The 57,671-nt window shown below is 72.3% G+C and carries 43 protein-coding genes, 1 tRNA gene, 1 pseudogene and 1 riboswitch (1 of these 46 running past the window's edge); of the genes and pseudogenes, 18 read left to right on the forward strand and 27 right to left on the reverse strand.

Features of this window, described 5'->3' with window-relative positions:
- Positions 1–253: 253 nt before the first annotated feature.
- The 3 genes from ACFYM2_RS32490 to hutU all read right to left on the reverse strand — a co-directional run bounded on the left by ACFYM2_RS32490 (position 254) and on the right by hutU (position 4,979).
- A complete protein-coding gene (locus tag ACFYM2_RS32490) occupies positions 254–1,591 on the reverse strand; it encodes a formimidoylglutamate deiminase (protein ID WP_388460850.1) in 1,338 nt (445 codons plus the stop codon).
- Positions 1,582–2,832 carry an allantoate amidohydrolase gene (locus tag ACFYM2_RS32495; RefSeq protein ID WP_388460848.1) on the reverse strand — a complete coding sequence of 417 codons (1,251 nt, stop codon included), beginning with the start codon at positions 2,830–2,832 and terminating at the stop codon, positions 1,582–1,584. Before ACFYM2_RS32495 ends, ACFYM2_RS32490 begins: the two co-directional genes overlap by 10 nt.
- 470 nt (positions 2,833–3,302) lie before the next feature.
- The gene (hutU, locus tag ACFYM2_RS32500) at positions 3,303–4,979 is read right to left on the reverse strand and encodes a urocanate hydratase (protein ID WP_359004813.1); all 1,677 of its coding nucleotides are present in this window, start codon (positions 4,977–4,979) and stop codon (positions 3,303–3,305) included.
- Positions 4,980–5,094: 115 nt separating this feature from the next.
- Between hutU and ACFYM2_RS32505 the strand changes: the two genes are divergently transcribed.
- A complete protein-coding gene (locus ACFYM2_RS32505) occupies positions 5,095–6,453 on the forward strand; it encodes a diaminopimelate decarboxylase (protein WP_359004816.1) in 1,359 nt (452 codons plus the stop codon).
- Positions 6,454–6,835: 382 nt separating this feature from the next.
- Here ACFYM2_RS32505 and ACFYM2_RS32510 read toward each other — a convergent pair.
- The 3 genes and pseudogenes from ACFYM2_RS32510 to ACFYM2_RS32520 all read right to left on the reverse strand — a co-directional run bounded on the left by ACFYM2_RS32510 (position 6,836) and on the right by ACFYM2_RS32520 (position 9,230).
- Positions 6,836–7,653, reverse strand: a pseudogene (locus tag ACFYM2_RS32510) (IS5 family transposase).
- A gap of 471 nt (positions 7,654–8,124) precedes the next feature.
- Positions 8,125–8,964: a MurR/RpiR family transcriptional regulator gene (locus tag ACFYM2_RS32515; protein WP_359008999.1), complete on the reverse strand. Its 840-nt coding sequence runs from the start codon at positions 8,962–8,964 to the stop codon at positions 8,125–8,127.
- Between the two features lie 11 nt (positions 8,965–8,975).
- Positions 8,976–9,230 (reverse strand): hypothetical protein, encoded by a 255-nt coding sequence (locus ACFYM2_RS32520; RefSeq protein ID WP_388460843.1) that lies wholly within the window; start codon positions 9,228–9,230, stop codon positions 8,976–8,978.
- A 283-nt stretch (positions 9,231–9,513) separates the two neighbouring features.
- Here ACFYM2_RS32520 and ACFYM2_RS32525 point away from each other — a divergent pair, with 283 nt between their 5' ends.
- Positions 9,514–10,935 carry a purine-cytosine permease family protein gene (locus tag ACFYM2_RS32525; protein ID WP_388841151.1) on the forward strand — a complete coding sequence of 474 codons (1,422 nt, stop codon included), beginning with the start codon at positions 9,514–9,516 and terminating at the stop codon, positions 10,933–10,935.
- On the forward strand, positions 10,922–11,374 hold the full coding sequence (locus ACFYM2_RS32530) for a hypothetical protein (RefSeq protein ID WP_350230773.1): 453 nt from the start codon (positions 10,922–10,924) through the stop codon (positions 11,372–11,374). The genes ACFYM2_RS32525 and ACFYM2_RS32530 overlap by 14 nt, the downstream gene beginning before the upstream one ends.
- A 752-nt stretch (positions 11,375–12,126) precedes the next feature.
- On the opposite strand, the gene ACFYM2_RS32535 is transcribed toward ACFYM2_RS32530, so the two are convergent.
- Positions 12,127–13,515, reverse strand: a complete 1,389-nt coding sequence (locus ACFYM2_RS32535; protein ID WP_359009007.1) for a cystathionine beta-synthase — start codon at positions 13,513–13,515, stop codon at positions 12,127–12,129.
- A 165-nt stretch (positions 13,516–13,680) separates the two neighbouring features.
- Here ACFYM2_RS32535 and ACFYM2_RS32540 point away from each other — a divergent pair, with 165 nt between their 5' ends.
- The 3 genes from ACFYM2_RS32540 to ACFYM2_RS32550 all read left to right on the forward strand — a co-directional run bounded on the left by ACFYM2_RS32540 (position 13,681) and on the right by ACFYM2_RS32550 (position 17,341).
- The gene (locus tag ACFYM2_RS32540; RefSeq protein WP_359009008.1) at positions 13,681–14,697 is read left to right on the forward strand and encodes an SGNH/GDSL hydrolase family protein; all 1,017 of its coding nucleotides are present in this window, start codon (positions 13,681–13,683) and stop codon (positions 14,695–14,697) included.
- A gap of 239 nt (positions 14,698–14,936) precedes the next feature.
- Positions 14,937–16,157, forward strand: a complete 1,221-nt coding sequence (locus ACFYM2_RS32545) for an acetyl-CoA C-acetyltransferase (RefSeq protein WP_388841154.1) — start codon at positions 14,937–14,939, stop codon at positions 16,155–16,157.
- 365 nt (positions 16,158–16,522) lie between these two features.
- Positions 16,523–17,341, forward strand: a complete 819-nt coding sequence (locus tag ACFYM2_RS32550; protein ID WP_388841215.1) for a hypothetical protein — start codon at positions 16,523–16,525, stop codon at positions 17,339–17,341.
- 575 nt (positions 17,342–17,916) lie between these two features.
- Here the strand turns inward: ACFYM2_RS32550 and ACFYM2_RS32555 are convergent.
- Positions 17,917–18,243 (reverse strand): hypothetical protein, encoded by a 327-nt coding sequence (locus ACFYM2_RS32555; protein ID WP_359007279.1) that lies wholly within the window; start codon positions 18,241–18,243, stop codon positions 17,917–17,919.
- 100 nt (positions 18,244–18,343) lie between these two features.
- On the opposite strand from ACFYM2_RS32555, the gene ACFYM2_RS32560 reads away from it, so the two are divergent.
- The 3 genes from ACFYM2_RS32560 (at position 18,344) to ACFYM2_RS32570 (ending at position 21,637) form a co-directional block, all read left to right on the forward strand.
- Entirely contained in the window at positions 18,344–18,574 is a 231-nt protein-coding gene (locus tag ACFYM2_RS32560) for a DUF4287 domain-containing protein (RefSeq protein WP_359007282.1), read from the forward strand.
- Positions 18,575–19,025: 451 nt separating this feature from the next.
- On the forward strand, positions 19,026–20,423 hold the full coding sequence (locus ACFYM2_RS32565; RefSeq protein ID WP_359007285.1) for a glycoside hydrolase family 16 protein: 1,398 nt from the start codon (positions 19,026–19,028) through the stop codon (positions 20,421–20,423).
- Between the two features lie 14 nt (positions 20,424–20,437).
- The gene (locus ACFYM2_RS32570; RefSeq protein WP_388841157.1) at positions 20,438–21,637 is read left to right on the forward strand and encodes a glycoside hydrolase family 64 protein; all 1,200 of its coding nucleotides are present in this window, start codon (positions 20,438–20,440) and stop codon (positions 21,635–21,637) included.
- A 72-nt stretch (positions 21,638–21,709) separates the two neighbouring features.
- On the opposite strand, the gene ACFYM2_RS32575 is transcribed toward ACFYM2_RS32570, so the two are convergent.
- Together ACFYM2_RS32575 and ACFYM2_RS32580 are read right to left on the reverse strand one after the other, a co-directional pair.
- Complete coding sequence (locus ACFYM2_RS32575) at positions 21,710–22,579, reverse strand: Bax inhibitor-1/YccA family protein (RefSeq protein ID WP_388841160.1); 870 nt, start codon at positions 22,577–22,579, stop codon at positions 21,710–21,712.
- 153 nt (positions 22,580–22,732) lie between these two features.
- Positions 22,733–22,814: transfer RNA gene (locus tag ACFYM2_RS32580), tRNA-Leu, on the reverse strand.
- A 447-nt stretch (positions 22,815–23,261) separates the two neighbouring features.
- Between ACFYM2_RS32580 and ACFYM2_RS32585 the strand changes: the two genes are divergently transcribed.
- Both ACFYM2_RS32585 and ACFYM2_RS32590 read left to right on the forward strand, forming a co-directional pair.
- Complete coding sequence (locus tag ACFYM2_RS32585; RefSeq protein ID WP_359007293.1) at positions 23,262–24,032, forward strand: ABC transporter ATP-binding protein; 771 nt, start codon at positions 23,262–23,264, stop codon at positions 24,030–24,032.
- A gap of 438 nt (positions 24,033–24,470) precedes the next feature.
- On the forward strand, positions 24,471–27,002 hold the full coding sequence (locus ACFYM2_RS32590) for an ABC transporter permease (RefSeq protein WP_388841163.1): 2,532 nt from the start codon (positions 24,471–24,473) through the stop codon (positions 27,000–27,002).
- Positions 27,003–27,115: 113 nt separating this feature from the next.
- Here ACFYM2_RS32590 and ACFYM2_RS32595 read toward each other — a convergent pair whose 3' ends face one another.
- Together ACFYM2_RS32595 and ACFYM2_RS32600 are read right to left on the reverse strand one after the other, a co-directional pair.
- Positions 27,116–28,408, reverse strand: a complete 1,293-nt coding sequence (locus ACFYM2_RS32595) for a class I SAM-dependent methyltransferase (protein ID WP_388841166.1) — start codon at positions 28,406–28,408, stop codon at positions 27,116–27,118.
- Between the two features lie 248 nt (positions 28,409–28,656).
- Entirely contained in the window at positions 28,657–30,066 is a 1,410-nt protein-coding gene (locus ACFYM2_RS32600) for an NAD(P)/FAD-dependent oxidoreductase (protein WP_359007301.1), read from the reverse strand.
- A gap of 489 nt (positions 30,067–30,555) precedes the next feature.
- On the opposite strand from ACFYM2_RS32600, the gene ACFYM2_RS32605 reads away from it, so the two are divergent.
- Positions 30,556–30,828: a type II toxin-antitoxin system Phd/YefM family antitoxin gene (locus ACFYM2_RS32605; protein WP_359007304.1), complete on the forward strand. Its 273-nt coding sequence runs from the start codon at positions 30,556–30,558 to the stop codon at positions 30,826–30,828.
- Entirely contained in the window at positions 30,825–31,094 is a 270-nt protein-coding gene (locus ACFYM2_RS32610) for a type II toxin-antitoxin system RelE/ParE family toxin (protein WP_328312428.1), read from the forward strand. The genes ACFYM2_RS32605 and ACFYM2_RS32610 overlap by 4 nt, the downstream gene beginning before the upstream one ends.
- A gap of 66 nt (positions 31,095–31,160) precedes the next feature.
- Here ACFYM2_RS32610 and ACFYM2_RS32615 read toward each other — a convergent pair whose 3' ends face one another.
- From ACFYM2_RS32615 to ACFYM2_RS32655, 9 genes are all read right to left on the reverse strand, one after another.
- On the reverse strand, positions 31,161–32,105 hold the full coding sequence (locus tag ACFYM2_RS32615) for an exopolyphosphatase (RefSeq protein WP_388841171.1): 945 nt from the start codon (positions 32,103–32,105) through the stop codon (positions 31,161–31,163).
- Positions 32,102–32,635, reverse strand: a complete 534-nt coding sequence (locus ACFYM2_RS32620) for a DUF501 domain-containing protein (RefSeq protein WP_359007310.1) — start codon at positions 32,633–32,635, stop codon at positions 32,102–32,104. Before ACFYM2_RS32620 ends, ACFYM2_RS32615 begins: the two co-directional genes overlap by 4 nt.
- Positions 32,636–32,665: 30 nt before the next feature.
- Complete coding sequence (locus tag ACFYM2_RS32625) at positions 32,666–33,154, reverse strand: septum formation initiator family protein (RefSeq protein WP_359007313.1); 489 nt, start codon at positions 33,152–33,154, stop codon at positions 32,666–32,668.
- Between the two features lie 126 nt (positions 33,155–33,280).
- Positions 33,281–34,567, reverse strand: a complete 1,287-nt coding sequence (eno, locus tag ACFYM2_RS32630; RefSeq protein ID WP_350230791.1) for a phosphopyruvate hydratase — start codon at positions 34,565–34,567, stop codon at positions 33,281–33,283.
- Positions 34,568–34,857: 290 nt separating this feature from the next.
- Positions 34,858–35,592 (reverse strand): transglycosylase family protein, encoded by a 735-nt coding sequence (locus tag ACFYM2_RS32635; protein ID WP_388841174.1) that lies wholly within the window; start codon positions 35,590–35,592, stop codon positions 34,858–34,860.
- A gap of 1 nt (position 35,593) precedes the next feature.
- Positions 35,594–35,761, reverse strand: a riboswitch (cyclic di-AMP (ydaO/yuaA leader).
- A gap of 256 nt (positions 35,762–36,017) precedes the next feature.
- On the reverse strand, positions 36,018–37,019 hold the full coding sequence (locus tag ACFYM2_RS32640; protein WP_388841177.1) for a transglycosylase family protein: 1,002 nt from the start codon (positions 37,017–37,019) through the stop codon (positions 36,018–36,020).
- Between the two features lie 221 nt (positions 37,020–37,240).
- A complete protein-coding gene (locus ACFYM2_RS32645; protein WP_359007323.1) occupies positions 37,241–38,491 on the reverse strand; it encodes a cytochrome P450 in 1,251 nt (416 codons plus the stop codon).
- Positions 38,492–39,196: 705 nt separating this feature from the next.
- A complete protein-coding gene (locus ACFYM2_RS32650; protein ID WP_359007326.1) occupies positions 39,197–40,153 on the reverse strand; it encodes a nucleoside triphosphate pyrophosphohydrolase in 957 nt (318 codons plus the stop codon).
- 21 nt (positions 40,154–40,174) lie between these two features.
- Positions 40,175–40,873, reverse strand: a complete 699-nt coding sequence (locus ACFYM2_RS32655) for a SurA N-terminal domain-containing protein (RefSeq protein WP_359007328.1) — start codon at positions 40,871–40,873, stop codon at positions 40,175–40,177.
- A 247-nt stretch (positions 40,874–41,120) separates the two neighbouring features.
- Here ACFYM2_RS32655 and ACFYM2_RS32660 point away from each other — a divergent pair, with 247 nt between their 5' ends.
- Positions 41,121–43,625, forward strand: a complete 2,505-nt coding sequence (locus ACFYM2_RS32660) for a YfhO family protein (protein WP_388841180.1) — start codon at positions 41,121–41,123, stop codon at positions 43,623–43,625.
- Positions 43,626–43,919: 294 nt separating this feature from the next.
- On the opposite strand, the gene ACFYM2_RS32665 is transcribed toward ACFYM2_RS32660, so the two are convergent.
- From ACFYM2_RS32665 to ACFYM2_RS32675, 3 genes are all read right to left on the reverse strand, one after another.
- The gene (locus ACFYM2_RS32665) at positions 43,920–45,461 is read right to left on the reverse strand and encodes a serine/threonine-protein kinase (RefSeq protein WP_388841218.1); all 1,542 of its coding nucleotides are present in this window, start codon (positions 45,459–45,461) and stop codon (positions 43,920–43,922) included.
- A 2-nt stretch (positions 45,462–45,463) separates the two neighbouring features.
- On the reverse strand, positions 45,464–46,066 hold the full coding sequence (locus ACFYM2_RS32670) for a hypothetical protein (protein WP_359007334.1): 603 nt from the start codon (positions 46,064–46,066) through the stop codon (positions 45,464–45,466).
- 148 nt (positions 46,067–46,214) lie between these two features.
- Positions 46,215–48,470 (reverse strand): N-6 DNA methylase, encoded by a 2,256-nt coding sequence (locus ACFYM2_RS32675; RefSeq protein ID WP_388841183.1) that lies wholly within the window; start codon positions 48,468–48,470, stop codon positions 46,215–46,217.
- A 209-nt stretch (positions 48,471–48,679) separates the two neighbouring features.
- Here ACFYM2_RS32675 and ACFYM2_RS32680 point away from each other — a divergent pair, with 209 nt between their 5' ends.
- The gene (locus ACFYM2_RS32680) at positions 48,680–49,417 is read left to right on the forward strand and encodes a hypothetical protein (protein WP_388841186.1); all 738 of its coding nucleotides are present in this window, start codon (positions 48,680–48,682) and stop codon (positions 49,415–49,417) included.
- Between the two features lie 33 nt (positions 49,418–49,450).
- Here the strand turns inward: ACFYM2_RS32680 and ACFYM2_RS32685 are convergent, their stop codons facing one another.
- Together ACFYM2_RS32685 and mfd are read right to left on the reverse strand one after the other, a co-directional pair.
- Positions 49,451–50,131 (reverse strand): HNH endonuclease family protein, encoded by a 681-nt coding sequence (locus ACFYM2_RS32685; protein WP_388841189.1) that lies wholly within the window; start codon positions 50,129–50,131, stop codon positions 49,451–49,453.
- Positions 50,132–50,384: 253 nt separating this feature from the next.
- Positions 50,385–53,918 carry a transcription-repair coupling factor gene (gene mfd / locus ACFYM2_RS32690; RefSeq protein ID WP_388460807.1) on the reverse strand — a complete coding sequence of 1,178 codons (3,534 nt, stop codon included), beginning with the start codon at positions 53,916–53,918 and terminating at the stop codon, positions 50,385–50,387.
- Positions 53,919–54,592: 674 nt separating this feature from the next.
- Here mfd and ACFYM2_RS32695 point away from each other — a divergent pair.
- The 3 genes from ACFYM2_RS32695 to ACFYM2_RS32705 are packed head-to-tail and all read left to right on the forward strand — an operon-like array spanning position 54,593 to position 57,050.
- Entirely contained in the window at positions 54,593–55,084 is a 492-nt protein-coding gene (locus tag ACFYM2_RS32695; protein ID WP_388841192.1) for a SigE family RNA polymerase sigma factor, read from the forward strand.
- The gene (locus ACFYM2_RS32700) at positions 55,077–55,574 is read left to right on the forward strand and encodes a hypothetical protein (RefSeq protein ID WP_388841195.1); all 498 of its coding nucleotides are present in this window, start codon (positions 55,077–55,079) and stop codon (positions 55,572–55,574) included. Before ACFYM2_RS32695 ends, ACFYM2_RS32700 begins: the two co-directional genes overlap by 8 nt.
- A gap of 15 nt (positions 55,575–55,589) precedes the next feature.
- Positions 55,590–57,050, forward strand: coding sequence for a DUF2079 domain-containing protein (locus ACFYM2_RS32705; protein WP_388841198.1), 1,461 nt, complete (start codon positions 55,590–55,592; stop codon positions 57,048–57,050).
- A 73-nt stretch (positions 57,051–57,123) separates the two neighbouring features.
- Here the strand turns inward: ACFYM2_RS32705 and ACFYM2_RS32710 are convergent, their stop codons facing one another.
- A protein-coding gene (locus tag ACFYM2_RS32710; protein ID WP_388841202.1) for an ABC transporter permease crosses the window boundary here: on the reverse strand, positions 57,124–57,671 show its end. The gene runs 2,032 nt beyond the window's last position; 548 of the gene's 2,580 nt are visible here — the last part of the coding sequence; its start codon lies off the right edge, out of view; it ends in the stop codon at positions 57,124–57,126.

Genomic DNA, 57,671 nt, shown 5'->3' on the forward strand with positions numbered 1-57,671 from the left:
CACCCCCCAGGTCATCCGTTCGACAGAGGGAACACAGTCATACCGGGCCCGGAGGCCAGCGGCCCCATTGCAGGACCGCGAAAAACATAACGGGGTTGGTGCTGGCCCGCATCGGCATCTTCAGCCTGTCCGGCGATTGAGGACGAGCGCCTTCAGCGCGAACGGGGTCTGGGGCGGAGCCCCAGGGTCTTTCACCCCCGGCGGGTTTAGGGAAGGGGCGGGGTGGGGGCTCCCGGGGGCTGGCCCCAGGGGGTCAGGATCGTAGGGTGGTCAGGGCCTTGGTGAGGGCGGACGGGACGTCGGGGAGCAGGGTGTGGGCGCCGTCCCGCACGACCTGACGCCCGCCCACCACGACGTGCCGCACATCGGCGGCCCCCGCCGCGAAAACGGCCGTCTCCGCGGCGAGCCGAGGCACCGCCCCCACCGTCCGGACGGAATCCAGCGCGATCGTGGCCAGATCGGCCAGGGCGCCCCGCTCGATGCGCCCCGCCTCACCCCACCCGAGCGCGGCGTGCCCGTCCACCGTCGCCGCCCGCAGCAGCGCCGCCGCCGTCCAGTGCCCCCGCGTCCGCGACCGAAGCCGCTCGTTCAGCTCCATCGCGCGCGCCTCTTCGAGCAGGTCGATCACGGCGTGGCTGTCGCTGCCGAGCGAGAGCGGCGACCCGGCGCGCTGGAGGGCGAGCGCGGGCCCGATGCCGTCGGCGAGGTCGCGTTCGGTGGTGGGGCACATGCAGGTGCCGGTGGTGGTGGAGCCGAGCAGCGCGATGTCCTCGTCGGTGAGGTGGGTGTTGTGGACGCCGGTGGTCCGCGCGCCGAGCACCCCGTGCTCGAAGAGCAGCCGCGTGGGCGTCATCCCGTACGCGTCCAGGCAGGCGTCGTTCTCGGCGGTCTGCTCGGAGAGGTGGACGTGGAGCGGCGCCCGGCGCGCCTGGGCCCACTGGGCGACCGTGCCCAACTCCCGCGCGGGGACGGCCCGTACGGAGTGGATGGCCGCGCCGATACGCGCGTGGTCGCTCTCCTTCAGCGCCGAGCAGCGCTCCGCCCACGCCTCGGCGGTACGGTCGGAGAAACGCAGCTGGTGGCGGTCGGGGGCGGCGCCGAAGCCGGAGGAGAGGTAGGCGGTGTCGAGCAGGGTGATCCTGATCCCCGCGTCGGCGGCCGCGGCGATCAGCGCCTCGCCCATCGCGTTGGGGTCGGCGTAGGGGGTGCCGCCGGGCGCGTGGTGCAGGTAGTGGAACTCCCCGACGGCGGTGATCCCGGCCAGCGCCATCTCCGCGTACACGGCGCGGGCGAGCGCGTGGTAGGAGTCCGGGGTGAGCCGGGCCGCGACCTCGTACATGGTCTGGCGCCAGGTCCAGAACGTGCCCGAGCCGACCTGCACGGTGGAGCGCAGGGCGCGGTGGAAGGCGTGCGAGTGGGTGTTGGCGAGGCCGGGGACCGTGAACCCGCGCAGCACCACCGCGCCGGGCGGCGGCGCCTCGATCCCGGTGCGGACGGCGGCGATCCGGCCGTCGCCCGCGGCCTCCACGACCACGCCCGGCTCGACCTCGGGGTCCAGCCAGGCGTGTTCCAGCCAGTACGTCACCTGCACGCCAGGCCCTCCAGTACATCGGCGAGTGCGAGCACCCCGGCGACGCAGTCGTCCTCGCCGGCGAACTCGGCCGGGGAGTGCGAGACGCCCGTGGGGTTGCGTACGAACAGCATGGCGGTCGGGACCGAACCGGAGAGGATTCCGGCGTCGTGTCCCGCGCCGGTCCCCAGGACCGGGGTGCGCCCGCCCAGGATCTTGGCGATCTCGTCGCGCAGGGCGTGCTCGAACTCCACGACGGGCGTGAAGGACTCCCGTACGACGGTGAGGTCCACGCCGTCGCGCTCGGCGCGCTCCTTGGCGGCCCGTTCGATCGCGGCGACGACCGTGTCCAGGGTGGACTGGTCGGCGGCGCGCGAGTCGAGCCAGCCGCGCACCATCGAGGGAATGGCGTTGACCCCGTTGGGCTCGCAGGAGATTTTGCCGAACGTGGCCACCGCGCCCGCGAGTTGGGCCTCGCGGCGGGCGGCGAGCACGGTCTCGGCGTACGTCAGCATCGGGTCGCGGCGGTCGGCGAGGCGGGTGGTGCCGGCGTGGTTGGCCTCGCCCGCGAAGTCGAACCGCCAGCGGCCGTGCGGCCAGATGGCGGAGGCGATGCCGACGGCGTCGCCGCTGAGGTCGAGGGCGCGGCCCTGCTCGACGTGGAGCTCCACGAACGCGCCGATACGGGCGAGGCGTTCGGGGTCGGGGCCGATGGTGTCCGGGTCGTACCCGGCCCGCTCCATCGCCTGCGGGAGGCTGATGCCGTCCTGGTCGCGCAGGCGGTGCGCGGCCTCGACCGTGAGCTGTCCCGCGGTGAGCCGGGAGCCGACGCAGGCGAGGCCGAAGCGGGCGCCCTCTTCGTCCCCGAAGTTGGTGACGGCGAGGGGGCGGGTCAACTCGGCCCCTCTGCGCCTGAGTTCGTCGAGCGCGGCGAAGGACGACACGACGCCGAGGGGGCCGTCGAAGGCGCCGCCGTCGGGGACGGAGTCGAGGTGCGAGCCGGTGACGACGGCGTCACCGGCCGCCGGGTCGCCGGCCCAGGCCCACTGGTTGCCGTTGCGGTCCAGCTCGTAGGTGAGCCCCCGGGACTCGGCCTGCTCCTTGAACCAGGCGCGGCAGTCGGCGTCGGCGGTGGTCCAGGCGTGGCGTCGGTAGCCGTGGGTGTCGCTGTCGCGGCCGATGGGGGTGAGATCGCGCCACATCTCCTGGAACGAGGGGGGTTCTCCCCCACCCCGCCCCTTCCCGAAACCCTCCGGGGGCATGGGTCCGCCCGCGGACCGTGCGGGGCTGCTGGCGCAGTTCCCCGCGCCCCTGGGCATCCCGTTCTGGCCCGGGGCAGCATCTTCAGCCCGTCCGGCGATTGGCGCCCCAGGGACCCCGGCTGCGGGCCGTGCGGGGCTGGGCGCGCAGTTCCCCGCGCCCCTGGGCATCCCGTTCTGGCCCGGGGCAGCATCTTCAGCCCGTCCGGCGCTTGGCGCCCCAGGGACCCCGGCTGCGGGCCGTGCGGGGCTGGGCGCGCAGTTCCCCGCGCCCCCGGGCATCCCGTTCTGGCCCGGGGCAGCATCTTCAGCCCGTCCGGCGATTGAGGACGAGCGCCCTTCAGGCGCGGACGGGGTCTGGGGCAGCGCCCCAGGGACCCCGGCTGCGGGCCGTGCGGGGCTGGGCGCGCAGTTCCCCGCGCCCCCGGGCATCCCGTCCTGGCCCGGACCAGCGTCCGGGTCGGGGTTGGTGGTCACTCGCCCTCCCGCATGGGGACGCGTACGCCCTTCTCGTCCGCCACCCGCTCGGCGATGTCATAGCCGGCGTCGACGTGCCGGATGACACCCATCCCGGGGTCGTTGGTGAGGACGCGGCGGATCTTCTCGCCCGCCAGCTTCGTGCCGTCGGCCACCGAAACCTGCCCCGCGTGGATGGAGCGGCCCATGCCGACCCCACCGCCGTGGTGGATGGAGACCCAGGACGCGCCGGAGGCGACGTTGACCATGGCGTTCAGGAGCGGCCAGTCGGCGATCGCGTCGGAGCCGTCGAGCATCGCCTCGGTCTCGCGGTACGGGGAGGCCACCGAACCGCAGTCGAGGTGGTCGCGGCCGATGGCGAGCGGCGCCGCGAGGGTGCCGTTGCCGACCATGTCGTTGAACATGTCGCCGGCCTTGTCGCGCTCGCCCTGGCCGAGCCAGCAGATCCGCGCCGGCAGACCCTGGAAGTGGACGCGTTCGCCGGCCATCTTGATCCAGCGGTGCAGGGACTCGTTCTCCGGGAAGAGCTCCAGCAGCGCCTTGTCCGTCTTGTGGATGTCGGACGCCTCGCCCGAAAGCGCCGCCCAGCGGAAGGGGCCCTTGCCCTCGCAGAAGAGCGGGCGGATATAGGCCGGCACGAACCCGGGGAAGGCGAACGCCCGCTCGTAGCCCGCCAGTTGGGCCTCGCCGCGAATGGAGTTGCCGTAGTCGAAGACCTCGGCCCCGGCGTCCATGAAGCCGACCATCGCCTCGACGTGCCGGGCCATGGACTCACGGGCGCGGGTGGTGAAGCCCGCCGGGTCCTTCGCCGCGTACGCCGCCATGTCCTCGAAGGCGACACCGACGGGCAGGTAGGCGAGCGGGTCGTGGGCCGAGGTCTGGTCGGTCACGATGTCGATCGGGGCGCCCTCGGCGAGCATGCGCGGCAGCAGCTCCGCCGCGTTGCCGAGCAGGCCGATGGAGAGCGGACGGCGGGCGTCGCGCGCCTCGACGGCCAGCTGGAGCGCGTGCTCGAGGGAGTCGGCCCTGACGTCCAGGTAGCGGTGCTCGATGCGGCGCTCGATGGCGCGCGGGTCGACGTCGATACAGATCGCGACGCCGTCGTTCATCGTCACGGCGAGCGGCTGGGCGCCGCCCATGCCGCCGAGACCGGCGGTGAGCGTGATCGTCCCGGCGAGCGTGCCGTTGACCCCTTTACCCATGGAATGCAGCTTGGCGGCGACCGCGGCGAACGTCTCGTACGTGCCCTGGAGGATGCCCTGGGTGCCGATGTAGATCCAGGACCCGGCGGTCATCTGGCCGTACATGGTCAGGCCCAGCTGCTCCAGGCGGCGGAACTCCTCCCAGTTCGCCCAGTCGCCCACCAGGTTGGAGTTGGCGATCAGGACGCGCGGCGCCCACTCGTGGGTCTGCATGACACCGACGGGGCGCCCGGACTGGACGAGCATCGTCTCGTCCTGCTTGAGCGTGCGCAGCGTACGCACCATCGCGTCGAAGGAGCGCCAGTCGCGGGCGGCCTTGCCGGTGCCGCCGTAGACGACGAGCTGGTCGGGGTGTTCGGCCACCTCGGGATCGAGGTTGTTCTGGAGCATGCGCAGCGCGGCTTCCTGCTGCCATCCCAGGGCGCTCAGTTCCGTACCGCGCGGTGCCCGTACGGGGCGGGGTCCTGACATGGCGATGCCTCCTCGTGACCTGATCCAGATATTCACATCCTGGGTCACTGAATAGAGCTAGTCAATACATGGCGCGGCCCTGCGCTAGGGCCCGCCCGGTGATTGGCTGGTTCGCATGACGTCCCCGGCACCGTCCCCCACCGCCCGCACCACCGCCCCCGCCGCTGCGGCGCGCCGGCGCGAACAGGCCGTACGGGCCGCCGTGGAGCAGGGCCTCGCGGGGCCCGACGCGCCCATCGTGGCCCTCCTCGACACCGACGGCATCCGCGCCGGCGCCGCCGCCCTGCGCGCCGCGTTCGCCGAGGTCACCGACGCGCCCGTGCTGCACGCCTTCGCCGTGAAGGCCTGCCCGCTGGTCCCGGTGCTGCGGCTGCTGCGCGCCGAGGGCCTGGGCGCGGAGGTGGCGAGCCCCGGCGAGCTGGCCCTGGCAAGGGCCGCCGGGCTCGACCCCGCCCACACCGTGCTCGACTCCCCCGCCAAGACCCCGGCCGAGCTGCGCGAGGCGCTGGCCCTCGGGATCGCGGTCAACGCGGACAACCCCCAGGAGCTGGCCCGCCTGGACGCGCTCGTGGAGTCGGGGGCGACCCGCTCCCCACTCGGCCTGCGCGTCAACCCGCAGGTGGGCGCGGGGTCCATCGACGCGCTGTCCACGGCGACGGCGACCTCCAAGTTCGGGGTGGCGCTCCTGGACGACGGCGCGCGCGACTGGGTCGTCAAGGCGTACGCCGAGCGCCCCTGGCTGACCCGGCTCCACACCCACACCGGATCCCAGGGCGTGGCGCTGCCCCTGATGGCCCAGGGGGTCCTGGCCGCCTACGAGCTCGCCGAGGAGATCAACGCGGCGGTCGGCCGGCGCCAGGTCGACACGCTCGACATCGGCGGCGGGCTCCCGGTCAACTTCGGCTCGGACGAGGAGACGCCGACATACGCGGCCTACGCGCGCGTCCTGAAGGAGACGGTGCCGGGCCTGTTCGACGGGCGGTACGCACTGGTGACGGAGTTCGGCCGCGCGCTGCTCGCCAAGCACGGCACGGTGCTCGCGCGGGTCGAGTACGCCAAGGTGTCGGGCGGGCGGCCCATCGCGGTCACCCATGCCGGGGTGCAGATCGCCGCGCGCACCGTGTACGCGCCCGCGTCCTGGCCGCTGCGGATCGAGGCGTACGACGCGAAGGGGCGCTCCAAGACGGGTCCCGCCGTCGCACAGGACGTCGCGGGGCCGGCCTGTTTCGCCGGGGACCTGCTCGCGGAGAACCGGCCTCTGCCGCGGCTGGAACAGGGCGATTATGCGGCGGTGCTCGACACCGGTGCGTATTACTTCGCCCACCACTACTCCTACAACTCCCTTGCCCGGCCCGGCATTTACGGCTTCACGGCTACGCCGCAGGGGGTGCGGTTCGCGATGGTGCGCGGCCCGCAGCCCCTGGCGGACCTGGTGAGGGAAGCGGGGGGCGCCCACGCGGACGCCCTGCTCTGACCCGGTGCCGGTCGCTTTTCGAGCGCGGGCCGTGCGGGGCTGAGCGCGCGGCCCCCCTGGCAGGTTTGGTGCTGGCCCGCGCGGGGGCTTCAGCCCGGTTGGCGCAGTTCCCCGCGCCCCTGACCGTCTGGTGCGGGCCAGCGCGGGGGGCTTCACCCTGGCATGCGCAGTTCCCCGCGCCCCTGGTGGGGCTTGTACTGGCCCGCATGGGGGCTTCAGCCCGGTTGGCGCAGTTCCCCGCGCCCCTGACTATCTGGTGCTGGCCACCGCGGGGGCTTCAGCTCGGCATGCGCAGTTACCCGCGCCCCTGGGGGGGGCTTGTGCTGGCCCGCATCGGCATACCCAGCCTGTCATGGGGGTCCCCCCTGGCCCTTAAGAGGTCCTAACAAAGGCGTTGGACGTGGCGGTGGGTGATGAGGCAGGTGGCGAGGCCGAGGAAGGCTTCGTGGATGTCGTCACGTCGTTCCCACCGGATCCGTAGTCGGCGGAATCCGTGAAGCCAGGCTATGGTCCGCTCGACAACCCACCGGTGGATTCCGAGGCCGGAACCGTGCGGCACACCGCGGCGGGCGATCACGGGTTTGATGCCAAGCGCCCACACCAGGCGCCGGTATTTGTCGTGGTCGTAACCGCGGTCGCCAAGGACGCTGTCGGGTCGCCTGCGTGGCCGTCCGGCCAGGCCGGCGACGGACGGAATTTTCTCCAGCAGGGGCATCAGCTGGGTCACGTCGTTACGGTTGCCGCCGGTCAACGAGACGGCGAGCGGGATGCCCTGGCCGTCGACGATGACGTGGTGTTTGCTGCCCGGACGCGCGCGATCGACCGGACTGGGACCGCTTTTGGGCCCCGCCGAGCGGCCCTGACATGGGAAGAGTCGATCACCGCCCGCGACCAGTCCAGCTTCTTCGCGACCCGCAACTTCTTCAGCAGCACCTGGTGCAGCTGGTCCCACACACCGGCATCGTTCCACGCGGCCAGACGCCGCCAGCACGTCATGCCGGAACCGAAGCCCAACTCCTGCGGCAGGTACTCCCACTGGATCCCGGTGTGCAACACGAACAAGATCCCACAGAGTGCCTGCCGGTCCGGCACCCGAGGACGCCCCTCCACCTGTTTCGGCGCCGGCTCAGGCAGCAACGGCTCGATGAGCGACCACAGTTCATCCGACACGATCCACGGCCGCGGCTCACGTTTCCCCACGACCAGACCAACGACCAACTGAACCGAAAGTCACATGATCGACAACTTCTGTTAGGACCTCTAAGGCCTTGGGGGAGATTGAGGACGAGGCCGTTCAGGCCGAACGGGGTCTGGGGCGGAGCCCCAGGATTTGCTTTCGCCCCCGGAGGGTTTAGGGAAGGGGCGGGGAGGGGCCTCCCGGGGTTTGGGGCGGAGCCCCAGGGGCCCCGGCTCTCGCGTGCGGGCCGTGCGGGGCTGGGCGCGCAGTTCCCCGCGCCCCTTGAGCACTCGGTGCGGGCCCGCATGGGGGCTTCACCCCGGCATGCGCAGTTCCCCGCGCCCCTGACCGTCTGGTGCGGGCCCGCACAAGGGCTTCACCCCGGCCAGTTCCCCGCGGCCCTGGCGGGGTTCACGACGGCCCGCACAAGGACTTCGGCCCGGTTGGCGCACCGGCGGGGTCGGGGCCGGCCCCGGTGGAAGCGGGGGGCGGGGTTATTCGACGAACAGGCCGCGCGCCGCCGCCCCCGCGTCGAACTCCTCCAACCTGGCCTGCGCATCCGGCAACCCGTCACACATCGCCTCCAACAACACCCGCCCCAACAGCATCGGCGCACACGCCGTGTCGAACGCGAGCCCCGTGCCCACCGCAGCCGGAATGAGCAGATCGCTGTACTTGGCGACCGGCGCGAACGCCGAGTCGGCGACCGTGACCACGGTGAGCCCGGCCGCCTGCGCGTACGCCAGCGCCTCCACGACCTCTTTCGGATGGCGCGGCAGCGCGAAGCACAGCAGCGCCGATGCCCCGGCCCGCACCGCCGCGTCGATCCGGTCGGCCAGCATGGTGCCGCCCTCGTCGAGCAGGCGTACATCGGGGTGGACCTTGGCCGCGAAGTAGGCGAAACCACGGGCCTGCGACGAGGCCGCGCGCAGGCCGAGCACGGGCAGCGGCCGGGACGCCGCGAGCAGCCGGCCCGCGTGCTCGACCGGTCCCGGGTCCGCGAGCAGCCCCGCCAGGTGCTGAAGGTTCTCGATCTCGGCCCGCACCGCCTGCTGGTACTCGTTGAAGGACGTCTCGGCCACCGCGTCGGCCGGCGCGGGCGCCACCTCGCGCAGGTGACGCCGGAGCGCGGGGTACCCGTCGAAGCCGAGCGCGACCGCGAACCGGGTCACCGAGGGCTGGCTGACGCCCGCGAGTTCGGCGAGCTCCACGCTGGACAGGAACGGCACCTCGGCGGCCCGGCGCACCATGCAGTGGGCGATGCGCCGCTGCGTCGGGGTCAGCCGGCGCCCCTCGAAGAGCTGTTGCAGCCGTGCGGCAGGGCCTTCGCTCATGCCGTCCCCCTTCATACGTCCACGTCCTTGAACCGGTCCGGCCCTGGGCGCGGCCCCCGGCGGCGCAACGCCAACACCCGTACCACCGCGCCCGGTTCACACCCCACCACCGGGCGCGGCGCCCGGCGGAGCCGCACCGTGCGGCGGACCGCGAGCGATGCCGAGAGGGCCCGCTCCTCGGCGCCCCGAGAGAGTACAGCGTGCCCGAGCGACACCGACGCGGCGAAGGACAGGAGATCGCCGTCCACGACGTGGGACGACAACATGCGCGAACACCACCATTCCCGGACGCGGAGCGTACGGCTCCGGCCCGAGCCATTGACAAGTTATTCAGCCACCCAGAACTCTGCATGACGATATACAGCCGGGCAAGCCCGCGCGCCTCCTCGCCGCGAAGGAGCACATTCCCCCATGGCCCAACCAGCCGAATCAGCCGGATCAGCCGGATCAGCCGAGCCAACCAATCCCGCCGCATACACCGAACCCGCAGGGCAAACCGCGGGACCCGCCGCCGGACCCGCCGCGCCCACCGGGCGGGACGAACCGGCAGTGCGCGGCGCCTTCCTCGTCGAGCGCCGGTCCATCGACCTCGTCCCGGACGCCGAGCGCCACGGCACCGCCTTCAGCCAGTTCACCCTCTGGCTCGGCGCCAACCTCCAGATCACCGCCGTCGTGACCGGTGCCCTCGCGGTGGTGTTCGGCGGTGGCGCGTTCTGGTCGCTCATCGGCCTGGTCGCCGGCAATGCGCTGGGCGGCGCCGTGATGGCCCTGCACTCGGCGCAGGGCCCGCGCCTGGGGCTGCCGCAGATGATCTCCTCGCGGGCCCAGTTCGGGGTGAGGGGCGCGGTCGTGCCGCTGCTTCTGGTGATCGTGATGTACGTGGGGTTCTTCGCGAGCGGCACCGTGCTCGCGGGCCAGGCGGTCGGCGAACTCACCCACCTCGGCGAGACCCCCGGCATCCTCGTCTTCGCGCTGGTCACCGCCGTGGCGGCGACGATCGGCTACCGCGTCATCCACATACTCGGCCGGGTGGCGAGCGTGATCTGCGCGCCGGCCTTCGTCTACCTCGTCATCCGCCTGCTGGACCGGATCGACCTCACGACGGTCCTGCACGACCGCGCCTTCCACGTCCCGATGTTCCTGCTGGCGATGTCGCTCTCGGCGTCCTGGCAGCTGGCGTTCGGGCCCTACGTCGCGGACTACTCGCGCTATCTGCCCCGTACGACCAGCGCCCGCGCCACGTTCTGGTGGACGCTGGGCGGCTCCGCGCTCGGCTCGCAGTTCTCGATGACCTTCGGCGTCCTGGTGGCCGCGACCGCGGGCGACGCCTTCCTCGACGACCAGGTGGGGTACGTCGTCGGGCTCGGCGGCGCGGGCCTTGCCGCCTCGTTCCTGTACTTCACGATCGCGCTCGGCAAGCTGACCATCAACGTCCTGAACACCTATGGGGGGTTCATGTCGTTGGTGACCGGCATCGGCGGCTTCCGGGCGCAGAAGACGGTCGGGCCGCGCGCCCGCGCCCTCTGCGTCGGCGGCATCATGCTGGCCGGTACGGCGGTGGCCCTCGCGGGCAAGGACTCCTTCCTGACCTCGTTCAAGGACTTCCTGCTGTTCCTGCTGACCTTCTTCACGCCGTGGTCGGCGATCAACCTGGTCGACTACTACCTGATCTCCCGCGAGCGCTACGACATCCCCGCCCTCTTCGACCCGCAGGGCCGGTACGGGGCCTGGCGCTGGGACGCGCTGTCGGTGTACGTGGTCGGCGTGCTGGCCCAACTGCCCTTCCTGGCCACGAGCTTCTACACCGGACCGCTGGTGGCCCGGCTCGGCGGCGCCGACGTCTCCTGGATGGTGGGGCTCGTGGTGCCGGCGGCGCTCTTCTTCGTGCTGGCACGCAGGAGGAATACGGGGGATACCCCCACTGCGCCGGGGGCGTCGGCTCCGTACCGTGAACCGCATGGATGCCCGTGACACCGAGCCCCGGTCCAGTCTCGTCAAGGACGCCGAGCTCAAGAAGGAACTCGACGCCACCCTGCACGCCCGCAGGGAGCTCGGCCCCGACTACGAGTCCGCGCTGGTCGACTCCTTCCTGGAGAAGGTCGAACAGCGGGTGGACGGTTCGGTGGACCGGCGGGTGCGCCGTCAGCTCGCGGAGCAGCAGATGGTCGTGGCCCGCGGGGGCCGTCCCGGCCGCGAGGGTGCGGGCACGGACCACCATTTCGGCGAACGTTTCGGCTTCGCCATGGTCTCGCTGATCCTGGCGATCCCGCTGTCCGCGATCGGCGGGGTCAACGGGGGTCTGAAGGGCCTGTTCGTGACGTGGTGCGGCATCGTCGCGGTGAACGCGGTGCACGCGGCACATCGATGGCCGTGGCACCTCCTGCCCCGGCGCCGCCGGGAGGAGGACTGAGGGTTGAGGACTGAGGGCTGAGGTCAACTTCCGCTTGGGCGGGCTTGGTTGAGGGAGGTGGCGCGGGAGCCGCCGCACCCCCGGTCGCCCGGGGTCGGGACGGCGGCGGTTCCCGCGCGGACACGGTGCCGGCGCGTGCCGGGGTTCGCGTCCTGGGCGCCTTCGGAGCTCCGGGAGCCGCTCCGGGGTTCCTGACGCCACTGGTGGCATCGGACGGGTGCCCCTGCCCGGGTTCCCCGCCGACACCCACCACTGTGCCTGCGGCGCGTTAAGGGGGTGCTGCGGGGGTGTGACGGGTGCGTGCCGGTTGGGCGACGCGCTGGGCTGCGCCGCGCTGGGCTGCGCCGCGAAGGGTGCGGGACCGCCCGCGCAGTTCCCCGCGCCCCCTGGCGGGGTCGACGCTGGCCCGCATGGGCAACCTCAGCCCCTCCACCCCTAGCAGGAGGCGACGCTGGCCCGCATCGGCAACCTCAGCCCGTCCGGCAATTGAGGACGAGGCCCTTCAGGCCGGACGGGGTCTGGGGCGGAGCCCCAGGGGCCCCGGCTGCGGACCGTGGGTGGCTGGGCGCGCAGTTCCCCGCGCCCCTGGGCATCCGACGCCGGCCCGGACCGACATCCTCAACCCCTCCGCCCCTAGCAGGAGGCGACGCCGGTCCGCATCGGCAACCTCAGCCTGTCCGGCGTTTGAGGACGAGCGCCTTCAGCGCGAACGGGGTCTGGGGCGGAGCCCCAGGGGTTGGGCGGAGCCGGGGTCAGTTGGGGGTGCGGGCCAGGAAGGCCAGGAGGTCCTGGCGGCTGACCACACCCGTCGGCTTGCCCTCGACCAGAACGATCGCCGCGTCATCCTTGCCCAGGACCGACATCAGGTCCCCCACGGGCTCGCCCGACCCGACCTGCGGCAGAGGCGCACTCATGTGCTTCTCCAGCGGATCGTCGAGCAGCGCGCGCTGCGCGAACAGCGCGTCAAGCAGCTCGCGTTCGACAACCGAGCCGATGACCTCCGCGGCCATCACATCGGGATGCCCCGCCCCCGGCTTCACGATGGGCATCTGCGAGACCCCGTACTCGCGCAACACCTCGATGGCCTGCCCGACCGTCTCCTCGGGGTGCATGTGCACGAGCGAGGGCAGGTGACCGGCCTCCTTGAAGCCGAGCACGTCGGAGACGCGCGCCGAGTGGCTGCCCTCCTCCAGGAAGCCGTAGTCCGCCATCCACTCGTCGTTGAAGATCTTCGAGAGGTAGCCGCGGCCGGAGTCCGGGAGCAGCACGACGACCACGTCGTCGGGGCCAAGGCCCTCGGCGACCTTGAGCGCGGCCACGACGGCCATGCCGCAGGAGCCGCCGACCAGAAGGCCCTCCTCCTTGGCCAGGCGCCGGGTCATCTGGAAGGAGTCCTTGTCGGACACGGCGACGATCTCGTCGGTGACCGTACGGTCGTAGGCGGTCGGCCAGAAGTCCTCACCGACGCCCTCGACCAGATAGGGCCGCCCGGATCCCCCGCTGTAGACGGAGCCCTCCGGGTCCGCGCCGACGACCCGCACCTTGCCGTCGCTGGCCTCCTTGAGGTAGCGCCCGGTGCCGGTGATGGTGCCGCCCGTGCCGACGCCCGCGACGAAGTGGGTGATCTTCCCCGCCGTCTGCTCCCACAGCTCGGGACCGGTGGTCTCGTAGTGCGAGCGGGGGTTGTTCGGGTTGCTGTACTGGTCCGGCTTCCAGGCGCCCGGCGTCTCACGCACCAGGCGGTCGGAGACGTTGTAGTACGAATCCGGGTGCTCGGGGTCGACGGCCGTCGGGCAGACCACGACCTCCGCGCCGTACGCGCGCAGCACGTTGATCTTGTCCGTGGAGACCTTGTCAGGGCAGACGAAAATGCACTTGTAGCCCTTCTGCTGGGCCACAATGGCGAGGCCGACACCCGTGTTGCCGCTGGTCGGCTCGACGATGGTGCCGCCGGGCTTGAGCGCGCCCGACTGCTCGGCCGCCTCGATCATGCGGACGGCGATCCGGTCCTTGACCGAGCCGCCGGGGTTGAAGTACTCGACCTTGGCCAGGACTGTCGCCTGAATGCCCTGGGTCACGCTGTTGAGCCTCACCAGCGGGGTGTTGCCTACGAGGCTGATCATCGAGTCGTGGAATCGCACCGTTGTCTCCGGGTCTCCGATTAGGTACTGCCAGCGTATGCGGATCTCGCGGGGGTGTTCACCGTTGCGCGGGATTGAGCGACACCCGTCACCGGGCAGTTAGCTCATGTACGTCTGCAAGCTCCTGGGAGGTGGCCGGTGGCGGGGACTCTGTCGAGAGCGAGGGTGGCACGGCGGATCGCGACGGGTGCGGCGTTCGGCGGTGGCGGCATCGGGCTGCTGGCCGGGGCCGCGGTCGGTGTCGTGCTCGCCGAGCTCGCCCTCGCCAAACGCACGGTGGGCGGCGGCTCCCCGCAGGCCCCCAACGCGGACGGACTGTACGGGACCGCCTATGCCGACGGCACACCACCGCTCAGGCTCGGCATGCTGGGCGACTCCACGGCGGCCGGCCAGGGCGTGCGCCGGGCGGGCCAGACGCCGGCCGCGCTGCTCGCGTCGGGGCTCGCAGCGGTCGCCGAACGCATGGTCACCCTGCGCAACGTGGCGCTGCCCGGCGCCCGCTCGGAGGACCTGGAACGCCAGGTGTCCCTGCTGCTCGACGACCCCGCCCGCACCCCCGACGTCTGCGTGATCATGATCGGCGCCAACGACGTGACGAGCGGAACGGCGCCCACCACCTCGGTCCGCCACCTGGCCACCGCCGTGCGCAGGCTGCGTACGGCGGGCGCAGAGGTGGTCGTCGGCACCTGCCCCGACCTCGGCACCATCGAGCCGGTCTACCAGCCGCTGCGCTGGCTGGCCCGCCGCGTCTCGCGCCAGCTCGCGGCGGCGCAGACGATCGTGGTGGTGGAGCAGGGCGGCCGTACCGTGTCACTCGGCCATCTGCTGGGCCCCGAGTTCGCGGCCAACCCGCGCGAGCTGTTCGGGCCCGACAACTACCACCCATCGGCCGAGGGGTACGCGACGGCGGCGATGGCGGTGCTGCCGACGCTGTGCGCCGCGCTCGGCCTGTGGCCCGAGTCCGACCACCCCGACGCCTCCCGCAACGAGGACATCCTGCCGGTGGCCAAGGCCGCCTCCGCCGCGGCGGCGCAGGCCGGCACGGAGGTCACCGGGGCGCGCGCGCCGTGGGCCCTGCTCAAGTACCGCCGCCGCCGGCGCCTGCCGACGCCGGTGGAGCCGGCCCCCAACGGCACCACCCCCAACGGCACCGCCCCCGACAGCTCGCCCACCCGCCCGTGACGCGTCGGCCGCGACACGTCGCCCGCGACGCGCGCGTCGGCCCACCCGACCTGAGCCAGACCTGAGCCCGACCCGAGCCCGGCCCGAGCCCGACCCGAGCCAGACCTGAGCCCGACCCGAGCCCGGCCTGAGCAACCGCTTAGAAAAGAGTCCCGCATCACACGCCACCCCGGATGACCAATCCAGTACGTACGGGTAACTTCCCAGAGAGTCCTGCCTTCCCATCCCCTGGAGCCGTGATGCCCGAAGCCGTGATCGTCTCTGCCGCCCGTTCCCCCATCGGCCGCGCCTTCAAGGGTTCCCTCAAGGACCTGCGCCCGGACGACCTGACCGCCACGATCATCGAGGCCGCCCTCACCAAGGTGCCCGGCCTCGACCCGCGCGACATCGACGACCTGATGCTCGGCTGCGGCCTGCCCGGCGGCGAGCAGGGCCACAACCTGGGCCGCATCGTGGCCGTGCAGATGGGCATGGACCACCTGCCGGGCTGCACCATCACCCGGTACTGCTCCTCCTCGCTCCAGACCTCCCGGATGGCGATGCACGCCATCAAGGCCGGCGAGGGCGACGTGTTCATCTCGGCCGGTGTCGAGATGGTGTCGCGCTCCGTCAAGGGCAGCAGCGACGGCCTGCCCGACACCCACAACCCGCTCTTCGCGGACGCCGAGGCGCGCACCGCCGACGTCGCGCAGCGCGAGGGCACGAGCTGGCACGACCCGCGCGAGGACGGCCTGATCCCCGACGCGTACATCGCGATGGGCCAGACCGCCGAGAACCTGGCCCGGCTCAAGGGCATCTCGCGGCGCGAGATGGACGAGTTCGGCGTCCGTTCGCAGAACCTCGCCGAGGAAGCCATCAAGAACGGCTTCTGGGAGCGCGAGATCACCCCGGTCACGACCCCGGACGGCACCGTGGTCAGCAAGGACGACGGCCCCCGCGCGGGCGTCACCGTCGAGGGCGTCGCGGGCCTCAAGCCGGCCTTCCGTCCCGACGGGCTCGTCACCGCGGGCAACTGCTGCCCGCTCAACGACGGCGCCGCCGCCCTCGTGATCATGAGCGACACCAAGGCGCGCGAGCTCGGTCTGACCCCGCTGGCCCGCATCGTCTCCACCGGCGTCACGGGCCTCTCGCCCGAGATCATGGGCCTCGGCCCGGTCGAGGCGTCCCGCCAGGCACTCAAGCGGGCCGGGCTCACCGTCGACGACATCGACCTCTTCGAGATCAACGAGGCCTTCGCCGCCCAGGTGATCCCGTCCTACCAGGACCTCGGCATCCCGCTGGACAAGCTGAACGTCAACGGCGGCGCGATCGCGGTGGGCCACCCCTTCGGCATGACCGGCGCCCGCATCACCGGCACGCTGATCAACAGCCTCCAGTTCCACGACAAGCAGTTCGGCCTTGAGACCATGTGCGTCGGCGGCGGCCAGGGCATGGCCATGGTCATCGAACGCCTCAGCTGACGGACGGCCCCTCCGGCGGCCGGAGCGCTGCGTTGACCGCCCGTCGACGCGGAGTTGACGCCCCGGCCGCCATCGGCCGCACGCCAAGTCCCCTTCTTGGCCCCCTGACCAGGGATCTCGTATCCCACAGGGCGCTCACAGCCAATCCTTCCGCGTCCTAACCGTGACCGAATCTCCCCCAGGATGTGACGTATCTCCCGCCGGGGGAGTATTTTCGCAGGTCAGGTCCGTTCCACCCGGAAGCGCGGGGCCCAAAGACCTGTCCATTTCGTGACGTAATGCACTGACACCGGGGGCGGGCTCACGACAAGCTGAGGTAGGAAGTCGGGGAACCGTTTGAATCCGGGAGAACGTCAGTGAGCGCCATGCCTCTTGCCCTGCTGCTGACCACGGCCGCTGCCACGGCCGTGGGCGCCGCTGCCCTGCACGCCGCCCACGGGCTGCGCAAGCAGGTGGTGGCCCTGCGCGAAGACCTGGCAGCCACCCGTCGCGAACACGGCACCGAGCCCGGTGTGAGCCTGCCCCAGCAGGCCCGCTCCGCCGCCACCCCGGCCGCCGAGATACGGGCCGCCGTCGCCGAGGCCCTGGCCGAGGAGCGCGAGCGCGAGCTGGCCGAGGCGCGCGCCTTCTGGGCCGCCCAGGAGGCCAGGGATGCCGCCGACGCGCCCTCCCCGATGCTGGGCGGGCTCGCGGGGCTCGGCGAGGACGCCGCGTTCTTCCTGCCCCGCCAGGCGGACTTCGCGGGCCTCGACGCCGAGGCGCTGGAGATGGCCGAGGCCCTGGAGACGACGGAGGAGTTCCCCGAGGACTCCCCCGAGCTCGCCGCCGCCCGCCGCCGCCACCCCTCGCACCCGGACGTCGTGCCGGTCCAGGCGCCGGTCGCGGCCGACCACGAGGCGACGGTCTCGCGCCTTGAGGAGCTGGCCGAGTCCCGTACGGCGCTCGCGGACGTGCGCCCGGGCCCGCTCGGCACGCTGGACGTGTACGTCTTCGCCGACGGCACCACGCTCTGCATGACCCCGGGCCACCGGGAGACCTCGGAGCGCCTTGCGGGCGCGCTGCGGGAGGGCCGGAGCCCGGTCCTGCTGGGCGGCTCGGGCGTGTCCGGGGCGTACGCGCTGACCTTCAGTTGCGGCGAGGAGAGCGTGTACATCCTCGCGGACCGAGTCATCGCCTCACTCTGAGCCCCAGAGCTCCGCCCCGGCCCCCCGGTCCTCAACCTCCCCCAAGGCCTCAAGGGCCAGGGGGGGACCCCCATGACGGGCCGGGTACGCCCGCGCAGGCCGGCACCAACCCCCACCAGGGGCGCAGTTCCCCGCGCCCCTGGTGGGGTACGCCCGCGCAGGCCAGCACCGAGTACCCAGGGGCGCGGGGAACTGCGCGCCCAGCCACCCACGGTCCGCAGCCGGGGCTCCTGGGGCTCCCCAGACCCCATTCGGCCTGAACGACCCCGCCCTCAACCTCCCCCAAGGCCTCAAGGGCCAGGGGCCCCCATGACGGGCTGGGCACGCCCGCGCAGGCCGGCACCAACCCCACCAGGGGCGCGGGGAACTGCGCGAACGGCAGCCCGGTTCACCGGACCCACCGCCCGGCGCTAGGGGGTGTCTGGTGGACCATGGCCGGGGGCGCGGCGTCTGGCACGGCACCTCGCGGCGTTGCCGAATCGCCCCGATAGCTCCGCTATCGAGACGCTCCAGCGCCTTGCGATGCACCGCACCAGACGCCGCGCCCTGACCGACCCTGATCCACCAGACACCCCCTAGCCGAAAGCCCGTACCCCCGCCGCCTCCACCAACTCCAACGCCTCCTCCGGCTCCCCGCCGGGCGGGGCCTTCGCCGTGTACAGGGCCTGCGCCAAGTCCCTTCCGGCGACCATGACTTGATCCGCGACGCAGAACATCCCCGCGTCCGGCATGAGCAGCGGCTCGCGCTCCGGGTCCTCCACGCGCTGCGCCCTGAGCGCCAACTCCCGCGCGAGCGCCAGCCCTTCGGCCGCCGCCCCGCGCCGAAGGCGGCTCTCGGGGGCAGCGCGAAGGCGGTCGGCGAAACGGTCCACGGCCAGGAGCAAGGGGTTCACATCGAGCACGCCGTGACCCTACGCGCCCGTCCCGCACTGTTGCCAATACGCGAACACTCAGGCACGGTGCAGTGAAGGACCACGCAGCGCAATGCCTCCGGAGGCGCCGATGTCCCAAGTCTTCTCCGATGAGACCCACCGCAACCTGCTCTCCCGCATCCCCCATTGCACCGGTCGTGAAGTGTCCGACTGGCTCCGCACCGTCGAGGAAGGCCCCTCCCTCTTCCGTTTCGAGGAGAAGGTCAGCTGGCTCCGGAGCGAGCACGATCTCACCTACGGGCACGCCAAGGCGATCATCCACGAGTACGACCTGAGGCGGGCCGCGCGCCGCCTGCTCTAGGTCGTGTCGTCAAAGTCCCGCCCCGGACGCGTCCGGCTCCTGAAGTCCACCGAGAAAAGCGCACACCGTTCGCCCCGCCGGCCCCCGCCGACGGGGCGTCGCGCTGTGCGCCCCGCCGAGAGGCCAAGCGCAAACCGGCACCGCACCCCGCCGAGCGACCCCCAGCGAGCGGCCCCTGCGCGAGCCGGCACCCGAGCCCCGCCGGGCGGCCCCGCGCGGACCGGCACCGCACCCCGCCGAGCGGCCGCCCCGCGCGAACCGCACCGCGCGAGCGCCCCCCGCGCGAACCCGCGAACCGCACCACGCGCCTTCAGAAGGTGAACTCCCTTGCCCGCCAAGCCCCTTCACTGTTGCACCTCTTGACGCTCCCGGCGCCGAAGAGCACAGTGGCCGCGCAGCCCATCGTTGAGAGCGCTCTCAGAGCGCTCTCTTTCCGAGAGAGGCCCCCCACATGCGCCCCACAGCTCCCAGCGGCGGACCCGCGCGCCGCGCTCTCACCGCCGTGCTCTGCACCCTCGGGCTCGCCGCGGCCTCGGCCGCCGCCGTCGCCCTGCCCGCCACCGCCTCCGCCCCGCCGCCCCCCGCCGGCTGGACCACCGTGTTCACCGACGACTTCGACGGCCCCGCGGGCTCGGGCCTGAACACCGCCAACTGGCAGTACACGACCGGCACCAGCTACCCGGGAGGCCCGGCCGGCTTCGGGACCGGCGAGGTCGAGACGATGACCTCCGACACCTCCAACGTCGCCCTCGACGGCGCGGGCAACCTGCGCATCACCCCCCAGCGCGACGCCTCGGGCCACTGGACGTCGGGCCGCGTGGAGACCCGGCGCACCGACTTCCAGCCCCCGGCCGGCGGGAAGCTCCGCATCGAGGCGCGCCTCCAGATGCCGAACGTGACGGGCGCCGCCGCCAAGGGCTACTGGCCCGCGTTCTGGGCGCTCGGCGCGCCCTTCCGGGGCAACTACTGGAACTGGCCCGGCATCGGCGAGCTGGACATCATGGAGAACGTCCAGGGCCTCAACAACAACTGGTCCACGATGCACTGCGGCACCAGCCCCGGCGGGCCGTGCAACGAGACCACCGGCATCGGCGGCCAGCGGGCCTGCGACGGCACCACCTGTCAGGGCGGCTTCCACACGTACGCCGTCGAATGGGACCGCTCGGGGCCCGTCGAGCAGATGCGCTTCTACCTGGACGGCGTCAACTTCCATACCGTCAGCCAGAACCAGATGGACGCGGCGACCTGGACCAACGCCACCAACCACGGCTACTTCGTCATCCTGAACGTGGCCATGGGCGGCGGCTTCCCCGGCGCGTTCGGCGGCGGCCCCGACGCCGGCACCGAGCCCGGCCATCCCCTGGTCGTCGACTACGTCACCGTGCGGCAGTCGGGGGGCTCCGGCACCACCCCGCCCACCACTCCGCCCTCGGGCAGCCGTGACGCGTACGGCACCCTCCAGGCCGAGTCGTACGACCAGCAGTCCGGCGTGGTGAAGGAGGCCACCACCGACAGCGGCGGCGGCCAGGACATCGGCTCGCTCGCCAACGGCGACTGGGCGCTCTACAAGGGCGTCGACTTCGGTACGGACGCGGCCCGCCAGTTCGTCGCCAGGGTGGCAAGCGGCGCGGCCGGCGGGGTCAGCGGTCTGGTGGAGGTACGCCTGGACAGCCCGGGCAACGCGCCCATCGGCAGCTTCGCCGTGGCCAACACCGGCGGCTGGCAGAGCTGGCGCACCGTCCCCGCCAACATCGGCGCCACCACCGGCACCCATGACGTCTACCTCACCTTCACCAGCGGCCAGGGCGCCGACTTCGTGAACGTCAACTGGTTCGGCTTCGGCCACTGAGGGGGCGGGCAGAGATGAGATCCGTACGGCTCCTCCTTGCGGCAGCGACCGTGAGCGCCCTGCTGCTGTCCGGCACGTCCGGGGCGACGGCGACGGCCGCCGGCGCACCGCCCGCCGCCGACCCGGCCGGCTTCCCGATCGTGTTCCAGAACAACACCCATGGCGCGTACGCCGATTCGCAGATCTACGTCACCGTGCTCGGCCAGATCACCCCGGGCCAGTGGTCCTATCTGCGGCCCGACGGGTCGAGCGCGCACATCAATCACCTCGACGCGAACGCGCCCGGCCACCTCTCCAAGCACGGCGTGAACTACCCGAACATGTCGTTCACGCTGGACCGGGCGGGCGGCCGGGTGCCGTCGCCGTCCTCGATCCGGGGTGGCCGGATCTACCTCTCGCTCGGCTCGCCGCTGTACATCCCCGTCTCACCCGACGACCAGGGCTGGGGCGGCCCCGACCCCAACAACCCCTCCGACCCCAACGCCGACGTGTACTACGACTGGTACGAGTACACCTTCGTCAACGGCCAGGCGGCGTACGGCGGGAACACCACCCAGGTCGACCAGTTCGGCTTCCCGATGACCGCGCGGGTGCGCCAGACGTCCAGCGGTTACGACACCACCCGGGGCATCACGAAGTCCCGCGCCGAGGTCATGTCCGAGTACGCGGCGAACGTCGGGGCGGCGTTCAGGCCGCTCCGGTCCGCGTACCGGATCGTGGCCCCGCGCTCGGCGGCCGCCTTCCCCGCCGACTATCTGACCTCGGCCATCGACCGGGCGTGGAGTTACTACGCCACGCACCCCTTCACCCTGAGCGCGCCGGGCGAGACGTTCTCCGGGCGCGTCACGGGCTCCACCCTGACCTTCAGCAGGAACGGGGCAGGGCCCTTCACCCTGAACAAGCCGACCTCGCGCGAGGTGATGGCCTGTTCGGGTGCGCTCGCCTCGGGCGGCGACGTGGAGAAGCGGCTCGGCGCGGAGTTCTGCGCCGCGTTCAACCGGGGCGTGGCCGAGGACACCTCGCTGTGGCACACCCCGTCCGCGTACTACCGGGGCACGGCCCCGAAGAACGACTACGCGGCCTTCTTCCACACGGTGGGCCTCGCGGGGCGCGCGTACGGCTTCCCGTACGACGACATCAACGACCAGTCCTCGGTGCAGATCCTGGGCAACGCGCAGGCGCCGACGGAGGTGACCCTGTCGATCGGTTGGTGAGCGGCCCCGGACACGGCGAGGGGCCCCGCCCGGCAGCAGCGCCGGGCGGGGCCCCTCAGGGTGTCGCGTGGGTCAGTCGCCCTGGATGATCGCGATGATGTTCAGCATCTCGCGGTAGATCCACACCAGGGTCAGGGTGAGGCCGAAGGCCGCGAGCCAGGACTCCTCACGCGGCGCGCCGTAGGCGATGCCGTCCTCGACCTGCTTGAAGTCGAGCGCCAGGAAGCAGGCGCCGAGGATGACGCCGATGATCCCGAAGAGGATGCCGAGACCGCCGCTGCGGAAGCCGAGGCCGTCGCCGCCGCCGAAGACGGCGAAGAGCGAGTTGGTGATCATCAGCAGGACGAAGCCGATGGCGGCGGCCGCCACAAAGCCCTGGAACCGGCGGTTGACCCGGATCAGGCCGGTCCGGTAGGCGATGAGCACACCGCCGAAGACCGCCATGGTGCCGAGCACCGCCTGCGGGACCGCACCGGCGGCGACGTACGTACTGATGATGCTGCTGATCACGCCGAGCGCGACGCCCTGGGTGGCGGCGTACCCGAGGATCAGGGCCGGGACCGGCTTGCGCTTGAAGGCCTGGATCAGGCCGAGGACCAAGGAGACCAGGCCCGCCGCGACGGCGACACCCATCGACTTGCGGATGTTGTCCGCGTCGACGGGCAGCATCACCCACGCCAGGACCGCGCCGACGACGACCAGGCCGAGCGAGATGGCGGTGCGGGTGACGACGTCGTCCATCGTCATGACGTTGCCGGCGGCGGCCGGCGGGGCACCGAACTGCGTGTCCTGCTGTGCGTACGGATTGGTCGCGTACGGGTTGGCGGGTGCCTGCGCGTACGGGTTGCCCCCGGCCTGCGGCTGCTGCGCGGTGTTGAATCCGGCGTAGCCAGTGTCGCGGCTGAAGCCCCGTCGCGAGAAGACCGGGTTGCTGCTCCTCATCTCACTCCTCCATGGCCACCGTGCGCGGCCTTGCCGTCCAGGGTAATGGGCGCGCAAAGAATCCTCGTACTGCCTAAGGAGGATCTTCACGCGGGGACGAGAGGTGTGCAAGGGTCCGGCACCCGACGCGCGGGAGACCGGATCGTGCTGGAGTGCCCGGAGCCGGACTTGAACCGGCACGGCCCGAAGGCCAGCGAGGTTTAAGCTCGCCGTGTCTGCGTTCCACCATCCGGGCCAGGGCGCGCGGCTCCGCGTTTCGCGGCACGAGCCTAGCCCGACGCATCCCCCGAACAGCGGAACAACCAGTCGATGTTGTCTTATTTTATTGACGCCTGAGGGTGTGTCAGCACAGCTCAAAGCGGTGTTGGCACATGCCGGGGGCGGTTGGCAGGGCGTCCGGGGGTACCCCGATACGCGCCTGCGGAATGACGGAAAGTCGATGCCCGTGTGCGCCCCGCACCCGGCCCTCGCGCACCCGGCGGGGAGCCCGGCCCGCGTGACGGCCGCGTCCCGGTGGCTCCCGAGCGCGCCTCAGGGGTGCCGTCATACCTCAGGAGGACGCGCGGGGTACTCACGTCCGACTCAAGAGGGCCAGGAAAACGGGCACAGCGGGTGACGAGGCGGCGTCCTGGGGCCGGAAGGATGGAACACGTCCCCGCAATCCGCTCGACAGGAGTAACCCGTGACCACCATCCCCACCGCACACCGCGCGACCGCGGTGGCCGCCCGCGCCGTCGAACTGTCGAAGGTCTACGGCACGGGCGAGACCCAGGTGGTCGCCCTCGACCAGGTCACGGTCGACTTCCGCCAGGGCGAGTTCACCGCGATCATGGGCCCCTCGGGCTCCGGCAAGTCCACCCTGATGCACTGCGTCGCGGGCCTCGACTCCTTCAGCTCCGGCTCGGTCCGCATCGGCGAGACCGAGCTCGGTTCCCTCAAGGACAAGCAGCTCACGCAGTTGCGCCGCGACAAGATCGGTTTCATCTTCCAGGCGTTCAACCTGCTCCCGACGCTGACCGCCCTGGAGAACATCACGCTCCCGATGGACATCGCGGGCCGCAAGCCCGACCAGCAGTGGCTGGACCAGGTCATCGCCATGGTGGGGCTCGCCGACCGGCTCGGCCACCGGCCCACCCAGCTCTCCGGCGGTCAGCAGCAGCGCGTCGCCGTGGCCCGCGCGCTCGCCTCCCAGCCGGAGATCATCTTCGGTGACGAGCCGACCGGAAACCTGGACTCGCGCTCCGGCGCCGAAGTCCTCGGCTTCCTGCGCAACTCGGTGCGGGAGCTGGGGCAGACCGTGGTCATGGTGACGCACGACCCGGTCGCGGCCTCCTACGCGGACCGGGTCATATTCCTCGCCGACGGGCGGATCGTGGACGAGATGCTGCGGCCCAGCGCGGACGGGGTGCTCGACCGGATGAAGGCGTTCGACGCCAAGGGCCGCACCAGCTGACCCGAGCCGTCGGGGGCGTTGCCCCCGAACCCCCTGGGTCCGCCCCGGCGTGCGCGGTGCCGCTGGGGGCTCCGCCCCAGACCCCCGGTTCGTGGCCCCCGGGACCGCGTTCGCACCCAGTACCGCTGGGGGCTTTGCCTCAGCCCCCGGTTCGTGGCCCCCGGGGCCGCGTTCGCACCCAGTACCGCTGGGGGCGCCGCCCCCAGGCCCCCGCTCCTCAGACGCCGGAGGGGCTGAAGTGTCCGGGGCGCGCCCCGCGGGGCGAAGTGCCCGGCCCACGCCCCGAAAGCCGAAGTCCCCGGACGCACCCGAAACCCCCAGTGCTCCGGGCCCTCGACCCGAAAGCCGAAGTCCCCGGGCGCGCCCGAAGCCCCAAGTGCCCTCGCCCCCGCCCCCTCCCTCGCGTCGTCGTATCTCACCAGGACTGAGTAGAAACCCATGTTCAAAACCGCCCTGCGCAACGTGCTCGCGCACAAGGCCCGGCTGTTGATGACGGTGCTCGCCGTCATGCTCGGCGTCGCCTTCGTGTCCGGCACGCTCATCTTCACCGACACCCTCGGCAACGCCTTCCGCCACCAGTCGGCCAAGAACTACGACAAGGTGGCCGTCGCCGTCACCACGTACGCGAGCGCCGACGACACCGACCGCCGGGCCGGGATCAGCGAGCAGACCCTCCAGAAGATGGCGAAGCTGGACGGCGTCGCCTCCGTCACGGGCCGTCTCGACGGCTTCGCCGGGGTGGCCGGCACCGACGGCAAGCTGATCGGGCAGGGCTGGGCCAACAAGGGCGGCAACTTCGCCCCCGGCAAGGACGGCAAGGACCCCTCGTACACCTTCGCCCAGGGCTCCGGCCCGGCAAGGGACGACCAGATCGCGCTCGACAAGGACACTGCCGCCAAGGGCGAGTACACCGTCGGCGACAACGTGCGGGTCGCCACCAACGGCCCCGTCAAGTCCTACAAGCTCACCGGCATCTTCACCACCGAGGACGGCGCGGTGAACGCGGGCGGCAGCCTGGTGCTGTTCGACACCCCCGTCGCCCAGCAGCTCTACCTCAAGCCGGGTTACTTCCAGAACGCGAACGTGACGGCCGTCCCCGGCGCCGACGCCCAGAAGATCCTCACCGGCATCGAGCCCCTGCTCCCCAAGGACGCCGAGGCCAAGACCGGCAAGGCGCTCGCCGACGAGGAGGCCAAGAACATCGAGACGGGGCTGAGCGGCCTCAACCAGATGCTGCTCGGCTTCGCCGGCATCGCGCTCTTCGTCGGGATCTTCCTGATCTCCAACACCTTCACCATGCTGGTCGCCCAGCGCACCCGTGAGCTGGCCCTGATGCGTGCCGTCGGCGCCTCGCGCGGCCAGGTACGCCGCTCGGTGCTGACCGAGGCGCTGGTGGTCGGTGTGATCGCCTCCGCCATCGGCTTCGGCCTCGGTCTCGCCCTGGCGGCCGGGCTGCGGTCCGTGATGAGTGCCTCCGGCGCCAAGCTGCCGGCCGGCCCGATGATCGTGTCCGCGACCCCGGTCGTCGCCGCGCTCGCCGTCGGTGTGTTCGTCACGCTGCTCGCCGCCCTGCTGCCCGCCTGGCGCGCGGCCAAGATCCCGCCGGTCGCGGCGATGAACAGCGTGCACGGCGTGGCCACCACCAAGTCCCTGGTCGTACGCAACTCCATCGGCGGAGTGATCGCGCTCGGCGGCGCGGCCGCCATCGTGGCGGGCGCCGCCGCCGGCAAGGACGGCAAGTACCTCATCGGTCTCGGCGCCTTCCTCGCCCTGGTCGGCGTCATCATCCTGATCCCGCTGCTCTCCCGGCCGGTCATCGCGCTGGTGCGCCCCGCCATCGCCAAGGTGTTCGGCGTCTCCGGCAAGCTCGCGAGCCAGAACGCGGTGCGCAACCCGCGCCGCACCGGCGCCACCGCGTCGGCGCTCGCCATCGGTCTCACCCTGGTCACCGGCCTCTCGGTGCTGGGTGTGACGATCGGCGCCGCCATCGACAAGGTGACCACGGACAACATCAAGGCCGACTACATGGTCCAGATGGCGTCCGGCCGCTCGGGGCTCGACAACGACGTGGTCTCCGCGCTGCGCAAGGCGCCCGGCGTCACAGCGGTCTCCCCCAAGCAGTCCTCGTTCCTGAAGATCGACGACACCGGGCAGTCGGTGGCCGGCGTCACGCCCGGCGACATCGAGAAGGTCCTCGCCGTCGAGCCGGTGTCCGGTTCGCTCGCCACCCTGGGCCAGAACCAGATAGCCGTCGACGACACGACCGCCGCCAAGCACGGCTGGAAGGCCGGCTCGCGGGTCGCCGTCGAGTTCGAGGACAAGAAGAAGACCGAGCTGACCATCGGCGCGACGTACAAGGAGAACGAGTTCCTGGACTCCGTCCTCGCCCCGACCGCGCTGCTCGACCCGCACGCCACCAAGCCCTTCATCCCGCAGGTCTTCGTCAAGGTGGACGGCGGCGCCACGAGCGCCCATGAGAAGGCCCTGGTCAACGCGCTCGGCGACAACCCGGCGATCAGCATCATGGACCAGCAGGACATCCGCAACGAGTTCGGCGGCATGATCAACACGCTGCTCAACATCATGTACGGGCTGCTCGCGATGGCCCTGCTCATCGCGGTCCTCGGTGTCGTCAACACCCTGGCGATGTCGGTGTTCGAGCGCCAGCAGGAGATCGGGATGCTGCGGGCGATCGGCCTGGACCGCCGCCGGGTCAAGACCATGATCCGCCTGGAGGCCGTGGTCATCTCGCTGTTCGGCGCGGTGATCGGCGTCGGCCTCGGCTCGTTCCTTGCCTGGGCCATCGGCCAGACCATCAAGGGCTCGATCCCCGGCTACGCGCTGGTCATGCCGTGGGACCGGATCGCGCTGTTCCTGCTCCTCGCCGCCCTGGTGGGCGTGCTGGCCGCGATGTGGCCGGCCCGCAGCGCGGCGAAGCTGAACATGCTGACCGCGATCAAGACCGAGTAGGAGCCAACCGGCTGTCTGCACAAGGCCGTTGAAGGGCCCCGGAGGAATGACCTCCGGGGCCCTTCGGCGCCCGGGGACCTGGCCGGTTCCGGCTCGCCGCCCCGCGCCCGGCCTCAGTTCCAGGTACGCGCCCGCAGCGGCATCCCCGACGCCCCGCCCACCGGCGTCTTCACCGCGAGGATCTGGTTGACCCCGATCCGGTTGCGCTCGAAGGAGATCGCGGAGGCCGCCATGTAGAGCCGCCAGATCCGGGCCCGCTCGGGGCTGGTGTACCGCGTCGCGCGCGCCCAGTCGGACTCCAGGTTCGCCACCCACTGACGCAGCGTCAGCGCGTAGTGCTCCCGGATGGGTTCGACGTCGCGCGCCTCGAACCCGGCCTCCTCCAGCGCGGCCAGGGTGCGCCCGAGCGGGGCGAGCTCACCGTCGGGGAAGACGTACGCGTCGATGAACTCATCGACGTGGTACGCCGATTCGTCCCGCTCGGGGCGCCGGGCGATCTGGTGGTTCAGGAGCCGGCCGCCGTCCCTGAGCAGCCCGTGGAGGATGGCGGCGTACTGCGCGTACCGCACCGAGCCGACGTGCTCGGCCATGCCGATCGAGGAGATCGCGTCGAACGGGCCGTCCTTGACGTCCCGGTAGTCCTGGACGCGGATCTCTATGCGGTCGGTCAGCCCCTCCTCCGCGATCCGCTTGCGGGCGTAGGCGGCCTGTTCGCGCGAGAGCGTGATGCCGACGACGTGGGCGCCGTACTCGCGGGCGGCGTGGATGGCCATCGAGCCCCAGCCGCAGCCGACATCGAGCAGCCGGTCGCCCTCCTTGAGGGCCAACTTGCGGCAGACCAGGTCGAGTTTGTCGCGCTGGGCCTCGGCCAGCGTCGCGTCGGGGCTCGGCCAGTACGCGCACGAGTAGACCATCGAGGGGCCGAGCACCAGCTCGTAGAAGTCGTTGCCGACGTCGTAGTGGTGGCTGATGGCCTCCTTGTCGCGGTGCTTGGTGTGCAGGCGGCCGGTGCGGCGGCGCATCTCCTCGGCGGGCGGGGCCGGCGGCGGCAGGACGCCGCCCATCTTCAGGAGCGTCCTGGCGGCGGCCCGCAGTCTCGGATCGCGTACCGGGTGGACGCCCGCGCCTGTCTCGTCGTCCCGCTCCCAGATCAGCCCGGCCAGCCGGTCAAGCAGCGCGTACAGATCGCCCTCGACGTCGAGCTCCCCGGCCACCCAGGCGCGGGCCAGGCCGAGTTCGCCCGGCTTCCACAGGAGCCGGCGCAGGGCGCGCCGGTGGCGTACGACGAGAACCGGCGCGTCCGGCGGACCCGCTTCGCTGCCGTCCCAGGCCCGGATCCGTACCGGAAGGGGTTCCCCCAGCAATTCCTCGGCTAGAGCGGTCAGCCGCAGCGCCGCGTCGGCCATCGTGCGCACCTCCGTGCCTCGCAGAAATGTCTCAGCACCCCGCTCAACACTGCCCGGGTGCCAGGCAATCCCGCTACGGCGCCTGGAGGCGCCAGGATGTCTGTATACACCATCTTTCTGGCCGGAAACCGGCCCCGGGGCGCGCGGGCGCCGCGCGCATCCGTACCCGCCCCGCCGCCCGGATACGCCGAAGGGGCCGCCCGCACCACGGATGGCGGACGACCCCTTCGGGAGAGAAGCGGACGGTGCTAGGAAGCCTTGGCCTTCGCCCCGGCCTCGGCGGGCTTGGCCTCAGCGGGCTTGGCCTCGGCGGCGGGAGCCGGGGCGGGCTTGGCCGCCTCGTAGAACTCCTCGCGCGGGGTCTCCATCGCGCCGAGGGAGACGACCTCGCGCTTGAGGAACATGCCGAGGGTCCAGTCGGCCAGGACGCGGATCTTGCGGTTGAACGTCGGCACGGCCATGCCGTGGTAGCCACGGTGCATATACCAGGCGAGACGGCCCTTGAGCTTGATCTTCATCTTGCCCATGACGATCATCGCGACGCCCTTGTGGAGGCCGAGACCGGCCACCGCGCCCTTGTTGGCGTGGGCGTACTCCTTCTGCGGGAAGCCCCGCATGCCGGAGACCACGTTGTCGCCGAGGACCTTGGCCTGGCGCAGCGCGTGCTGGGCGTTCGGCGGGCACCAGGCGTTCTCGACGCCGGCCTTGCGGGCGGCGAGGTCGGGAACCTGGGCGTTGTCGCCGGCGGCCCAGATGTAGTCGGTGCCGGTGACCTGGAGGGTCGGCTGGGCGTCCACGTGACCGCGCGGGCCGAGCGGGAGACCGAAGCGGGAGAGCGCCGGGTTGGGCTTGACGCCGGCGGTCCACACGATCGTGTTGGAGTCGACCTCCAGGCCGTTCTTCAGCACGACGTGGCCGTCCACGCAGGAGTCCATGGAGGTCGAGAGGTAGATCTCCACCCCGCGGCCCTCAAGGTGCTCCTTGCCCCAGCGGCCCAGCTCCGGGCCGACCTCGGGAAGGATCTTGTCGGCGGCGTCGACCAGGATGAAGCGCATGTCCTCGCGCTTGACGTTGGTGTAGTACTTGGCCGCGTCGCGGGCCATGTCCTCCACCTCGCCGATGGTCTCCGCGCCGGCGAAGCCGCCGCCCACGAAGACGAAGGTCAGCGCCTTGCGGCGGACGTCCTCGTCCATGGTGGAGTCGGCCTTGTCCAGCTGCTCCAGGACGTGGTTGCGCAGGCCGATGGCCTCCTCCACGCCCTTCATGCCGATGCCCTGCTCGGCCAGGCCGGGGATCGGGAAGGTGCGCGAGACCGCACCCATCGCGATGACCAGGTAGTCGAAGGGCAGCTCATAGGCCTCGCCGACGAGCGGCGCGACCGTGGCGACCTTGCGGTCCTGGTCGATGCTGGTGACCCGGCCGGTGAGCACCTCGGCTCCGCGCACGACGCGTCGCAGCGGGACGACGACGTGGCGCGGCGAGATGCTGCCTGCGGCGGCTTCGGGGAGGAAGGGCTGGTACGTCATGTACGAGCGCGGGTCGACGACCGTGACGGTCGCTTCCGCGTAGCGCATCTTCTTGAGAATGCGCCGCGCTGCGTACAAGCCTACGTACCCGCCACCTACTACGAGGATCCTGGGACGCTCCGTGGTGCTCATGCCATCGAGTATCCACCTGACGGAGTACCCCCGCTCGTGCGCCCCTTCACAAGGTTCGCAGGGGGCTCTGCTACACTGCGCGGCCCACGTGAGCGAGGTCATGGTGGCACGGGGGAACCATGACGGCGAGGGGAACGTTGTTCACCCCTCCTGAACTGGCCTCCCCCGCCCGGCGCGCGGTGGACCACCGTCGTGGGAAACGCAGGCGCGACGCGCGAAGGACCGTACGGAATGCCCCCGCGAAGGGCCCTTGGACCTCGGAAAGCGGCCCTGGAACCAGAAACCTCGACTCGCGGACGGCTTTCTCTTGTGAAGAACTTCACGAACTTTCTTCGGCGACCCGTCGCAAGTGCCGCCCCGCGGCCGCGATCAGGCGACGGACCAGGCGATTCCGTCCGGCATTTGCCCCAAAGTCACGCTCGCGCACGAAGGGCTGAAAGGGGGCGCCGACGGCTCCCGCGTGTACACGGTAAGGCGTACACTGCATGCATGACTGAGAGCGGTGTGACCGTACGCGAAGCCCGTGCGCATCTCGCGGACCACATCAATCGCGCCGAGCAGGGCACGCCCACAGTGATCACCCGCAACGGGGTGCCGGTGGCAGCCGTGGTGCCGATCGCCGACTTCGACGCGCTGGAAGAAGCCGCCGATGTCCTGCTGGCACGTGAGGCAGAAGCTGTCCTGGCCGAGGGCGGCCCGACCGTGACGATGGCCGAACTGCTGGCGGACCTGTTCACCGAGCGTAGCGAAGGCGCGGCGTGAAGTACGCCTTCCGGTTTACCGCCGCAGCGCAACGGCAGCTGCGGGCCATCGACCGCCCTGCGGCGATGCGCATCCTGGCCGCACTGACCTCACTCGGCGACGATCCGTACCGCGAGGCCGCCGACGTCAAGAAGCTCACCGGCCCGTCGGGCCTCTACCGACTCAGGGTCGGCAACTACCGGGTCGCCTACCAAGTCCTGGATGGCGAACTCGTCATCCTCGTCGTCAAGGTCGGGGACCGCCGCGACGTCTACCGCAACATCTGAAAAGCGAACACGACAGCGGCGTTGCGGTGAGCTCACCGCAACGCCGCTGTCGTGCGTTTCACCGGGTCAGGATTGCCGCTTCTCCGTCTCGGCCTCTGCTGCGGTGGCGAACGCGATTCCGTCCAGAATGTCGTGTTCGCTGACCACCACTTCGCGGGCCCCGGTGCGCTCCATGATGGCGAGCAGGACCAGTGCTCCGGCGGCGATCACGTCCACGCGGCCGGGGTGCAGGACGGGGATGCGGGTGCGTTCCTCGTGGGTGGAGGCGAGCAGGCGCGCGGTGACGGCGGCGACGTCCTCGTAAGGGATGCGTGAATGGTGGATGGCGGCCGAGTCGTACGCGGTGAGGCCGAGCGCGATCGCGGCGACGGTGGTCACCGAGCCCGCGAGGCCGACCAGGGTGCGCCCGCCGGTCAGCGGCACGCTCTGTTCGGCCAGGTCCAGGGCCGCCTCGATGTCGGCGCGGATCGCGGCGATCTGCTCGGGGGTGGCGGGATCGCCCGGGTGGTGACGTTCCGTCATGCGTACGCAGCCGATGTCCACCGAGCGGGCGGCCTCGACGGCGGTGGAGCCGACCACGAACTCGGTGGAGCCGCCGCCGATGTCGACGACCAAGTACTCCCCGGCGCCGTCCAGTTCCTTGGTGGCGCCCGTGAAGGAGAACGCGGCCTCCTGGTCGCCGGAGATCACCTCGGGCTCCACGCCCAGGATGTCGAGGACCCCGCGCACGAAGTCGTCGCGGTTCTCCGCGTCGCGCGAGGCGGAGGTCGCCACGAAACGGACGCGCTCGGCGCCCAGTTCCTTGATGACCTCGGCGTACTCGCGGCACGCCGCGAACGTACGCTCAAGGGCCTCGGGGGCCAGGCGCCCGGTGCGGTCCACGCCCTGGCCGAGCCGCACGATCGTCATGCGCCGGTCCAGGTCGGTGATCTCGCCGGTGGCTGGGTCCGCGTCCGCGACGAGCAGGCGGATCGAGTTCGTACCGCAGTCGATCGCGGCGACCCGGGTCACTTCTCGTCCCCCTCGCCGCACGGCGTCACGCACGGGCCCTTGGCCCACCACTGGGGCAGCAGCGCGATCGCCTCGTCGCCCAGCGGGTTCACACCGGGTCCGGCGGCCAGCGAGTGGCCCACCAGGACGTGCAGGCACTTGACCCGGTCCGGCATGCCGCCCGCGCTCGGGAAGCCCTCAAGGACCTCGATGGCGTCGCGGCGCGCGATGTAGTCCTCGTGCGCGGCCCGGTAGGCCGCCGCGAGCTCGGGGTCGCTCGCCAGACGCTCCGTCATCTCCTTCATGACGCCGTTGGCCTCAAGGGTGCCGATCGCGGAGGCCGCTCGCGGGCAGGTGAGGTAGTACGTCGTCGGGAACGGCGTGCCGTCCTCCAGGCGCGGGGCCGTCTCGACGACGTCCGGGTTGCCGCAGGGGCAGCGGTGCGCGATCGCGCGCAGACCGCGCGGCGGGCGGCCCAACTGCTCCTTGAAGGCGGCGATGTCCGCGTCGGTGGGCTCGGTGCGGTCGGTCTGGGGCGGGGGCGTTTCCATGCCTGGGTCTGTCTCTATCGCTAGCGGTGGTCAGTTGGCGGAACGGTCGGCCTTGTCGACGCCGTCCCAGAGGTTGGAGTGCCAGGCGCGGCCGGTGGCGCCCTTGTTCTCGCGGTGCTTGTCCGCCGCGCCCGGGTCGATCACGACGAAGGCGCTCTCGCCCGGGAACTGCATGTGCAGATGCTCGCGGGCCAGGCGCTCGATGTACGCGTCGTCCTGGAGCCGCGCCTTCTCGTCGCGCAGCCGCTCGACCGACTGGCGCGCGTCGGCGGCCTTGCGCTGCTGGTCGGAGATGTCGGCGCGCTGCGAGACGTACTGGCGCATCGGATAGGCGAGCGCCACGATCAGCGAGCACAGCACGAGGGCGAGCAGCGCCGCGCGGCCGGTGAGGCGGGAGCGGCGGGCCTGGCGCTTGTTCTGCGAGCGGTAGACGCGGGCCGCGGTCTGCTCGCCGAGCACCTTGAGCCGGGCCGCGGTGGAGAACCGGTCGCGGTCCTTGACCTTGGCGTCGTTGCCCATCGCTCTCCCGCCTCCCCGCCGCACACATACGTCCCCGGACACGGTACGGGACCGTGGCCGGGGACGCGGGGACGACTGGCTGGGGCTCAGCCGCCTTGGCCGCTCGGCTCGGCGAGCGGCCGGTGCTCAGTCCTTGAAGCGGGGGAAGGCGCTGCGGCCGGCGTAGACGGCGGCGTCGTCCAGGATCTCCTCGATGCGCAGGAGCTGGTTGTACTTGGCGACGCGGTCCGAGCGGGCCGGTGCGCCGGTCTTGATCTGACCGCAGTTCACCGCGACGGCGAGGTCGGCGATGGTGACGTCCTCGGTCTCGCCGGAGCGGTGGGACATCATGCACTTGAAGCCGTTGCGCTGGGCCATCTCGACGGCGTCCAGGGTCTCGGTCAGCGAACCGATCTGGTTGACCTTGACGAGCAGGGCGTTGGCGGAGCCCTCCTCGATGCCGCGGGCCAGACGCTCGGGGTTGGTCACGAACAGGTCGTCACCGACGATCTGGACCTTGGAGCCCAGGCGCGAGGTGATGGTGTTCCAGCCGGCCCAGTCGTCCTCGAACAGCGGGTCCTCGATGGAGACCAGCGGGTACGCGGAGACGAGCTCCTCGTAGTACTCGGTCATCTCGGCGGCCGAGCGGGACTTGCCCTCGAACTCGTACTTGCCGTCCTTGTAGAACTCCGAGGCGGCGACGTCGAGCGCGAGCGCGATGTCCTTGCCCGGGGCGTAACCGGCTTCCTTGATGGCCTCAAGGATGAGGTCGAGGGCGGCGCGGTTGGACTCCAGGTTCGGCGCGAAGCCGCCCTCGTCGCCGAGGCCGGTGGAGAGGCCCTTGCGCTTCAGGACGCCCTTGAGCGTGTGGTAGACCTCGGCACCCCAGCGAAGGGCCTCGGAGAAGGACTCCGCGCCGATCGGGGCGATCATGAACTCCTGGATGTCGACGTTGGAGTCGGCGTGCGACCCACCGTTGAGGATGTTCATCATCGGGACGGGCAGCAGGTGCGCGTTCGGGCCGCCGAGGTAGCGGAAGAGCGGCAGGTCGCTGGCCTCGGAGGCGGCGTGCGCGACGGCGAGCGAGACGCCGAGGATGGCGTTGGCGCCGAGCGAGCCCTTGTTGTCCGTGGCGTCCAGGTCGAACATGGCCTGGTCGATCAGGCGCTGCTCGGTGGCGTCGTAGCCGACGAGCTCCGGGCCGATCTGCTCGATGACGGCGAGGACGGCCTTCTCGACACCCTTGCCGCCGTAGCGGTTGGGGTCGCCGTCGCGAAGCTCGATGGCCTCGAAGGCACCGGTGGAGGCGCCGGACGGGACGGCAGCACGGCCGGTGCTGCCGTCGTCGAGGCCGACCTCGACCTCGACCGTGGGGTTGCCTCGGGAGTCCAGGATTTCCCGGGCTACGACGACGTCGATGGACGGCACGAGCATCTCCTTCTGGGATGTGACGCTAGATGTGACGCAGGCGGTGCAAGGGACCCGCGGGGTCGCTTCGCCTTGCGACAAGAGCCTAACCGGCTCCGGGGGTCCAGCCGGCCGAGTGCCCGCGTCCTGGGACGAAAAAGGGCCCAATGACCCTGATTCCCGGGCAAAGGCCCACAACACTACTGTCTGGTAACAGCGAAAGCCCCGGCCCGGCGCGTACGGGGGAACGCGCGCCGGGGCGGGGCTGCCTTGGGGGCGGGCCGACCTTGGGGGGCCGACCTTGGGGGCGGGCCGGCTCAGCCGAGGTGGAGCTTCTGGCCCGGGAAGATCAGGTTCGCGTCCTTGACGATGTCCTTGTTCAGGTCGAACAGCTTCTGCCAGCCACCCTGGGTGTGGTTGGCGGTCGCGATGTTGCCGAGCGTGTCGCCGGACTTGACGGTGTACTCGCCGTCGCCCTGCTTGACCGGCTCGGTGCGCTGCTCGCTGCGGCTGGCCTTCGGCGCCGCCTCGGTGCGCTGCTCGGTCCGCTGCGGCTTCTGCCGCGTCTCCTGCTGCGTCTTCTGCTGGGGCTGGACGCGCTGCTTCGGCTTCGAGGGCTTGGCCGACTTCGAAGAGGAAGAGGACGAACCGGAGGTGTCCACATCGGCCTTGGCGCCGCCGGAGCTCAGGTTGCCGGCGCCGGCGCAGGACCAGGCACCCGGGCCCTGGATGGCGAGCAGCTTCTCGGCGGCGGCTATCTGCTGGCCCTTGGTGGCCAGGTCGGCGCGCGAGGCGTACTTGGTGCCGCCGGCGGCGGCCCAGGAGGACTGCGAGAACTGGAGGCCACCGTAGTAGCCATTGCCGGTGTTGATGGACCAGTTGCCGCCGGACTCGCACTGGGCGACGGCGTCCCAGGTCTGCACGGAGGCGGCGGAGGCGTTGCCTGCCGCCATCAGCGGAGCGGCGACCGCGGCACCGGCGACGCCGGCCAGCGTGACGACACGGACGGCCTTGGACGGGCGGCGGTGCTTGCCCTTGCCGGAAAGCAGCATGAGTTCTCCTCACCGACGCCTGCGAGGTGAGCTGTCGGGTTCGGGCGTGAGCTGCCCGGCCGGACGTCGTGCGTCCGTCTTCACCCCAAGCCGGTCGGCAGTCCGTGTGAACTGCCGGGGCCGGCGCCTACCTTGGGTCCCCCGCTCCTGCCTACGGCGCATAAGCGTCGACTGTTCCCATCGGCCGACGGCAGGATTCGGCGTTCTCGGTCGAAGGGGCTCGCGGTGACGAGCGAGTCCGACGAAAACACACGCCCCGCCAATGTTCAAAGAGGCACATCGGGGTTAAAACCCCCTTACTTGCGGCCACAGAAGGGATGTTTCCGCAGGTGAGGGGCGGGGCGGACGGACCGGGCAGACGGGACACGCCAGTTGAGGCGAAGAGACCCATGTCTCACTTGCACACAACGGACATACACCCCGAACTAGCCCTGTTGCGGGGCCGAGTTCGGGGTGGCGGACGGGGCGGGGGACGCGGTGGCCGACGAGGGCGCGCTCGGGGTCGCGGGGGCCGCGGGAGCGGCGGTCACGCCCTTCAGGTCCAGGCTCTGGCCAGGCAGGATGAGGTTGGGGTCGGTGCCGATCAGGCGCTCGTTGGCGTGGTAGAGCGCGGGCCAGCCGCCCTGGACCTTGTGCGCGTCGGCGATGACCGAGAGGTTGTCGCCGGGGCGGACGGTGTAGGCGCCGCTCGCGTCAGGGGCGTTGCCGCTCTCCCGTGAGGCGCCGTCACCCCGCGAGGCGCGCTGCCCCGCGTCGCGGTTCTCGCCGGCCGGGGCGCCCGTGCCGTCGCCGGCGGCGGGGTCGGGCCGGCCGGCCTCGGCGCCGGGCGCGGTGGACCCGGGCTTGGCGCCGGCGCCGTCCTCCGGCGCGGGGGCGCCCCGGTGCTTGCCGGAGCTGGACGGGGTGGAGGCGGAGGGCGCCGGCGAGTTGGCCGGGCCGTCCTGCCGGGTGGCGTCCGGGGCCGGGGTGGCGGCCGTGCCGCCCGGAGTGGCGGCGTCCTCGGGCGTCTTGGTGGCGGGGACGGCCGGGGTCGCCGGGGTGACCGGAACCGACGGCGCGGGCGACGCGGTGGAGCCCGAGGTGTCGGGCACGCCCGGATCGACGTCCGCCGAGCCGCCGCCCTTGGTGAGGCCGGCGTCGGCGCCGCAGTTCGCGAACGCCGAGGGCCCCTTGGCCGCGAGCACCTTCTCGGCGACGGCTATCTGCTGGGCGCGGCTGGCGAGGTCGGCGCGCTGGGCGTACTCGTTGCCGCCGTACGCCTCCCAGGTGGCCTGCGAGAATTGGAGCCCACCGTACAGACCGTTGCCGAAGTCGGCGCTCCACTGCCCGCCGGACTCGCAGGAGGCGACCTGGTTCCAGGTGCCGGCGTCCGCGGCGTTCGCGCCGGTCGCGGCGAGCAGGGGAAGCGCGATGGCCGATCCGGTCACTCCCGCCGCTACGACGAGGGCGGGTGCCTGGCGGGGTCGACGATGCCGTCCATTCCCGGAGCGCATGGATAAGGCCTTCCGTGTGACTGCTGAGCCGAATGAACGGTGAACGTAGCCGTACTCGAACGTCTGTCACAAGTCGATGGACTCACGATCACATAAAAGTCACAGTCCTGACGGCGTGTCAGTCGCGCTCCGTGCGAGGCCTCCGGTACGCCGCCTCAGCGCGGCGGGGTGAACGCGACCGGCAGCGTGCGCAGTCCGCGCATGATGAGGCCGCCGCGCCAGCGCAGCTCCTCCGGTTCCACCGCCAAACGCAGGTCCGGCAGGCGCCGCAGCAGGGTCGCCAGGGCGGTCTGTCCCTCCAGTCGCGCGAGCGGCGCGCCGAGGCAGTAGTGGATGCCGTGGCCGTATCCGAGGTGCTGGTTGTCGCGCCGGCCGAGGTCGAGCGTGTCGGGATCGTCGAAGCGCTCCGGGTCGCGGTCGGCGGCGGCCAGCACGACCAGGACCGGGTCGCCGGGTGCGATGTCCTGGCCGCCGATGGTCAGCGCCTCGGTGGCGAACCGCCAGGTCGCGAGCTCGACCGGCCCGTCGTAGCGCAGCAGTTCCTCTACGCCGCTCTCCAGCAGGGCGCTCTCGCCGGCCGCGAGCGAGGCCTGGAGGCGGTGGCGCTGCCCGGGGTTGCCCAGCAGGGCGTGCATCCCGTTCCCGATCAGGTTGACGGTGGTCTCGAACCCGGCGAAGAGAAGGATGAAGGCCATCGCGGCGGCCTCGTTCTCCGTCAGGTGCTCGCCGTGGTCGCTGGCCTCGATGAGCCGCGAGATGAGGTCGTCACCGGGGTTCTCGCGCTTCTTGTGGATGAGCTCGGCGAGATAGTCGCGCATCTTCTTCACCGAACGTGCGACGCCGCCGCGCGGGCCGCCGCCGTGCCGGATCATCATCCCCGCCCAGTCGCGGAAGTCGTTCTGGTCCTCGCGGGGTACGCCGAGGAGGTCGCAGATGGCGTAGATGGGGAGCGGGAAGGCGAACTCGTGGATGAGGTCGGCCTCGCCGTTCGCCGCGAACGCGTCGATGAGCTGGTCGGTCAACTCCTGCACGCGGGGGGCGAATTGGGCGACCGTACGCGGTGTGAACGCCTTCGACACGAGGCGGCGCAGCCGGGTGTGGTCGGGCGGGTCGATGTTGAGCAGATGCGTCATCAGCTCGGCCTTGCGCTCGCCCGGGATGCCGGTTTTGCCCTTGGCGTGGGCGGGCTCGGCGTGGTGCGCCGGGTTCTTGGAGAGCCGCTGGTCGGCGAGGGCCTGCTTGGCGTCCCCGTACCGCGTCACGAGCCAGGCCTCCACGCCGCTGGGGAGCCGGGTGCGGTGCACGGGGGTGTGCGTGCGGAGCCAGGCGTAGGCGGGGTAGGGGTTGGTGGCGAACTCCCAGGTGAAGAGTTCCGGACCGGCGGTGAGTGGGGCGTCGTCCTGCACCCCCCGAACGTATCCCGCGCCGCCCCTGCCGGGGGCCGGGGGGGGCTGACTCTGCCCGTGCGGGCCCGCACCGACCCCGCCAGGGGCGCGGGGAACTGCGCGCCCAGCCACGCACGGCCCGCACCCGAAAGCCGACCCCTTGGGGCTCCGCCCCAAACCCCGGTCGCGCCTAAAGGGCGCTTGTCCTCAATCGCCGGACGGGCTGAGGGTGCCGATCCGGGCCAGCACCAGCCCTGCCAGGGGCGCGGGGAACTGCGCGAAGAGCGACCACGACCCGCAGCCGAGGTCCCTGGGGCTCCGCCCCAGACCCCGGTCGGCCTGAACGGCCTCGTCCTCAATCGCCGGACGGGCTGAGGGTGCCGATCCGGGCCAGCGCCGAGTAGTCAGGGGCGCGGGGAACTGCGCGATCAGCCACGCACGGTCCGCAGCCAGGGCCCCTGGGGCTCCGCCCCAGACCCCGTTCGCGCTTAAGGCGCTCGTCCTCAAACGCCGGACGGGCTGACGGTGCCGATCCGGGCCAGCGCCGACCCCGCCGGGGGTAAACGCCGGACGGGCTAGGTATGTGCACATGGGCCAGCACCAGCCCTGTCAGGGGCGCGGGGAACTGCGCGAAGAGCGACCACGACCCGCGGCCGGGGTTCCTGGGGCTCCGCCCCAAACGCCGGACCGGCTCGGCGGGACCTTCGCAACCGGTGGGTGGCGGGGTTACTCCGTCGCCCGGATCGCTTCGCGGTACGTCCGCGCCGCCGCGCGCAACGCGGCCTCCGGATCGACCCCCGCCGCCTCCGCCTCCACCGCGAGGCCGAGCAGCCGGTAGCCCACCCCCTCCCCGGAGGGAAGCGGGACATCGAGCCCACCCGCCCGCGCCCGCCCGGACAGCTTGGCCGCAAGCGCCAGGGCCGGCTGCCCCAGCGGCACCCCGTCCGTCACCGACGCCCGCCGCTTCTCGACCGCCTTCATCCGCAGCCAGTGCTCCTTGACCTCCTCCGGCGTCTCGGCCGTCTCGGAGCCGAACACATGCGGATGCCGGTGGATGAGCTTCTCCACGATCCCGGCCGCGACGTCGTCGATGGAGAACGGCTCCTCCTCGTCCTCCTCGGCGATCCGCGCGTGGAAGACGACCTGGAGCAGCACATCGCCCAGCTCCTCGCGCAGCTCGTCCCTTTCGCCCTCCTCCACCGCCTCGACCAGTTCGTACGCCTCCTCAAGGGCGTACTTGGCGAGCCCCTTGTGGGTCTGCCGCGAGGACCAGGGGCAGGCGCGCCGGATGCGGTCCATGACCTGGACCAGGTCGAGCAGGCGCGCGCCCGGCAGATCGTAGGAGCCGGGCAGCAGTTCCAGGTCGGGCATGCTCACCCGGCCCGACCCGGCCAGACGGGCGAGGCCGTCGGTGAGCCGCTGGTCGCCCTCGCCGGAGGGGAGCACGACCACCGTGCGGCCCCCCGCGCACGCCGCGACCAGTTCCGCCGCGTCCGGCACGGAGAGCTCGGCCTCGATGCCCGCCTCGCGCAGATACGGCAGCTGCGGATGCCCGGGGTCGGGGCACAGGACGAGGTCGGCGGCGCGCAGGGTCTCCCACGCGGGCCACGACAGGAGCCCGGGGGCGACCCGGTGGCTCGCCGTGAGCAGAACGATTCGGCCGGTTTCTTCGACAGCAGTCACCCGTCGAACCTACCCGCAGGCTCAGCCGGTCGAGGCGGCGTCCCCCGGGTTGTCCTGCTGGTCGGGGGCGGGGCCCTGCTGATCCTGGGGCGCGCCCTGGGGCCCCGCCGCCGGCTTGGCCCGGGCGATCCACGGCGCCTGGTAGTCGGCGAGCTGGATCTGGCTCGCGTTCCAGCTGCCGTAGCGGGGGTTCACGTCCACCTGGAGGTCCTTGGACGCCTTGACCAGGACGGGCAGCAGATCCTGCTGGGTGCGCGCGCCGATCTTCGCGGCCAGCTTCTGCTCGGTCACCTGCCGCTGCACATAGGTGTCGATCTGGTCCGGCGCGAGCCCCCCATTGGTGAGGGCCTGCTCGCGCAGCTGGTCCTCGCCGCCGGCCTGCTGGACCATCGCGGCCCGCGCGTCCTGCGTCTCCTTGCGGCTGACGCTCACCCCGGCCTGCCCGGCGGCGCGCGCGAGCACCCGGTCGAAGATCATGTTGCTGAGCTTCACCTTGCCGAGCTGACCCGAGTCCTTGATCAGCTGCGCGGACTGCGGGGACTGCTGCTGCGCCGTCCGTACGTCCTTGACCTCGGCCTGCAACGCGGAGACCTCGATCCGTTCGCCCCCGACGACGGCCGCGGCCCCCGGGTGGGCCGTGCTGCCGCACGCGGTAAGAAGGGGACCCGCGGCGAGCAGGACGACAGAGACGGAGAGCGCGGTACGACGACGGCGGTGCAAAGGGGCCTCCCGGCGGAGCAGATACGTGCGGCGTGGCGACGGACCTTGCTAAGACCTTGCGGTGATCGATGTTAGGCAGTCGGCGGGGCCGGGGCCACTGATTCGCCCAACGATTCGCGACCCCCATCGGTCGCGGGGGTGAAGCCGGATGAAGCCGCGCCGTCCATCACGTGAACTGACGTCCGCACCGGCCGTGTTGGCGGCGGTGGTCCGGCATATTCGAGGCAGCGCACAGCAAAGGACCCCGATGCCGACCCTCGAAGCCGCCCCCGCCCCGCCGCAGGCCCCGGACAGGGCGCCGGCCGCCCGCCGCCGCCCCCGCGCCAGGGCCGCCGCCCTGTCCGCACTGATCACCCTGATCTCGGTGTGCGGCGCGGACGCCGTCGCCGGGGTGATCCCGCTGGGCTCCCTCCAGCGCCACACCCGCAGCATCAACGACCTGGGCAACCAGTTCGTGCCCTTCCACGCCCACCTGTGGGACCTGCTGCACGGCCGCGCCGAGGGCGGGCTCCTGCTCAACTGGCAGTCGGGGTACGGCACTTCGTTCCTGCCCGACCTCGGTACGTACCTCAGTAGCCCCTTCGCGCTCCTGGTCGCCCTCTTCCCGCGCGACCGGATCGACCTGGCCGTATACGTGATCACCGTCCTGAAGACGGCGGCCGCTGCCGTCGCGATGACGGTGCTGCTGCTCGCGCTGCGCCCGGGGGTGCGCCACCGCTGGGCGGCCGGGGTGCTCGGCGCCTCGTACGCGCTGTGCGGCTGGTCGGTCCTTGAGGCCACGTACAACCCGATGTGGCTCGACGGCCTGATCGCCTTCCCGCTGCTGTGCCTGGTGGGGCACTGGGCCAAGGCCCGGCGGCGCCCGGTGCTCGGCCCGCTGGTCGTGGCGCTCGCCTGGACCGCCAACTTCTACACCGCGTACATGGCCACCATCGGGGCCGGCCTCGTGCTGCTCCTCCTGCTGTACGTGGACCGCGACACCGACGCGCGCGGGCGGATCCGGGCGGCGCTGGTGGCGGCGCGGTCGGTCGTGCTCGGCATCGGGCTCTCGGCGCCCGTCCTGTTCACCGTCTACCTCGGCACCAAGCACGCCCACCCGGGCTGGGTGCGGGAGTTCGCGCCGGTGTCCTGGCCCGACTACCTGGCCCGCACCCTGCCCGCCACCTACTCCTTCTCCTCCCCCGCGCTCTTCCTCGGCACCGGCGCCCTGCTCCTGGCCTGCGCGCTCGTCTTCCACCGCGCGGTGCCGCGCCGCGAGCGGTACGCCTGGTCGGGGCTCGCCGCAGCCGTCGCGCTCTCCTTCCAGTGGAAGCCCACCCATCTGGCGTGGCACGCCTTCGTCACCCCCAACGGCAGCCCCTACCGCCAGACGTTCATCCTGTGCGGCATCCTCGTGATCGCCGCCTGGGTCTGTCTGTCGTACGGGCTTCCCGGGCGCCGGGCGCTGCTCGGCGGGGGCGGGGTGCTCGCCCTGATCGCGGCGGCCGCGGCCTTCAGCGACCTGATCTCCGCGTGGACCTACCCCCTGCTCGCCCTCGGCGTCGCCGCCGTGGCCGGCGGGCTGCTCCTGGCCCGCCGGGGCCGGCGCGGGCTCACCGTCGCCGCGCTCGTCCTCATCGCCGGGGCGCAGATCGCCCAGGCCGGCGTGGAGCAGGCGTACGGGGACAAGGAGCGGGCCGCCCGCATGGACGGCTACCCCGCCTGGGGCCCCGCCCACACCGAGCGGGCCGCGCTCATCGCGGACGCGCCGGGCGGGCCCGGTTTCCGCACCGACCCCGGGCAGCGGCAGATCACCAACAACGACCCCATGCTGCTGGGCGGGGAGGGCGCGGCGTACTACTCCAGCCTCACCCCCGAGGTCCTGAACCGTACGATGACCGCGCTCGGCGGCGGCTGGACCTCGCGCGGGCGGGCGCTTCAGAGCCTGGACAACCCGGTGACCGACGCGATCTTCGGTGTCGGGGCGCGGGTGCGGGTCGCGGGCAAGGACGGCGCGCCGAGTCTGGTGCGGGCCGCCGCGACGCCGCCCCTGGTCACGCTCCGGCCGGCCGGGCCGCCCCTGTCGTACGGCACGAACCCCTTCCGCAACCAGGAACTCCTGCTCGGCGCCCGCGTCTACACGACCCGCACGCTCTCCCAGGGCTGCCCCGCCGGGACCGACATCTTCCTGTGGGCGCCCGAACACTTCGGCACGGCGCGGCTCGGCGGGGGGCCGGCCGTGGAGATGCGCGGCGGCGCGCCGAGCCGGCGGGCCCCGCTCATCCCCTTCGGCACCTCGGCGGGACCGGGGCGCGCCTCACACGTGACGCTGTCCCCCGCGGACCGCGACGCGGAACTGGGCTGTCTGGACCGGGCGGCGCTGGCCCGCGCGGTGGAGCACCTGCGCACATCGGGGGCGACCCGGGTGTCCGTCTCGGACAGCTCGGTACGGGCGGAGTTGCCGGGTGGGGCGCAGGGCACGGCCGTGTTCGCGATGCCGCGGATCGCCGGGTGGACATGCGGGGTGGACGGCGGTGCGGAGCGTCCCGCCGGCGACTACTTGGGCCTGGTCGCCGTCGCCCTTCCGCCCGGGGCGCGGTCGGTGGAGTGCGACTTCCGGCCGCCGGGGTTGCGCTCCGGGGTGGCGGTGGGCGGTGCGTCCGCGCTTGCGCTCCTGGGCGTGGGGTGCGGGCCGCGCCTTGGCCGCCGGTTCGCCCGCCGGCGCGGGGCTCCGCCCCACACCCCGGAGGACCCCACCCCGCCCCTCCCCTAAACCCTCCGGGGCTGAAGGAACAGACCCTGGGGCTCCGCCCCAGACCCCGTTCGGGCCTGAAGGGCCCTCGTCCTCAATCTCCCCCAAGGCCTTAAGGGCCAGGGGGGACCCCCATGACGGGCTGACCATGCCCGTACGGGCCAGGGTCTCGGATGCTCAGGGGCGCGGGGAACTGCGCGATCAGCCGTACACGACCCGCACCCGAGGGCGAACCGGGGTTTTCAGGGGCGCGGGGAACTGCGCGAACTGGGGCTCGGCGTACGCGTGCGTGCCCCTTCGCCGGAGCGCCGCAGGCTATACGCCCCGGACTTCCCGCTGCCGGGCCAGCGCGCGGCGCAGCTCACCGGGGTAGGGGTGCTGCGCCCCGTACACCCGCTCCGCGTCCCACAGCAGCCCGCGCAGATGCTGATGCCCGGCCCCGTGGTCGCCCACCGCGAGCAACAGGTCCCCGATCCGGTGCCGCACGGCAAAGGGGCGGGACGGGTCGGATCCGGCGTACAGCGCCTCGAACCCGGGCAGCACCGCCCGGTACTCCGCGAGCGCCCCCGCCGCGTCCCCGAGCTGTTCGAGGCACTGCGCCACGTCGTGGCGGAAGTCGAGGGCCTGCGCGTCGGCGGGACCCGCGTCGGCCGCCCGGTCCGCGGCGAGCCGGCGCAGCTCGGGCAGGGCGCGCCGGTACTGGCCGTCGTCCATCAGCGTCGCCGCGTACTGCTTGCGCAGGATCCGTACCACCGGCGAGCGTTCACCGTGCTCGGCCGCCGCGGCGGGCAGGATCGAGCCCAGGACGTCGACGGCCTGGGTGATGCGGCCCTCGCCGAGCAGCCGCTTCGCCTCGTCGACGGCGCCGGCCACGTCGGGCCGTGGCGCGGCCGCGGGCAGGGGCGGGATCACGAGAGCGGGAGCAGGCCCCGGCGCGGCGGCGCGGTCGGGCCAGGGCGCGTGCGGGCGCAGGAAGGGGCGGGTCGGATCGAGTGGGCCGCGAGGGCAGGGGCCGCCCCGCGCCGGCAGCAGCGGCGCGAGCACCTCGTAGACCTCCTGCGCCGAACCCGGCCTGTCCTGCGGGTCCTTGGCGAGCAGGCGCAGCACGAGCCCTTCGAGGGATCCGGGCACCTCGGGGCGCACGCCCCGCACGGCGGGCGGCGGCTCGTACAGGTGGCGGTGCAGGACGCCGAGCGCCGTGGATCCCGCGAACGGCACGTCGCCGCTGAGCATTTCGTGCAGCAGCACCCCCAGCGCGTACAGATCGGTGCCCGGGCCGACGGCACCTCCCATGGCCTGTTCGGGCGCCATGTAGGCGGGCGAGCCGATGGGTGAACCGGTGTGGGTGAGGCGGGTGGTGTCGGAGTCGAGGACGGATGCGACCCCGAGGTCGAGCACGGTCACGGTGCCGTCCGGCTTCACCATCACGTTGCGCGGCTTGAGGTCGCGGTGGACGATCGGCACCGCGTGCACCGCCGAGAGCACCGCGCACAGCTGGGCCGCGACGGCCACCGCCCACGGCCACGGGTAGGGCGTGTGCTCGGCGAGATGGTCGGCGAGGTCGGCGCCTTCGACGTGCTGCATGACGAGGTACAGGTCGTCGCCGTCGCTGCCCGCGTCGTGCACGGTGACGAGCCCGGGGTGGTCGACCCGCGCGGTCACCCGGCACTCGCGCACGAAGCGGCGCCGCAGCTCCTCCGCCTCCTCCGCCCGCCCCGAGCCGACCCGGTCGGGGCGCAGGAGCTTCACCGCGACCCGGCGGTCGAGGCGCTGGTCGTACGCCGTCCACACCTGGCCCATGCCGCCCTGGCCGAGGAGCGCCGCCAGCTCGTACCGTCCGGCGATCACCCGCCCCACGGTCACCGGGCCTCGCCCCCGGTCCCCTTGCGCAGATACTGCGACAGCTCGTCGAGCTCGGCCCTGACCTGGTCGATCCTGGGCGCGGCGGGGGTACGCGGCTGCGGGGGCACGGGCGGCACCGGGGCGGCGGGCACGTGCGCGGTGGGCGCGCCGGGCGCGGGGGTGTCGGCGTACGGATGGGCGTAGGGGCCGAACCCGGGGGCCGGCGCCGCCGGTATGTGCGGCGGCCCGTACCCGGCGGGCGGGCCGTACGGGTGCGGCGTGAACGGCATCCCGATCGCGTGCCGGATGTCGGCGTACAGGAAGTGGGCGGTGGTGATGACGGCCAGGGAGAGCAGGCCGATCATGCCGACGTCCATGGTGACGCCGTTCTCGTCGTCCGCCGCGACGACGAACGAGAAGAAGACGACGAACACGGTCAGCTGGGCCCAGAACACCACCCAGTGGGCCCGGCGCCGGGTCATGATCGCGAGCCTCAACGGCGCCGCCCACGACAGCAGTCCGAAGCTGACGAGCGGCACCAGGGCGAACAGCACACGCAGCACCATCGCCACCGGCCCCGCGGATCGGGGCTGCGGCGGTCCATAGCCGGGGCCGTGCATCGCTGCTCCTGGAACTGGGTCGGGCCGGACGGATTCAGTCGGGCCGATACGAGCGAGCCGACCCCATGGCATGAGCGTATACACCGCCACCGACACCCGCCCCGGCGCTACCCGACCCGGTATCCAACCGTCACCCGGTGTTTGGCCGTCACCCCGAACTCACCCGCGCCCGCCCGGTGTCCCCTTCTTCCGTGCCGTTCCGTGGGCCCGGGTCGAGAGTGCCCTCCGTCAGGCCGTCGTGCAGGCCGCGCACCAGCTGTTCACCGAGGCGTCCCGCGAGCCGCAGCGCGTCCTCGAACGCGGCAAGCGCGCGGAAGTGTTCGCCGTAGCGCACCTGGTCCGCCAGGGGCAGCCGGGGCAGCCGCAGTTTGCGTACGTCCAGGCGGGAGGCGGTGGTGGCGTGGCTGCTCGCCTGGCGGTGGTTGGCGGTGCCGCGCAGGAAGCCGGCCAGGAACCACGGGTCGAGCGCGCCGGGCCGGGGCCGCAGCAGCTGGAGGTTGCGCCCGAGCGCCGCGCCCGCGTCGGTCTCGGTGGCGACCCGGGCGATCGCGCCGCCGCCCAGCACCGGCACCACGACGTCGCCGGCCCGGATGAGCGCCGGCTCCTCCGGTGGCCCTTCGGGCAGGGTGCCCGAGGGCGCGGTGCCGGCCAGGACGTCGTGCTCGGTGAGTACGGCGGGCGAGGCGCCGTCGGCGGTGCCCGCGCCGCCCGGGCGCAGTGACAGGGCGCCCGCGCGGGCGAGTTCACCGACGGTGGTGAGCGACCAGCGGGCGCTGGGGGCGGGCGCTGGGGGCGCCGGGGACAGCCCGGCGGCCGTCCGCAGGGTGGCGTCGAGCCGTTCGCGTACGGCGTCGAGCGCGGCGGCGCCGCCTTCGGCGGCGGGCGGCGGCAGATGGCGGGCGGGCGCCAAGTCGACGTCGGCGTCGAGGAGTTCGATGACCGGCACCGACCGGCTGACCCCGGGCCGCCCGGTGAGGGTGCCGTCGCGGTCGAACGCGGTCCACGCGTCCAGCACGGCGCGGTGCAGGGCCGGCCAGGGCAGCCGGTCGCGGGCGCCGTCCGCTGCCGCGCCCTCGACGCCGGAGGCGTCCACGAGCAGGAGTTCACCGGCGGGGCGGGTGGTGGCGCCCGGCTTGCGCAGCACCCACAGGTGCAGCGGGATGCCGTAGGGGGGCGCCGCGCCGGGTGGCAGGGCGACGACCGCGCGCAGCGCGCCGCGCCGCAGCAGATCGGCGCGGATCCGGCGCCCCGAGCGGCGCGACGCGGCGGCCGGCGGCATGAGCAGGACGGCCGTGCCGCCTTCGCGCAGCCGGGCCAACGCGTGCTGCACCCAGGCCAGTTCGGACTCGGTGCGGGCGGGCAGGCCGTACTCCCAGCGCGGGTCGTAGGCGAGTTCGTCGTGGCCCCAGGCCCGCTCGTTGAACGGCGGGTGGCAGAGCACGGCGTCGGCGGCGAGCTCGGGGAAGGCGTCCGCGCGCAGGGAGTCGGCGGCGGCGGTACGGACGGTGGCCGGCCCGGCGAGGGCGAGCCGCAGCCCGGTCAGGGCGGCCAGGTCCGGGTCGGCGTCCTGACCGTGCAGGACCCCGGCCCCGGGCAGCGCGCGCAGCAGGGTGCCGGTGCCGCAGGCCGGGTCGAGGACGGTGGCGGCGGGACCCACGAGCGCGGCCATCAGGGCGGCGGGGCCCGGCGGGGTGAGCGTGTACTGGCGAGGGTTGGCGTCGAGGTGACGGCCGAGCAGGAACTCGAAGGCGTCCTGCGCTCCCGCGTCCGCCGCGAACTCGGCGACGGCACGCAACAGGGGTACGGAGGCGGCCAGTTCGGCGGCGCGGGGGGTGTTCACCGTGCGGCGCTGAACAGGGCGCCCGGCCGACCCCGGCTGCCCCTGGCCATCCCGGTCATCCTGAACGTCCTGGCCATTCCGGCCGTCTTGGCCCTCTCGGCCGTCCTGACCGTCCTGGCCGCCCCGGCCGTCCTGATCATCCCGGCCGTCCCGGCCATCCCGGCCGTCCCGGCCGAAGCGTTCGGCCAGGACCGTGTCCAGGACGTCCGGCAGCCGCTCGGCCAGGGCCGCGTCCGCCAGCGGGGCCGCATCCCGCCACAGCCCGGGCCGGTGGCGCAGCACCAGTAGGACGCAGCCCGCGTGCACCAGGGCGGTGACGGCGCCACCGGGGTGGCCGGTGAGCTGCTGCCAGACCCGTTCGCGCAACGGGACTTCGGCGAGCTTGCCCTGGTCGCGCAGCCATTGCTCGACTTCACGCAGCGCGAAGGCGGGGCTGGTGTCGGTGCCGCCGACCGGCTGGGGGAAGTCGGCGTGCCGCCGCCGCCAGTTGCTGACCGCCGCGCGGCCCACCCCCGCGAGCCGGGCGATGGTGGCCGCGGTCACCTCCGTTGCGTGCTCCGGCACTTGGCCGCCCCCTTCGTCCTCGGAGCATCGAGACTACCGAACGGACCCAGCAAACCCCGTACACACCGTGAACGGTAACGATCCAATGTTTTGTGTTGACCCGGTTCACAACCCTCTGCTCTGATGTGCGACGGGCCGCCACACCCGCCAACCGCCGGCCCGCACCGCCACACCCCGTACCGCCTTGCCCTCAGGGGGAGTTCGCCACCATGCGCCGCCGCACCGTCCTCACCACCGCCACCCTGTTCGTCTGCGCCACCACGGCCCTGACGGCCTGTTCGGGATCGGGCTCCGGCTCCGCCGCCCCGGCGGCCACCAAAAGCTCCCCGGCGGCCACCGGATCCGCGCCGGCCACCCCGACCGCAACCGCCTCGCAGGCACCGTTCGCCGGCCGCAACGCGGGGCAGATATTCAACGACGCGGTGGAGCAGGACCTCACCTCCCCCACGTTGCGCCTCAAGGCCGACATCAACGACGCCAAGGACGGCCCCACCAAGGTGGACGTGGCCATGGACGCGAAAGGCGACTGCGCCGGTACCGTCCAGCCGAAGCAGGGCCCCATCTCCATGATCAAGGCCGGCAAGACCATCTATCTGCGGCCCGCGGGCGCCCGCGCGTGGGCGAAGGTTCCCACCTCGTCCCCCGACGGCAAGGGCATGGCTCAGGTCTGCGATCTGAAGGGCTATCTCGCCACCCCGGGCAGGGACACCGTCGACACCAAGGCCATGAAGGGCGCCACCACCACCGTGGACGGACAGCCCGCCATCACCCTCACCGACCAGGAGGGCAAAGAACACTTCACCGCCTACGTGGCGACCTCGGGCAAGCCCTACCTCCTGAAGCTGGTCACCGTGGGCGGCGACCAACCCGGAACTCTCGACTTCTCGGACTTCGGCCGGCCGGTCCACGCCGCCGCCCCGCCGAAGTCCCAGCTCGCCTCGGGCTGACGACACCCGCCCGGCTCCCGGCCGAAGCCCCGCTCACCCCGCCGGGAGCTTCTGATCGGGACACCCGTCCAGAACCGACTTCATCGCGGTCTTCTCCGCGTCGGTCAGCCACACGCCGTACTTCTTCTTGACGGCCACCTGGTCCGCCACATACGTACAGCGGTACGCCTTGTACGGCGGCAACCAGGTCGCCGCGTCGCCGTCGCTCTTGCGGCGGTTGGCGCTCGCGTCGACGGCGATCAGGTTGAGCGGGTCGTTGGCGAACGCGGCCCGCTTCTGCCTGTCCCACTGCTGCGCGCCCTTCTGCCAGGCGTCCGAGAGCGCGACCACGTGATCGATGTCGATCTTGCTGGCGCCGCGCGTGAACGTGATCGACTGCCCGGTGTAGGGGTCGTGGACGAGCGTGCCGGAGGACACGTCGCACTTGTCCTTGAGCTTCACGTCCTTGAGGTCCCGTTTCAGTATGTCCTCGCGGGTCTCGCAGCCGTTGTGGTCGGTGTCGGTCCAGCCCTTGCCGAACTGGTCGCGGCTGTAACCCGTCTTCGGCGCGCGCCCCTTGACGGGGAGCGAGTCGACCGCGCCGAGCGCGGAGCCGGCCGCGCCCCTGGGCCCGGGCGCCGGGCTCTTCTTCGCGCCGTCGCCCCCGCACCCGGTGAGGACGAGCGAGGCCGCGAGGGCCGTCGCGGACAGGGCCACGCGGGGCGAGTAACGCATGCGGGACATGCTGGGAACGCGGGGGAACCGGCGGGTTCGGTGAGTACGCATCAAGGCGGGCCGTCCTGGCAGCTGGTGGCGGAAGCTCGCAATCCTAGGTACTCCTACCCCCGGGTCCGCCGCCCCATGAGCCCGCGTCGGGGCGCGAAGAAGGGCGGGCGCCACCCGCGTGGCGCCGCCCGCTCCGTCTCGGGAGCCGAGGTCCCCGCCTCAGGACCCCAGGACCCCGCCCCGCCTCAGAACCCCGCCCGCCTCAGGAGCCCAGGATCGTGGTCAGGAACTCGCCCGTCCACGCCAGCAGTTCCCTGCCGACCACCGGCTTGCCGCCGATCTTCCCCGCCGTCGGACGCGGCACCAGGATCTGCCGGGTGGCCGCCTTCATGATCGTACGGGGGTGCAGGCGCTTGAGCCGCAGCTCCTGCGACTCCCGCAACTCCACCGGCGCGAAACGGATGTTGGGGCCCTGGAGCACGATCTCGCCGACGCCGCAGGCGCGGGCCAGCATGCGCAGGCCCGCGACCAGGAGCAGGTTCTCCACCGGCTCGGGCAGCTTGCCGTAGCGGTCGGTCAGCTCCTCGCGGACCGCCTTGATGTCGTCCTCGGAGTTGGCCGCCGCGATCGCCCGGTAGGCCTGGAGGCGCAGCCGCTCACCCGGCGCGTAGTCGTGCGGGACGTGCGCGTCGACCGGCAGCTCGATCTTGACCTCCAGCGGCGCCTCCTCCTGCTCGGCGCCCTCCATCTGCGCCCGGTAGTCGGCCACCGCCTCGCCCACCATGCGCACGTACAGGTCGAAGCCGACACCCGCGATGTGCCCGGACTGCTCGCCGCCGAGCAGATTGCCCGCGCCCCGGATCTCCAGGTCCTTCATCGCCACGTACATGCCCGCGCCCATCTCGGTGTGCTGGGCGATGGTGGCGAGGCGTTCGTGCGCGGTCTCGGTCAGCGGCTTCTCCGGCGGATACAGGAAGTAGGCGTAACCGCGGTCGCGGCCCCGGCCCACCCGGCCGCGCAGCTGGTGCAGCTGGGAGAGGCCGAAGTTGTCGCCGCGCTCCACGATGAGGGTGTTGGCGTTGGAGATGTCGATGCCGGACTCGACGATGGTCGTGGAGACCAGCACGTCGAACTTCTTCTCCCAGAAGTCGACCACCACCTGCTCCAATTGGCTCTCGCCCATCTGCCCGTGCGCGGTCCGGATGCGGGCCTCGGGCACGATCTCGCGCAGCCGCGACGCCGCGCGGTCGATGGACTCGACCCGGTTGTGGATGTAGAAGACCTGGCCCTCGCGCAGCAGCTCGCGCCGGATCGCGGCGCCGATCTGCTTCTCCTCGTACGGCCCCACGAAGGTGAGGACGGGGTGGCGCTCCTCGGGCGGGGTGGTGATCGTCGACATCTCGCGGATGCCGGTGACGGCCATCTCCAGCGTACGGGGAATGGGGGTGGCGGACATGGTCAGGACGTCCACGTTGGCGCGGAGCTTCTTCAGCTGCTCCTTGTGCTCGACGCCGAAGCGCTGCTCCTCGTCCACGATGACCAGGCCGAGGTCCTTGAACTTGGTCTCGGAGGAGAACAGCCGGTGCGTGCCGATGACCAGGTCGACCGAGCCGTCCTTGAGCCCTTCGAGCGTCGCCTTGGCCTCGGTGTCGGTCTGGAAGCGGCTCAACGCCCGTACGTTGACCGGGAATTGGGCATAGCGTTCGGTGAACGTACCGAAGTGCTGCTGGACCAGGAGTGTGGTCGGCACCAGGACCGCGACCTGCTTGCCGTCCTGTACGGCCTTGAACGCGGCGCGCACCGCGATCTCCGTCTTTCCGTAGCCGACGTCGCCACAGATCAGCCGGTCCATCGGGACCGTCTTCTCCATGTCCTCCTTGACCTCGGCGATGGTGGAGAGCTGGTCGGGGGTCTCCGCGTACGGGAAGGCGTCCTCCAGCTCGCGCTGCCAGGGGGTGTCCGCGCCGAAGGCGTGCCCGGGCGCGGCCATGCGCGCGCTGTACAGCCGGATGAGGTCGGCGGCGATCTCCTTGACGGCCTTCTTGGCGCGCGCCTTGGTCTTGGTCCAGTCGGCGCCGCCGAGCCGGTGCAGCGTCGGGGCCTCGCCGCCGACGTACTTGGTGACCTGTTCCAGCTGGTCGGTGGGGATGTAGAGGCGATCGCCCGGCTGACCGCGCTTGGCGGGCGCGTACTCCACGAGCAGGTACTCGCGGGTCGCGTTCTGCACCGTGCGCTGCACCATCTCGATGTAGCGGCCCACGCCGTGCTGCTCGTGCACGATGTAGTCGCCCACCTCCAGGGTGAGCGGGTCGATGGTCTTGCGGCGCCTGGCCGGCATCCGGCCCAGGTCCTTGGTCGCGGAGCGCTGGCCGGTCAGGTCGGTCTCGGTCAGGACGGCGAGCTTGAGGGCGGGGTCGATGAACCCGAAGTCGATGGCGCCGCACGTCACCTGGACGACCGAGGGCGTCAGCTCGGCGAGTTCCGCGTCCAGGCGGGCCGCGATGCCCTCGCCGCCCAGGACCTCCACGGTGCGCGACGCCGGGCCGTGGCCGGCCGTCACGTACACCGTGCGCCAGCCGTCGGCCAGCCACTGCTTGGTGTCGGCGAGCGCCCGCTGGGTGTCGCCCCGGTACGTCTCGGGGGCGTGCATGCCCAGCTTGAGGGTGCCCTCGTCCAGCTCCGCGTCATCGGCGGCGAACGGGGAGACGGACCACCACATCATGCCGAGCTCACGGGCCCGCTCCCGTACGTCCGCGATGCCCCACAGGGACGCGGCGTCCACGTCGATGGGCGCCTGGCCCCCGCCGGCGCTGGCCGCCCAGGACGCCTGAAGGAACTCCTGGCTGGTCGCGACCAGGTCGCTCGCGCGGGTACGCACCCGCTCCGGGTCGCACACCACGGCCATCGCGCCCCTGGGCAGCACGTCGATGAGCAGTTCCATCTCGTCGACGAGGACCGGAGCCAGGGACTCCATGCCCTCCACCGCGATCCCCTCGGCGATCTTCCCCAGCAGTTCGCCCAGCTCGGGGTGGCGCTCGGCCAGGGCGGCGGCGCGGGTGCGCACGTCGTCGGTGAGCAGCAGCTCGCGGCACGGCGGCGCCCACAGGCCGTGCTCGGCGACTTCCAGCGAGCGCTGGTCGGCGACCTTGAAGTAGCGGATCTCCTCGACGTCGTCGCCCCAGAACTCCACGCGAAGGGGGTGCTCCTCGGTGGGCGGGAACACGTCGAGGATCCCGCCCCTGACCGCGAACTCCCCTCGTTTCTCGACGAGTTCGACCCGGGCGTACGCGGCGGCCGCCAGGCCCTCGACGATCTCGCCCAGGTCGGCGCTCTGCCCGGTGCGCAGGGCGACGGGGACCAGGTCCCCCAGCCCCTTGACCTGCGGCTGGAGTACGGAGCGGATGGGCGCGACGACGACCGAGACCGGGCCGGCCGCCGGGTCGTCCTTGCTCGGGTGGGCCAGGCGGCGCAGCACGGCCAGGCGCCGGCCCACGGTGTCGCTGCGCGGCGAGAGGCGTTCGTGCGGCAGCGTCTCCCAGGACGGGTACTCGACGACCTCGTCGGGCGCCAGCATCGCGCGCAGCGCCGCCGCCAGGTCCTCGGCCTCGCGGCCGGTGGCGGTCACGGCGAGCACCGTGCGGCCCGCGTCGCGCGCGAGGGAGGCGACGGCGAAGGGGCGGGCGGCGGGTGGGCCGACCAGGTCGACGTGCGGGCGGTGTCCGTCGGTGGCGGCCTTCACCGCTTCGGCGAGCGCGGGGTCTCGTACAACGGCGTCCAGCAGACCGTGCAGGCTCATGAAGGGCATCCATCCCGGGGAGTGGGCAACGCGAACCGCCCGACACGTCGTACGGGCCGGGGTCCGTCCAGCGTACGACGCCCCGTCCCCCCATGCGCCCCGACCGCCCCCGGCCCCCCACCCGAAGGTGTTCGCGCAGTTCCCCGCGCCCCTGGCGGGGTCCGTGCTGGCCAGCATGGGCATAGTCAGCCCGTCCGGCGTTTGAGGACGAGCGCCTTCAGCGCGAACGGGGTCTGGGGCGGAGCCCCAGGGATCCCGGCCGCGGACCGTGCGTGGCTGGGCGCGCAGTTCCCCGCGCCCCTGGCAGGGGCGGTGCTGGCCCACCCCGCATACCTCAGCCCGTCCGGCGATTGAGGACGAGCGCCCTTCAGGCGCGATGCGGGGTCTGGGGCGGAGCCCCAGGGACCCCGGCTGCGGACCGTGCGTGGCCGGGCGCGCAGTTCCCCGCGCCCCTGGCGGGGTCCGTGCTGGCCCGCATGGGCATAGTCAGCCCGTCCGGCGTTTGAGGACGAGCGCCCTTCAGACGCGATGCGGGGTCTGGGGCGGAGCCCCAGGTGATTTTGCCCCCGGCGGAGGGGGGCCGGTGGCGTGGGGGAAAGTTGGGGTGGGGTGTCAACCGGGAAGGGGGTTCCAGGCGTATACCCCGTGAGACCTATCCAGCCACGGGAGCCGCATTGACCGACGAGGAGTTCGAGGAGTTCTACGCGCACACCGTGAAACCCCTGGTAGGCCAGCTGTACCTGATGACGGGCGACCTCCAGGAGGCCCAGGACGTGGTCCAGGAGGCCTTCGTCAGGGCCTGGTCGCGCCGAGCGGCCCTGGACAAGGACGCCACCCCGGACGCATGGGTGCGCACCACGGCCTGGCACCTGGCGATAAGCCGCTGGCGCCGCGCCCGCAGGGCAACCGACGCCTGGCGCCGCCACAACCGCGCCCACACCGTCCCCGCCCCCGGACCCGACCCCGGCACCGTCGCCCTCGTACACGCCCTGCGCGCCCTCTCCGACCGCCAGCGCCGCGCAGCCGTACTGCATTACGTCTGCGATCTGAGCGTGGAGCGGATCGCGCGGGAGACCGGCGTCTCGGCCGGGACCGTCAAGACCCACCTGTCGCGCGCCCGGGCCGCCCTCGCGCCCCGACTCCTGGAGGAGGAACACGGTGTCTGACGCCCACCGGGACGAGGAGTCCCTGGCCCGCGCCCTGAAGCGGGCCGCAGACGCGGGCGCCCGGCACACGGTGCCCGCGCCCGCCGCGTGGGTCGCCCAGCGCGGCCTGCGCCGGCGCAGGCGCAACCTCGCCGCGCTGGCCGCCTGCGCGGTGTGCCTGCTCGCGGGCTCCGGCGCCACCCTCGCCGCCCGGCTCCAGGAGAGCGCCCCCGCGCCGCCCGCGAGCACCCCGGCCGGCGTCCCGCCCGTGACCCGTCCCGGCTCCCCCGCGCCCCCCACGGACCAGGGCTCACCCTCACCGGACACCGGCCCCCAGGGCTCCGGCTCGGCGTCCCCCGCGCGGGACACGCCCTCCGCGTCCCCCGTACCGGGCCGAGGGACGCCCTCCGCCACCCCCTCGGCGTCCCCGCCGCCCCGCACCCACCCCGCCCTGTCCCACCGCACGGACCGATACGCCTCTGGCTCCGTCACCTCCGCCACCGTCCGCTGACCCAAGGAGCCCCACGTGTCCGGAGTCCTCCTCAAGCTGCCCGGCGCCAGGACCGCCCCCGGGCCGTCCCGCGCGCCCGGCGAACAGCGGCCACCGGAAAACCCCTGGCGGCGAATACTCCCGCGGCGGGCAGCCGACCCTTATCTGCTCGCCGCCGCCCTGTTCGCCGCGTACGCCACCCTCTCGGTGGAGCGCTACCGGCGCATGGAGACCCGCTCCTGGGACCTCGGGATCTTCGAGCAGGTCGTCCGCGCCTACGCCCACCTCCAGGCGCCGATCGCCGACCTGAAGGGCCCGGGCACCAACATCCTCGGTGATCACTTCAGCCCGGTGACCGCCCTGCTCGCCCCCTTCTACCGGCTCTTTCCCACCCCCGTCACCCTGCTCGTCGCCCAGGCCGCCCTGTTCGCGCTGGCCGCCGTCCCGGTGACCCGCGCCTCGGCCCGGCTGCTCGGGCGCGGCCCGGGGCTGGCGGTCGGGGTCGCGTACGGGCTGTCCTGGGGGATCCAGCGCGCCGCCGACTTCGACTTCCACGAGATCTGCTTCGCCGTCCCGCTGATCGCCTTCAGCCTGGAGGCGGTGCTGCGCGCCCGGTGGCGGGCGGCCCTGCTGTACGCGCTGCCCCTGGTCCTGGTGAAGGAGGACCTAGGCCTGACCACCGCCGCGCTCGCCGTCGTCGTGGCCGTCCGGGCCCGGCGCGTCTCGCCGGTGGCCATGCGGTGGGCGCTGGCCGTGGCCGCGTTCGGCGCGGTGGCCGCTCTGGTCACCCTCACCGCCGTCATCCCCGCCTTCAACACCACCGGCGGCTACGACTACTGGAGCAAGGTGGGCGGCAAGGACGCGGCGGGACCGTGGACGGCCTGGCACCTCAAGCTGCGCACCCTGACCTGGATCCTGCTCCCCACCACCGGTCTGCTCGCCCTGCGCTCCCCGCTGCTGCTGGCCGCCCTGCCCACCCTGGCCTGGCGCTTCTTGTCCTCCGACGACCACTACTGGTCCACGGACTGGCACTACAGCGCCGTCCTCATGCCCATCGTCATGCTCGCCCTCGCCGACGCCGTGGCCACCGCGCGCCACAGCCCCCACGCGTGGCTGCGCGCGTACGCGCCGAGGCTGCCGCTGTGCGCGGCCGTCGCCGCCCTCGCGCTCACCCCCTCGATGCCGCTCGCCGCCCTCACCGAACCGGCGACGTACCGCAAGAGCCCCCAAGTGAGCGCCGCCGAGGCCCTGTTCGCGCGGATCCCGGACGGGGCGACGGTGGAGGCGGACATCGACCCGATCGCCCGGCTCACCTCGCGCTGCCGGGTCTTCTGGGTGGGCGGCGCGCGTCCGGTGACACCGTCCTACATCGCGATCAACAACACCGGCGGCTGGGCGGGCGACCCCGTCGAGTACGCCGCGGCCCTGCACCCCGGCGCCCGCTACACGGTCGCCGGGGTGGCAGGGGGTTACGTGGTGCTGCGCCTCCAGGGGTGAGGCCGGTACGCGCCTTGAAGGGTGAGGCCGGTACGGACCCCCGTCCCGTACCGGCCTCACCCCCGTGTGCCGGCTAGTCCGTCGCGATCGCGTTCAGGACGTTCATCCGGCCGGCCCTGAACGCCGGTACCAGCGCGGCGAACAGACCCACGAACGCCGAGGCCACGAACACGGTGAGGATGGTCGGCCAGGGGATCTCCAGGACGCCCATGCCCTCCAGGGCGAGCAGCTTCTGCGCCGTGGTGCCCCAGCCCATGCCGAGCCCGAGGCCGAGCACCGCGCCGAACAGGGCGATCACCACCGACTCCAGGCGGATCATCCGGCGCAGCTGGCGGCGCGACAGACCGATCGCGCGCATCAGGCCGATCTCCCTGGTCCGCTCGACCACCGAAAGGGCCAGGGTGTTCACGACACCGAGCACCGCCACGATGATGGCGAGCGCGAGCAGCCCGTACACGATGTTCAGGAGCTGGCCGATCTGGTCCTTCAGGTCCTGCTTGAAGTCGGCCTGGTTCTGCACCTTGTACTGCGGATAGGCCTTCAGCGACTCCTTCAGGGCGGCGTAGGCGTCCTTGGCCTTGCCGTCCTTCGCCTTGGCGAACATCAGCGCGTCCTTGGGCA

Origin of the sequence: Streptomyces sp. NPDC006711 (assembly GCF_042869775.1) — a bacterium.
Classification (GTDB): domain Bacteria; phylum Actinomycetota; class Actinomycetes; order Streptomycetales; family Streptomycetaceae; genus Streptomyces.

Coding starts and splice junctions, on each gene's coding strand:
- ACFYM2_RS32495 (WP_388460848.1), bottom strand. CDS start 2,832: ATGCCCCCGGAGGGTTTCGGGAAGGGGCGGGGTGGGGGAGAACCCCCC.
- hutU (WP_359004813.1), bottom strand. CDS start 4,979: ATGTCAGGACCCCGCCCCGTACGGGCACCGCGCGGTACGGAACTGAGC.
- ACFYM2_RS32505 (WP_359004816.1), top strand. CDS start 5,095: ATGACGTCCCCGGCACCGTCCCCCACCGCCCGCACCACCGCCCCCGCC.
- ACFYM2_RS32515 (WP_359008999.1), bottom strand. CDS start 8,964: ATGAGCGAAGGCCCTGCCGCACGGCTGCAACAGCTCTTCGAGGGGCGC.
- ACFYM2_RS32520 (WP_388460843.1), bottom strand. CDS start 9,230: ATGTTGTCGTCCCACGTCGTGGACGGCGATCTCCTGTCCTTCGCCGCG.
- ACFYM2_RS32530 (WP_350230773.1), top strand. CDS start 10,922: ATGGATGCCCGTGACACCGAGCCCCGGTCCAGTCTCGTCAAGGACGCC.
- ACFYM2_RS32545 (WP_388841154.1), top strand. CDS start 14,937: ATGCCCGAAGCCGTGATCGTCTCTGCCGCCCGTTCCCCCATCGGCCGC.
- ACFYM2_RS32550 (WP_388841215.1), top strand. CDS start 16,523: ATGCCTCTTGCCCTGCTGCTGACCACGGCCGCTGCCACGGCCGTGGGC.
- ACFYM2_RS32560 (WP_359007282.1), top strand. CDS start 18,344: ATGTCCCAAGTCTTCTCCGATGAGACCCACCGCAACCTGCTCTCCCGC.
- ACFYM2_RS32565 (WP_359007285.1), top strand. CDS start 19,026: ATGCGCCCCACAGCTCCCAGCGGCGGACCCGCGCGCCGCGCTCTCACC.
- ACFYM2_RS32570 (WP_388841157.1), top strand. CDS start 20,438: ATGAGATCCGTACGGCTCCTCCTTGCGGCAGCGACCGTGAGCGCCCTG.
- ACFYM2_RS32575 (WP_388841160.1), bottom strand. CDS start 22,579: ATGAGGAGCAGCAACCCGGTCTTCTCGCGACGGGGCTTCAGCCGCGAC.
- ACFYM2_RS32590 (WP_388841163.1), top strand. CDS start 24,471: ATGTTCAAAACCGCCCTGCGCAACGTGCTCGCGCACAAGGCCCGGCTG.
- ACFYM2_RS32595 (WP_388841166.1), bottom strand. CDS start 28,408: ATGGCCGACGCGGCGCTGCGGCTGACCGCTCTAGCCGAGGAATTGCTG.
- ACFYM2_RS32600 (WP_359007301.1), bottom strand. CDS start 30,066: ATGAGCACCACGGAGCGTCCCAGGATCCTCGTAGTAGGTGGCGGGTAC.
- ACFYM2_RS32605 (WP_359007304.1), top strand. CDS start 30,556: ATGACTGAGAGCGGTGTGACCGTACGCGAAGCCCGTGCGCATCTCGCG.
- ACFYM2_RS32620 (WP_359007310.1), bottom strand. CDS start 32,635: ATGGAAACGCCCCCGCCCCAGACCGACCGCACCGAGCCCACCGACGCG.
- ACFYM2_RS32625 (WP_359007313.1), bottom strand. CDS start 33,154: ATGGGCAACGACGCCAAGGTCAAGGACCGCGACCGGTTCTCCACCGCG.
- eno (WP_350230791.1), bottom strand. CDS start 34,567: ATGCTCGTGCCGTCCATCGACGTCGTCGTAGCCCGGGAAATCCTGGAC.
- ACFYM2_RS32635 (WP_388841174.1), bottom strand. CDS start 35,592: ATGCTGCTTTCCGGCAAGGGCAAGCACCGCCGCCCGTCCAAGGCCGTC.
- ACFYM2_RS32660 (WP_388841180.1), top strand. CDS start 41,121: ATGCCGACCCTCGAAGCCGCCCCCGCCCCGCCGCAGGCCCCGGACAGG.
- ACFYM2_RS32670 (WP_359007334.1), bottom strand. CDS start 46,066: ATGCACGGCCCCGGCTATGGACCGCCGCAGCCCCGATCCGCGGGGCCG.
- ACFYM2_RS32680 (WP_388841186.1), top strand. CDS start 48,680: ATGCGCCGCCGCACCGTCCTCACCACCGCCACCCTGTTCGTCTGCGCC.
- ACFYM2_RS32685 (WP_388841189.1), bottom strand. CDS start 50,131: ATGCGTTACTCGCCCCGCGTGGCCCTGTCCGCGACGGCCCTCGCGGCC.
- mfd (WP_388460807.1), bottom strand. CDS start 53,918: ATGAGCCTGCACGGTCTGCTGGACGCCGTTGTACGAGACCCCGCGCTC.